The following is a 57,671-nucleotide window of genomic DNA, read 5'->3' as shown; positions in this document are numbered from 1 at the left end:
ATGTCATACGTTCCATCGACAATAACTGCATCCTTATGATAGGTGGTTTTGTATTTATGATTGATGACCCAGCATCCAAGGATGTTCGTCGGTTTATGAGTCGGTGTCACCGTATGCGCTGACTGGCTGAATTTCTTGCCTTTTCCGCAAATCGCCTTGGTGATAATTTCCCTATACGCATTCTCTGCCAAAAGTCCAAACCTCCTTTACCTTCTTCATCATCATGTTATGCAGGGCGAATGACACGTGTGAAACAAATTAAAGGCTTAGACAAACAAAAAAACTCCTCGTATGAGAAGTTTTTTTGCCTCTATTTAAATCAGGCGATCAGCGATCATTTTCATTTGCGACGTTCTGTGACACAATCTTAGTCATCAATTGAAGAAAATCGTTAACATCAGCTTGAGATTGCTTGAACTCCTGTACCACAGGAATTGCATCAAGCTCTGCTTGCAATCGGTTAATGATTGCTTCATTTTGATGGTAGGCTTCCGTTTTTCCAAAATGCTGCAGATTTACTGATTCTTTTTGATAATGCTTAATTTCATCGACGAGACGCTGCACTTTTTTATTCGCGCTTATCTTTGCTTCCGCCTGTTTGTAAAAGCGGACTTGACTCGTTTCGGAAAGCTGTTCTGCTATTTTTTCCGCCTTGGCAATAATTTCTTCTTTTGAATACTGATGATCCGTCATCTGTTCAATACCTCAGCTTCTTTTTGCCACTCCCCGTCAAGAGACCATTTCTTGGCATCAGTAATTTTAACGGTCACTAATTGGCCGATAAGTGACTTGGGTCCGCGAAAATTCACAACCTTATTCGTCCGCGTATGTCCGGAGAGCACATCTGGATTCTTGCGGCTTTCACCTTCGACAAGCACCTCAACCATTTTGTCCTGATATTTGGCATTGCTCTTTGCAGACAATTCATCCATTAGTTTATTCAAGCGTTGCAAGCGTTCCTTCTTCGCTTCCATCGGTACATTATCCTTCATACGCGCAGCTGGGGTACCCGCACGCGGTGAATAAATAAACGTAAATCCACCGTCAAATTGGCATTCGCGCACAAGTGACATTGTCTCTTCAAACTGTTCCTCTGTTTCATTTGGAAAACCAACGATGATATCCGTTGTAAATGAAGCATTTGGAACCGTATTTTTGATCTTGTGAAAAAGATCGAGATATCGTTCCCGAGTATAACCTCGTCCCATGATCTTGAGTATCTCTGAGCTGCCCGATTGGACCGGCAAGTGAATATGCTCGCAAAGGTTTCCTCCCTTGCCGAGGACTTCGATCAGATGATCATCAAAATCCTTCGGGTGGCTTGTTGTGAACCGGACACGCGGAATACCAATTTTGCGCATCTCATCCATAAGATTTCCGAGCCCATAGTTTTCCATATTAGGAAGATCTTTGCCGTAGGCATTTACATTTTGTCCAAGCAGTGTGATCTCCTTGTATCCTTTACGCGCGAGTTCACGCACTTCATCAATGATTTCCTGAGGATGACGGCTCCGCTCTTTTCCTCGTGTATATGGAACGATACAATAGGTACAGAATTTATCGCAGCCGTACATAATGTTGACCCACGCTTGAAAATGTCCGCGTCGCGATTGCGGGAGATTCTCTACGATGTCGCCTTCTTTTGACCACACTTCAACGACCATTTCCTTGCTGAACAGTGCTTCTTTCAGAAGCTGAGGCAAGCGGTGAATATTATGTGTACCAAAGATGAGGTCAACCTGTGGGTGCTTAGCAAGAATCTTATTAACAACAACTTCTTCTTGCGCCATGCAGCCGCACACCCCTAAAATTAATCCGGGGTTCTCCAGTTTCAATGTTTTCAGCGTGCCGATATGGCCGAATACTTTATTTTCTGCGTTCTCACGAATCGCACATGTATTGATCAAAATGACATCCGCATTTTTCGGCTCTTCCGTCTCTTGGTAACCCATTTTTTCGAGAATACCTGCCATGACTTCTGTATCATGCTCATTCATCTGGCAGCCGTATGTTTCAATCAAGTAGTTCTTCCCATGACCGATCGTTTCCATGTCTTCCGGAATACTGAAATCATTTATAATTTGAACCGCGTCTCTGCGGCGCCTGCGCGCATCTTTCAGAGATGGCGGCTGGAAATACTTTGAAAAATCAACGTTGCTGATTGTTTTCTCAGCCACAAGGCAACCTCCCTTTCAAATCTCATCCCTAAATTATAGCAAACTCATTCATGATATGAAAGAATGGGCTTCGTTAGGCTGAATTCTTGTTCTCAATAGTGTTTCAAAATTCAAAATCTATCAGTGTATAACATAGTCTACATTTTAAAAAATTCTGATCCATTTATGCTATGATCGATCCATTAATAATATGGAGGCATTTATGAAAGATGAACTTATTAAAACAAAATAAGAATTTTCGTCTCTTGATTTCCGCACGTATGATCACAAATGTCGGAGACAGCATCTATTTTATCGCGGCCATGTGGCTTGTATACGAGATGAGCGGATCCTCTTTTTATTCTGGATTAGCCGGGTTTTTGACCATGATGCCTCGAGCCGTGCAGTTTATCATTGGACCTATTCTCGACCGCTATTCAATCAAGCGACTGATCATTATCACTCAGATCGCTCAAGCTGTTCTCCTCATTTCAATTCCTGCAGCTGCACTTTTTAATGTCCTATCTGTATCACTTGTACTTGTCGTCATGCCCATTGTATCCTTTTTTAATCAATTTTCTTTTCCGGCGGAAAGCGCGCTTATTCCTCAAATTTTGGATAAAGATCAACGTGTTCAAGCAAATGGATTGATGACTCTTGCTTATCAGGGTACAGAAGCGGCATTTCAAGCAATCGGCGGTGTACTCGTTACAGCAGTCGGTGCTCTATTTCTGTTCAGCGCAGATATTGTTTCTTTTTTTATTGCTGTCATTATGTTCTCAATGCTTCAATTAACTCATGTAAACCCATCTCATACAAGTCTATCAATGAAAGCACAATGCACACGCTATTTCTCTGATTTAAACGAGGGGTTTCACATCGTCATTCACTCCCTAATTGGAAAAATGATGGTCGGATCGCTGATGACAAACTTTGCTCTAGGTGCACTGGTGGCCATTTTGCCGGCATACTCTGATCAATTAGGCGGATCCGGAATGTATGGTCTGATGATGGCAGGAATGGCGATCGGAACATTGCTGGGGGCTTTAGCTGCACGGCAATTTGAACGGAAACCCATTGGAAAGATGCTCATGATCGGTTACTTTATCGGTTTTCTGTTTTGGATTGCTGCTGCCTCTGCTCCGTTTTCGATACTCACAATCATCTTATTTTCGGCAAGTATGATTTTCCCAGGCTGCAACAATGTGCTTAATTTCACTCTGATCCAAAACGTTGTGCCTCGGAACATGCTTGCTCGTGCTATGTCACTTGTTGCAAGTTTGGCTACTTGCATTATGCCGCTTGGTTCGCTCGTCGGTGGCGCACTTAGTGCCGCGTATGGTCCGAAAGTTATCTTCATTGCCGCTAGCTGCGGATTCCTGTTTTACGCAGGCTACGTTGCACTCATGCCAATCTTGCGTCAATTACCTGCTGCAGGTGAAGTTAATCCGGAGTCGTATGGTTTTCAATCGGAAGCGGACACCGTACGGGAACATGTTTGAAAAATGAATAAAGAACAAAAAAAGTGCATGAAATCGATCATGCACTTTTTTGTTTCATTCTTTAAAATCATCCTTTGGTGGAGCGTTATTCTCAGACCTCCGTCTGATTTTTCGTTTCGTCATCTTTGTTACATTAGATGGAGCAGGTACGAACACGATTCATTTGTTGTAGATAACAGCTATTGAAATGATCATTTGCTCTGATTGCAAAAAACAGCATGACCCAGAAAGCCATTCTGTTTTGTAGTTCCTTTTTATTCATTTAGCAGCTGCTCGCCAATATGGCGAATGATATGACTTCTCGTCACTAAACCGACAACATGCCGATCCTCATCGACGACTGGAACTCTTTTAATATGGTAGTGTGAGAGCATTTTTAAAATGGTATCCAGCTCATTATCCTTTTCTGCTGTCTGCAATCTTCTTTTCTTCATGATCTCGCCGACTTGTTTCGTTAACAAATCTTTTAATTTATCTTTTGACAGCTCAATCGTAATTGCAGAAATTAATGAGTATAGATCATAGATCGTTTGTTGTTTCGGTGAAATAGCTCGTAAAAGGTCCCCATCGCTGATATAACCAATTAATCGATTGTCATCATCAACTACTGGAGCGCCGCCTATTTTGTGTTCAATCATGATCTTGATTAATGTCTTAACCGAATCATTCTCGCGAACAGTCACAACATTTCTCAGCATTAGTTGTTCAACACGCATCAGCAAACGCCTCCTTGGTTTGACCAAGTTTCCTCTCTCTTAATTATACCACCTTAAAGAAAGCGTTTAAATGTTTATCTCTATCAATCCGATGTATCATTCTTCTTCCCGCTTTTTCTTCCCGATTTTCTTAATGCATCGCGAAGCAAGAATTCAATTTGTCCATTGACACTGCGAAATTCATCATCGGCCCATCTCTGCACTTGATCATATAATTCCGGATCGATTCTGAGTAAAAAGCTTTTCTTCTTTGCCATTGTAAAAACCCGCTTAATAGAGACTTCCTGTGTTAATCACCGGCTGTGATCCTTTATCTGAAACGATGGCTACCATCAAATTGTTGATCATATTTACTTTTCGTTCTTCGTCAAGTTCAACAACATGTTCGTCCTGCAAGCGCTGAATGGCCATTTGAGCCATCCCAACCGCACCTTCAACAATTTTTTGCCTTGCTGAAACAATTGCCGACGCCTGCTGACGCTGCAGCATTGCTTGCGCAACCTCAGTTGAATAGGCGAGATGAGTCAACCGTGTTTCAATAACCTCCACGCCTGCAAGCGCGAGCCGCTCCTGCAATTCAGTCTTCAACATCGTCGAGATTTCTACAGAATTACTTCTTAAAGACAATCCCTCTTCATTAAAATTATCATAGGGATATTGAGAGGCGATATGGCGAACGGCAGTCTCACTCTGAATTTCAACAAACTGACTATAATCGTCGACATCAAAAAGTGCTTTAGCAGAATCAACAACCTTGAAAACAACAACTGCAGCAATTTCGATCGGATTGCCCTCAACATCGTTGACTTTAAGTTTCTGGCTGTTGAAGTTGCGCACGCGCATAGATACAGTTTTTTTTGTTGAAAACGGTATTGTCAAATAGATTCCATTATCACGTAAACTGCCGACATATTTGCCAAAAAATGTGACCACCTTTGTTTTATTCGGTGGTACGATTGTCAGTCCCGTCATTAATATGAAAGCAATGAGCCAAGATGCAATCACTAAAAACGGTATCGTTTTAATTATGCCTGCCACACCTGCGCCAATCATAATCAGCATTGCCAAAATCCCAAGAAATCCATTCATTTTCCATGCGTTTTGCTCCGTCACAAATACTCCTCCTCATATCATCTACATTTCTTTTATATATTATTATGATATCATATTATCTGATAATTAATACGCTATTTTGTGTCTATTTTGTTTCGTATCTTTATTTGTATTATTAGTTGGCCCCGAAAGATGAACAGAATAGGATCAGGATTACTTCACTCTCGTCTCTTCCTGCATTTTAAAATAGGCATAGTCATCTTCTTGAAGAATATAGTAATTTATGGGCAATCCTCATAAGGAGATGACACACGGAAATGGATGTATTAAAAGTTTCAGCAAGATCTGTACCTAACTCTGTTGCCGGAGCCCTCGCTCACGCAATGAGAGAACAAAAAACAGCGGAAATACAAGCAATTGGAGCCGGCGCTCTCAACCAAGCAGTAAAAGCGGTTGCCATCGCCAGAGGCTTTGTCGCGCCTAGCGGTCTTGATCTCATTTGCATCCCCGCTTTTACAGATATTATTATTGACGGTGAGGAGCGTACGGCGATGAAACTCATCGTCGAGCCTAGATGAAAAAATGAGTTCATTTTAAGTTAATTTGAAATAAAAGGTGATGACAAAGTATGCCGTCTTAACTCCTAATAAAAAAACACGCAACAAGGCGTGCCCTTTTATCCCTTCGTACCTCACCGGATTCACGTGAGGTTTTTTTAATTGACGTCACTGCGATATAGACCTGTTGTTCAATCGAAAAACATGTGATCATCATTAATTAAAATACGATTGATTTTCGTTGCTTTACCAGTCTTATCATCAATTTGGATAAGCACAGCACCAAGCTGGCCGGGACCTTCTTCACTCTCAAAACGAACAGGCATTGAGGTCAGAAATCTTTTTGTTACTGCAGCTCTCTTGACCCCAATGATTCCGTTATAAGGTCCGGTCATTCCGACATCCGTCAGATATGCAGTTCCCTGCGGCAGAATGCGTTCATCAGCTGTTTGAACATGCGTATGCGTCCCGACTACCGCAGAAACACTACCATCCAAATACCATCCTAACGCAAGTTTTTCACTTGTCGTTTCTGCATGAACATCGACAAATATGATCGACGTTCTTTGGCGCGCTTCATCAACAAGCTGTTTGACAATCCGGAAAGGGTCGTCCAACGGCGGCAAAAAAACACGTCCCTGAATATTGATTACGGCCACCTGCACATTGTGCGGCAGTGTGATGTAGCGAATTCCTGTTCCCGGGGTACCTTCAGGAAAGTTTGCTGGGCGCACAAGCTGACTTGCATCGTCAATAAACTCAAAGAGTTCCCGATTATCCCATGTGTGGTTTCCCATGGTAAGCATATCTGCTCCTGCTTCAAGCAGTTGCCGGTAGATTTTTTTGGTCAGTCCTTTTCCATGTGCTGCATTTTCCGCATTAACGATGGTTACTGTGGGCTGATACTTGCTTTTTAACTTTTGCAAGTAACCTTCAATCATTTCTCGACCCGTGCGTCCGTAGACATCACCGACAAATAAGATTTTCATTGTTCACGCTCTTTTCTCATCACTTGATTCAATCAAGGTAATAAAAAAGGCGGCCACTTTGCCGCCTTTTTTATTTCGCATATTCTACAGCTCGTGTTTCACGAATTACTGTAACCTTGATATTTCCTGGATAGTCCAGTTCATTTTCAATTTTCTTAGTAATCTCACGTGCCAACTGGAAAGATTTTGCATCGTCAACGATATCCGGCTGAACAATAATACGAATTTCTCGCCCAGCTTGTATCGCATACGATTTTTCGACTCCTTCAAAGGATTCGGAAATTTCTTCCAGCTTTTCCAGCCGATGAATATAGGTTTCGAGTGTTTCGCGACGTGCACCTGGCCTTGCGGCAGATAATGCATCTGCTGCGGCGACCAGAACAGAGATTACAGAAGTAGCCTCTGTATCTCCATGGTGAGAAGCAATGCTGTTAATGACAACCGGGTGCTCTTTATACTTTGTTGCCAATTCAACACCGATTTCCACGTGGCTTCCTTCAACCTCGTGGTCGATCGCTTTGCCGATATCATGCAGCAATCCTGCTCTTCTCGCCAAATTCTCGTCTTCTCCAAGCTCAGCAGCCATCATTCCGGCTAAGAATGCGACTTCCATAGAATGTTTCAGTACATTCTGGCCATAACTTGTTCTGAAGTGGAGTCGACCCAGGATCTTGATAAGGTCCGGGTGCAAGCTGTGAATACCGACTTCAAAAATGGTTTGTTCACCATAATCGCGGATCTTTTCATCAACTTCATGCCGCGATTTTTCAACCATTTCTTCAATACGAGCTGGATGAATGCGCCCATCTTGAACAAGCTTCTCAAGAGCAAGGCGAGCAACCTCTCGGCGGATCGGATCAAATCCTGACAGAATAACGGCTTCCGGCGTATCATCAATAATGAGATCAATACCCGTAAGTGTCTCAAGCGTCCGAATATTTCGTCCTTCTCGCCCGATGATGCGGCCTTTCATTTCGTCATTTGGCAAGTTGACAACTGAAACAGTAGTCTCCGTTACGTGATCTGCCGCACAACGTTGGATTACTAGTGAAAGGATGCTTTTGGCTTTCTTTTCCGCATCTTCCTTCGCTCTTGACTCGATATCCTTTGCGATTTGAGCAGCCTCATGAGCCGTTTCCTGTCTGACTTGGTTCAGAATTAATTCCTTCGCCTCGTCATTCGTTAATCCGGAAATGCGTTCAAGCTCCGACTGCTGCTTTCGCAACGTTTCCTCCACTTTGCTTTCCATCTCTTCAATTTGTCGACGTTTCTTGCTAAGAGTTTCCTCCCTTTTTTCCAATGAACTCTCTTTATTATCGAGAGATTCGCTTTTTCGATCGAGTAAATCCTCTTTCTGCAAAAGGCGATTTTCTTGTCTTTGAAGTTCATTTCGCCGTTCACGCGCCTCATTCTCTGCTTGAGAACGGAGCGTATGAATTTCGTCCTTTGCTTCTAAGAGAGCTTCTTTTTTCAATGCTTCTGCGTCTCGATGCGCATCTTCAACAATCTGATGTGCCGCGGTTTCAGCTGATGAAATTTTCGCCTCAGCAAATTTCTTTCGGATGTAATAGCCAACAAACAGACAAACTACAGAGACAAGCACAATGGAGATGATCAAAATAATGATTATCATCATTTCACCTCCTTGCTTTTCCATATCGTCAATAAGTAAAACAGTTGCATTTACCTTTTGAATGATGCTTAACAAAGATACGATAGGTAGGAATAGTGTTTTAACTAGATGTTCCTATTCTATTGCCCTTATGCAGTAGGTCGCATGAAAGGAACATGGCAGCTTCTTTCACCATTCTGTCGCCTTTATAAGCATTCTCATGCGAAAAGTTTACATAATCATGTAATCAATAACTTTGCAGTTACAAGTTTATTGTATAATTGCCTATTTGGGTTGTCAACCTCACGGCCTTTGGATTGTATTTTGACACCGTCTATTATTCAAATAATTCAAATAGTTATCGAACGCTTCACTGTCAGAAAATTGTCAATATGTTCACTTATCGAAAAGGCGGATCATATTTGACTCTTCATGTATGCTTTCCAATATTAAGTTAAAAAAGAAACGGTCTCAAAAGTCGACTAATGACTAAGAGACCGCATCTTCACACTTGATTTATTACCAAACTCATTCGTTATTTGGAAGCGGTTCGGTTTCTGCCTCAGGGCTTTCTTCCGGTACCCCGTCCAACTGATAATGTTCACGAATCTTTTGTTTAATTTCCTCTTTTACTGGTTCATTTTCCTTTAAATAGAGTTTCGAGTTCTCACGGCCTTGACCTAAGCGTTCATTATTGTAGGAGTACCATGAACCGCTTTTTTCAACAATATCCAGATCAGCACCGATATCGAGGATTTCACCTTCTTGGGAAATCCCTTGTCCGTACATAATATCTACTTCTGCCTGTTTAAATGGCGGAGCAACCTTGTTCTTGACTACTTTAATTCTCGCTCGATTTCCGACAATGTCATTGCCGATTTTGAGCGTTTCTGCGCGGCGTACTTCCAATCGTACCGAAGCATAAAATTTAAGTGCGCGGCCGCCTGGCGTTGTCTCAGGGTTACCAAACATAACCCCTACTTTCTCACGAATCTGATTGATAAAAATAGCGGTTGTCTTTGACTTGCTAATTGCTCCCGAAAGCTTTCGAAGCGCTTGGGACATCAAACGTGCCTGAAGACCGACATGTGCATCGCCCATCTCACCTTCAATTTCGGCTTTCGGGACCAAGGCTGCCACCGAATCAATAACAATAATATCAACTGCACCGCTTCGTACAAGTGCTTCAGCTATTTCAAGCGCTTGCTCACCAGTATCCGGTTGAGAGAGAAGCAGCTCATCAATGTTAACACCTAAATGTTCGGCATAAACCGGATCAAGTGCATGTTCAGCATCAATAAATGCCGCCTGTCCGCCGCCTTGCTGAGCCTCGGCAATTGCATGAAGAGCAACCGTTGTTTTACCTGAGGATTCAGGTCCGTAAATTTCGATAATGCGCCCGCGCGGATAACCGCCGACACCCATTGCTATATCTAAAGCCAGTGAACCGCTTGATACTGTGGATACACGCTGTTCCGGCCGTTCTCCCAATCGCATAATTGAACCTTTGCCAAACTGTTTCTCGATTTGGCGAAGAGCGCTGTCTAATGCTGCTTTTCGTTCGTTTTTTTCAGCCATGATAGTGGTTCATCTCCTTCAACATTCTTTTTTTAATCATACCTTTTTTTATCGATAAGCACAAGTGTTCTGCGAATGTTTATTCGCTATTGTTGTTTTGCAAGGACCGGAAGACCTTTTAAATATCTTCTGACTATGTCATATCCTGTTTTTGTCGACTGAATCCTGATTTTTCGGCGGGTTCCGTTAAATTGAAATGGGTAGCTTTTCGAGCCGCTTTTATCAGCAAAACCAATATAAACGGTTCCGACTGCCTTTCCTTCGCTTTTATCGGGACCTGCGACACCTGTAAACGAAACGCCAAAATCAGAGCCACACAGTTTACGGACCGACTCAGCCAATAGTTTAGCGCACATCGCGCTTACGGCCCCGTCTGTTTGAAGCACTTCTTCAGGAATGTGAAGTACATGATGCTTCACATGATTGGTATAACAAACAATGCCGCCATTCAAAACTGAAGATGCACCCGGAAAGCCTGCCATCCAATCAGCCGCCATACCACCTGTAAGACTTTCTGCAAACGCAATCGTCTTCTTCTTTTCGCGCAACAGCTTGAACACAAGCTCAGAAAGGGATGTTTCATCATATCCATATAAATACTGGCCGACTCGTGCATCAATTTTTGCCTCGACCGCGTCAAGCATTGCTTCAGCTTGATCCGACCGTTCATGCTTTGCAGTCAATCGCAAGGTAACCTCGCTCTCTTTTGCGAGCGGTGCAATGGTCGGATTGGACTGGGCATCGATCAGATCAATGATTTTCGTCTCCAGTTGAGATTCGCCGATTCCGAAAAAACGAAGGACGCGTGATTGGATATGTTCTTCATTTCGGCGAGCTAGATAGCGTTGAGCGAAATCAAGAAACATTGGCTTCATCTCTGACGGGACACCGGGCATTAGCAAATAAAGATGCTTCTTCATATCTACAATCATCCCTGGAGCCATTCCATGATGGTTGGGCAGTACGTGACTTCCTTCAATCACCAGCGCTTGCTTCTTATTATTCTCAGTCATTTCCCTTCCGGTCACCTTAAAATAATTTAAGATGCTATCCATTGCTTCTTGATCAGTTACCAACTGTTTTCCTAACACATGAGCAACTGTCTCTTTTGTCAAATCATCTTTTGTAGGGCCAAGTCCGCCGGTGAAGATCAACAAATCTGCTCGAGCTTCCGCATTCTTAATCACATCAATCATACGAGCTTCGTTGTCGCCGCAAACGGTGTGAAAATAGACATCAATACCTAACGCAGCTAAATGCTCGGAAATGAACTGAGCATTCGTATTGGCAATCTGCCCAAGTAAAAGTTCCGAACCAACCGCGATGATTTCCGCATTCATGTGCAAGAACTCCTATCATCCGTTTTCAAACCTATTATTCTCTCATTTATTATCGGGCACTCGAACTCGTAGTGCAAGTCTGCCCGCTTATTTGGATCGGAAAATAATCTCGCGGTTCTTATAAAAATAGTCCGTTCCTGAAAGCACTGTAAGAACAACCGCGATCCAGAGAATAATCTGATCAAGAGGGAATCCGTTCAAGCCAAAAGGTGCATTATTAAACAAGAATAAGATGATCGCCACCATTTGTGAAAATGTTTTCCATTTAGCAATCTTGCTTGCTGCAATGACTTCCCCTTCTTCAACAGCAACTAAGCGCAAGCCGGTGACGGCAAATTCACGTGCAAGGATCAGGATCACAAGCCATGATGCCATTCTTCCCAATCCCACAAAAGCCACAAAAGCACTCATCACGAGCAACTTATCCGCCAAAGGGTCAAGCAGTTTTCCAAAATTTGTAACCAAGTGATACTTGCGTGCCAACTTTCCATCGAGCCAGTCAGTAAAAGAAGCGAGAACAAAAATAATAGCAGCAAGCAGTTGAGAAACAGGAAGCTGATAACCTTCCCCGCCAAGATTGCCGAGTTGAATCGGTGCCAAAAGCAGAACTAAAAAAAGCGGAATCATGAACATGCGTGCAACAGTTAATTTATTGGCAATATTCATTGAGAAGTCCTCCTACAAATAAATGATCGGGTAAACGGTGACGATACCTCTGATAAAGGATCAATCCGTTCAGTAACCAAAAAAAGTGAGCCGCCTCAGCGGGCTGGCTCCAATAAAATGAATTTGTTCACTTGCTGAAATTAATTAGAAGGGTTTGTACTGTACTTGAATTTGAAAAATCAACATTATGGCCGTTAATTTTCAATTCCGTTCCAGGCACATTACCAAATTTGAGCCGCAGCGTCTGCACATCTGATGCATCAAAATGATAGGATTTCTTTCCGGTGCTTGCCGCAGTTCCTTGAGCAATTTGTTTATTTGTTGTGTTGTCTACCGCTTCAAACCAAGCGGGGGAATCTGATTTAGCTGAAACTGTAACATCAAAAGTCGAGGTCCCAGAAAGCGTATATGTTGTTGTTGATCCTTCCTCTTTTTCCTTCTTCAGGACTTGTTCAGAAGAAGAATCCGAATTACTCGCCGAATCAGAGGAACTACTGGATGACGAACTATTCGGAGGCGTGCTGTCGCCTTTGAATTGAACGGAATTGCTGCTGCTCTGATCTGCTGATTGTTTGGATCCGTTTCCTGCAATATGTGTCACAAGAATATAAACAATCATCAGCGCGATCAAGATAAAAACAACCACAATTGCTTTGTTAACAAATGATGACCAGTTTTTTGATCGGATTGCATTTGTACGTAGTTTTTTCGGTGATCGTTCATTTTCACTTCCATCAGGAGGTGTGATACGTGTTTCCACATGCTGGCGTTCAAGCTTTGGCATATCACTGGAATACTGTTCCGTCAGATTTTTAAAATCCAGTCCGACTGCCTCTGCATAGCTTTTAATAAAAGCACGAGTATAGAAGTCACCGGGAAGCTGGCTGTAATCGCCATCTTCAATGGCTTTCAGATAACGCCTTTGAATTTTTGTTTCTTCTTGAAGATCGTCCAGTGACAGATTTTTCTGTTCCCGGGCTTCCTTCAGCGCTTGACCAAGTTCACTCAATCCTAACACCTGCCATTATGAATTAAAATAATGCCATGAAAAACAAGGAGTCCTATGACACTTCGTTTGTCATTTCCTCTTCGCGATGGCTTCGAAGTTCAATGATATAATCAAAAGTGTCCATCGAAAACTCTGTTTCCTTGATAAAAATATCCGGATGCTCAATTACTTTAGTAACAGGGAGCCGCATCAATTCACGAATCAGACTCCAATGGCTTTCCGAACCGGATCTTTGCGAAACAGCTCCGTCAATGACGAAAATATGATCACGAGACCGCTCCTCTTCAGAAAGTCTTGTTCGAATCGTCTGTTTCAAAAGTGTTGATGAAATAAATTGCCAGCGTTTATTTGCAGATACACTTGCTGCGACAATCGACTCCGACTTGCCTACTCGCGGCAACCCACGAATGCCGAGCAGGGGGTGTGTCGGCATCTTAAACAATTCTGCCATAAAATCAACCAATAAGCCGATCTCATCACGCGAAAAGCGGAATGTTCTACGATCTCCTGTATCTCTCTCTATGTATCGGCCATGACGGACAGCAATTCGATCACCAAGTGTCGGCTGCCGTATCTTGGTCAGATGAATAGTCTCCATCTTTTCGATTGCAGCTAAAAATTGTTTGATTTGTTCGTCGTTCTGAGATTTAACCAGAAGTCCGCGACGTTCATGATCCACCCCATTGATGGTCAGGATATTAATTCCGAGAACACCAAGCAGCGAAGAAACTTCTCCAAGTAATCCAGGCCTGTTCTTATGTATTTCGTACTCCATATACCATTCTTTACCGTCGGACATAAAGTTTCCTCCATCGGTTCACTGTTCGGAGTCTCAGTTCCCTTACTGTATCATAACACCATTAGAGACTGTTCCAAAGACCCTTCTTCAGAACATGTTCGAAAAAGTTCAGATGCCAAAATTCACAGTTCAATTATTGTAAAGTACACTACTAATATTATCATAACTTCATTATTTTAACGATACAGACACTGAAAAAAGAGACGTACAAATACGCCTCTTAAAAAAAACCCGGTATTAGACAGATTGATGCACGTTTAATGAGTCCGAAGTAACCATTTTCATGATCAGTCGAGCAAGTATTGCGCGTTCTGACTCACCTGCTACTGTCCATAAGTCTTTAAGCACCCGATCTTGATCGTTCTTCGGATCCACATGTTCGCTCAGATAATCACCGATCTTCTTTGCAAATGATGCAATCGTATCATCACTGACACCCATGTTTTCCGCCTGTTCCACCCGATCACCAAGAAAGTCTTTCCAATGTTGCCAGTTATCCAAAATTGACATGCTGATCTCCTCCTTATTTGTGATCCTCTTTAGAATTCCTAAAGGTACACAACCTTATTCATAAGGAGCATTCAACAATACCAGGCGCCGTTTATTGAGATCACTTGACCATTAATGTATGACGCTGAAGGACTCATTAAAAATTGGATTAATGTGCCCACTTCTTCGGGTGCGGCCAAACGGCCCATAGGAATTTCTTCCTTCACTAACTCAATATCTTCTTGACTGAATTTGCTCATCATCGGCGTGTCGACTGCACCAGGAGCGACTGCATTCACAGTAATGCCGCTTGGGGCAACTTCTTTTGCGAGTGCTTTAACAAAGGTGTTTTGTCCGCCTTTTACCATAGAGTAAAGGACTTCAGTCGCCGCACCTTCCAATCCCCAAATCGAGGAAACGAGCACAATCTTCCCAGTTTTCTCATGGATCATCGGCTGAACAAGCTGTTGTAGAATGCGAAATGGACTGGTGAGTTGCAATTGAATCGTTTTCTGAATCGTTTCTTCTTTTATATCCTGGAAGAGGTTAATATCGCTGTTGCCACTGGCGTAGACAACGCCGTTAATTGGTGTGTTCAGCTGCTTAAGCAGCATATCGGGTCCATCTGCTTCAGAGAGATCCGCTTGAATACACGTGAAATCCTGTTCCGGATAATTTTTGCTCAATGCAGCGGCCAGACTCTGAACTGCCGCCTCAGCTTCATGATAATGCAAAAAAAGTGAAGCCCCGGAACCTGCCAGCGCTCGCGCAGCTGCGCCACCGATTGCCCCGCTGGCGCCAGTAATCAAAATTTTCTTCATTCTGTCCACTCCATCGCCGTTTTCATGATTCACTGCCTATCTTCCACTGACTTCATCGCTTTGCTTCGGCACAAGCACAGCACGTGGTTTACTGCCTTCATAAGGACCGACAATATGATTTTCCTCCATTGCATCGATCAATCGCGCAGCCCGATTGTAACCGATTTTGAACTTGCGCTGCAGCATCGAGACACTCGCCGTCTGCCTAGAGGTGACAAGCTGTACGGCATCGTCAAATAATTCATCTTCGACTTTCTCTTGATGCTGTTCCGGCAGTTCTGCCGGTATCATATCTTGACGGTAACTTGCTTTCTGTTGACTAATCACATGATTGACGACCGCTTCGACTTCTTCGTCTGACAGAAAAGCACCTTGAATGCGGACAGGTTTTGAAGCACCAATCGGTAGAAACAACATATCACCTTTTCCAAGCAGTTTTTCCGCTCCGCCTGAATCCAAAATCGTTCTTGAATCCATCATCGATGAAACACTGAATGCGATCCGAGATGGGATATTTGCCTTGATGACTCCTGTAATAATATCCACTGACGGCCGCTGTGTCGCAATAATCAGGTGGATTCCGGCAGCACGTGCCATTTGTGCAAGGCGAGTCACTGTCTCTTCAACATCCTTAGAAGCAACCATCATTAAGTCAGCAAGTTCATCAATAATGACTACAATATAAGGCATCAGCGGCTGCTTTTCTTCGTGCTCGTGATTAAATTTTCGAACCGCTTCATTGTAGCTCTCCAAATTACGTGTGCCGCTCTGTGAGAAAAGTTCGTAACGTCTTTCCATTTCTCCAAGCACATTTTTGAGTCCAAGTGCCGCTTTTGCAGGGTCAGTCACAACAGGCGTCAACAGATGCGGAATTCCATTATATACGTTCAGTTCAACCATTTTCGGATCAATCATAAACAGTTTAACTTCACTCGGTTTCGTCCGCATAAGAAGTGTAATGATGATTCCGTTAATACAGACACTTTTTCCGCTGCCTGTCGCCCCGGCAACAAGCAGGTGAGGCATCCGATTTAAATCAGCAAGAATCGGTTCCCCGGAGATGTCGCGTCCAAGCCCAATGGTGAGTTTTGATGACGCACGTTTTGCATTCTTGGATTCAAGCACTTCTCTGAGACATACCATAGCGACTTCCTGATTCGGCACTTCAATGCCAACGGCTGATTTTCCGGGAATAGGCGCTTCGATACGAATATCCTTGGCGGCTAGAGCAAGCGCAAGGTCGTCGCTCAAACTGAGAATTCGGCTGACCTTCACCCCTGCTTCGGGGTACACTTCATAACGAGTAACGGCTGGCCCGAGATGAACTTCCTTAACAGTTGCACGTACGCCGAAACTTTCAAAGGTCCGTTCCAGAGTACGTACATTCTCCGCAATATGAGTGCGTTCATTATTCTGTGCATTTTTCCCTGGCGCTCTCAGTAAAGATAAAGGCGGTAATTGATAATCTGCATTCTCGACCGGCATTTGCGAGAAATCAGGAGTAACATCTTCTGCCGGTCCATCTTCATAATCTTCTGCCGACATCTGTTTGCTGTCCGTGGTGACCGGATCCTGCATATCCATGGATGTTTCATTAAAATCATGAATTTCAGGTTCTGATGATCTCTCCTCATGCGCGTCTTCAATAATTGGCAATTCATGCTCAGCCTCACGTCGTGATTCCTTCTTTTGTTTCGGTTTGCGTTCTCTCGCAAAAAAATTAGTCATTCCGTTCTTAAAATGAGCAGCACTCTTTTTCATTGATCGGAACAAGCCGCCAAACAATTTCTTTATGATATCGCGAAGTGAGTGACCGGTGATCAGAATAATGGACACAAGGAAGAGAAAGCCTGTCATAAAATAGGTCCCGGTCGTAGAAAAGAGGTAATAAAAAAAAGCGAACCCAATAGAACCGATCATTCCGCCCCCAAGTCCTTGACTTGGAATTGATCCTGACAATTCACCGCGAAAAAGCAGGAACGTATTCAAAATGACCGACCGATTCTGCCACACATTTACGGAAGACAACGCCTCAAATAACCGAACATGACTGACCAAGAGTAATGTAAATGTAAGTAAATAAATACCTGAAAGCCTTCGTGTAAAAAATTCCGGCTGTTTTCGAAACAGAATGTAATATACCGAAAGAACAAGAAAATAGAGGAGAAGAAGGACCCACCAATTTCCGGTGAACAACCGCGCTGCTTCTTTAATCACTTCTCCGGCAACGCCTAAATTACTGATACCAATACAGGTAAGCGCAAACATGCAGAGACCGCCTACTTCATAGATCAGGGTCTCTTTCCAGCCAATACTTGCGCGTGTGCGCTTCCTTTTTTTCTTTGCCATAATTCACGTGCACCTCATTTATTTCTTGTTACATACATGCTTGTCCTAAAGCTCTTCTGTCTTTAATTTACTCTAAATACCTGTTTTTGGCAAAGGATTACTGATCCTCCTTCTTGACCAATTCAACAGAGAGCAAATAAAAAAACCGAGCATTGACCCGGTTTTTAAAATTCCATGATAATTGGCAATATCATTGGACGGCGTTTGGTTTTGTCAAAAAAGTATCGACCTAGCGAATCTCTAATTCCACTTTTTAGCGATGACCACTCAGATACGTGCTGTGTCAGTGATTTCGACAGCACATCGGAAACGATATGATTAGCTTGATCTAAAAGATCTTCCGATTCACGAACATAAACGAATCCGCGTGTGATGATTTCAGGACCTGCAAGGATCTTCTTCGTCCTGCGTCCCAGAGTTACGACAACAATGACCGTACCATCCTGAGACAGCAAGCGGCGATCTCTTAACACAATATTACCCACATCGCCGACACCAAGTCCGTCAACAAGCAGCTGCCCGGCGGGAACTGAGTCCGACGATCTCGCTTCACCGTTTGTGAATTCCACAACATCGCCCTTGTCCAACAAAAATGTGCGGCTAGCGGGAATTCCCATAGATTCTGCAATCTCTTGATGTGCTTTCATCATTTTGAATTCACCATCAATCGGAACAACATACTTTGGCCGAGTTAATTGGAGCATTAATTTAATGTCCTCTTCAGAACCGTGACCCGAGATATGAACATCCTTGCCAAACACAACTTCAGCACCTTCGCTCATAAGCTGATCGATCGCATTCGTCACTGTTTTCTCATTACTTGGCGTTAAGGATGCCGCATAGATAATCAGATCTTTTTCCTTTAATCTCAGCTTCTTATGAAGATGATTAGCAAGACTCGTTAATGGGGTTAACGGATCTCCATCTGCACCGCTTGTCAATATGGCAAGCTCCTGTGCCGGCTGTTTTGTCGATTTTTCCCAATTGATTATGATACTTTCAGGAATGTCGAGAAAGCCTTCTTTGGAAGCGATCGAGATGATGCGGTCCAAATACTTCCCATCAATGGCTACCTTGCGATCATGTTCCGCACATGCATTAAAAAATTGCTGTATACGGTGAATATTGGTCGCATGGATGGAGACGATTACTCGTCCTTCCGCGGAATAGAGAATATGATTGAAACGATCGCCAATGAGTGCATCGGTTGGCGCTTTACCAGGAAGTTCTGCATGCTTGCTGTCAGACAACAGACAAAGAACACCTTTATCCCCTATTTCTGAAATTTTGCTGACATCCGTACGGACTCCTCCGACCGGAGTAAAGTCGAATTTGTAATCCCCTGTATGAACAACATAACCCTGTGCTGTTTGGATCGCATAACCGACAGAATCCGGAACACTGTGATAGGTTCTGAAACAGTCAATGATGCATTGCCCGATTTTTAAACGCTTATCCGGATTAATGGTATTAAATAAATCTTTTGGAAAACTGACACCTACTCTTCTGAGACTTTCCCACACAAAGGCTAGTGTCAAACGTGTTCCGTAGACAGGAACCTTCAGATCTCTCATCAGGTAAGGCAAGCCTCCAATATTCGCTTGATGGCCGTGCGTCAGAAATATACCTTTGATCTGATCGCGGCGATCAGCTAAATAAGAGACATCGGGAATTACTGTATCAACTCCGAGCATATCTTCGTGGGGATGCATTAATCCCGCATCAATAATATAAATGTCATGATTTACTTCAATGACTGTCATATTATTACCAATTTCGCCAACGCCGCCCATTGCATAAATTTTCACGCTGTCTTTCTTTGCATGTGTCAATGGGCATTCCTCCTATTAAGTTGAGCAGTCATCGCTATTGACCCGAACTAATCATTGGTTTTATTATACCCAATCCCTATCGCAAAGTACAATTTTTTCTCATTGATTTTGGAGGAGCAATCCAAGCCTTGTAATTCAGATCAACCGTGTGTTCCTTCACCCCTATTTTTCTCAGTATGCGTGCACCGCTGCCCTCAACAGTATTAATTCATCATTGCAACAGGCAACACCCGGAATCTTATCATACAGTAACTTTCTCAGAAAAAGCCGCCGCAGAGACAATAGCCGCCTGTTTAAGTGCTTCGGTCAACTGATCAATGGCCACGCTTGGTGCGCCGTTTTTTGAGATCTGTTCAGGTAGAAAAGGAACATGTATGAATCCCCCGATTTTCGGCTTTTCAGTTTTTCTGAGTTCATGCATCAATCTATAAAAAACATGGTTGCAGACAAATGATCCTGCGTTTTCAGATAATTCAACCGGAATGCCCAATTCTTGAATGGCACGGATGATCTCATGAACAGGCAACGCGGACTTATATTTTTCCGGTCCGTCTTCCACGATGCTTTGATCATTGAGGACGACGCCTTCATTATCAGGATTTTCCGAGTTGCTTTTATTCATCGCAAACAGTTCTGGAGTAATTGCCTTACGTCCGCCAGCTTGTCCGACTGCAATAATGACATCGGGACAAATAACGCGTACTGATGCAAATAAGCGATCCGCAGCTTCTCTATAGGAAACTGGGAGTTTCGTTGCAAAAAGTTCAACGGTATCCGTTGCCTGCACCCCGTCCAATCGTCTCACAGCTTCCCATGAAGGATTCAGCTTACTTCCCCCAAACGGCGCAAAGCCGCTTAATAACACTCTCATCTCCGATTCCTCCATTAAGATCAAATAAAAAGATGAATCAAATGGTTGCTCTGATTCATCTTTTATCTTTCATTTATTTGCCAATTCTTATATCTGCAGTTTTCTTGAATTCCCGATAGATATTAACCAACGAACCAAGTTCTTGCTCAGTAAGGTCGACCATAGGCAAGCGAACGCTTCCAACATTAATGCCCAGCTTATTAAGAAGCGCTTTCACTGGCGCAGGGCTCGGCGCTGCAAACAGCTCGCGCATAAACGGGAGCATGTTTCGGTGCTGCTCCGCACTTTCTGAAACACGACCGTCAAGAAAAGCACTGATCATTTGTTTCATTTCCGGAGCAATGACATGAGACGAAACGGAAATCACTCCGTGACCGCCAATCGACAAGATCGGCAGCGTCAGTCCGTCGTCACCGCTGTACAGATGAAAATCATCTTTTGTTCCATTAATAATGGTGGCCATCTGATCCAAGTTCCCACTTGCTTCTTTAACAGCGACTATGTTGTCGATCTGCGACAAACGAATAATCGTTTCCGCTGAGATATTGACCTTTGAACGGCTCGGAATATTGTAAATGATAACCGGAACATCCACATGTTCTGCTATAGCTTTATAATGTGCGTACAAGCCAGCTTGATTCGGCTTATTGTAGTACGGAGCCACGGCCATGACTGCGTCTACGCCAAGCTTTGCCGCTTCCTTTGAAAAATCAACTGATAGTTTCGTATTGTTATTGCCTGTTCCGACAATAACCTTAATTCTTCCGTCGACGACACGAACCACATGTTCAAAAAGCATCAGTTTTTCTTCATGTGATAACGTGGGTGATTCGCCGGTAGTTCCCGCAACCACAACGCCATCCGAACCTGTTTTGATCAAATGTTCAATCAGGTCGGTGGTTCGTTCTAAACTTACTTTACCCTTTTCATCAAAAGGCGTGACCATGGCAGTTAACAATCGCCCAAAATCCATTTTTCTCACTCCTGTTTAGGATGTTCCAAGATTGATTCATCGTGTTCTGCCTCAAGATGAAAGGCTTTATGCAGCGCATTTACTGCATCCTTCATTTTATCTTGTTCGACAAGAACCCAAATGGTGTTGTGAGAATCAGCAGATTGTAAAATCCGGATTCCCTGTTCTGTTAAAGCATTGACGATTTTCGAAGCCACCCCAGGAACACCTGCCATACCCGCACCGACTGCAGACACCTTGGCACAATTCTTTTGAACCTCGGGAGCATATCCTCTCGCCTCCAAAATGGCTATCGCCTTTTCGGCAGACTGCTGACTAACCGTATAAACAACACCATTTGGACTAATATTAATTAAATCTACGCTAATTCCTTGTTCAGCCATTGCCTTGAACACTTTTGCCTGTAAATCAAATTCATTTTTTCCGGCACGTACCCTTATTTGGGTGACATCTCGCACATAAGTAATCCCAGTGACCGGACGTTCTACTAAATCCTGACCTCTGCCTGAGCGGTCCATCGTTGTAACAATTGTCCCTAAGCTGTCAGACATGGTCGAGCGAATATGAATCGGGATCTTCGCTGTCATGGCAATTTCTACTGCTCGTGGATGAATGACCTTTGCTCCTTGATAAGCCAGATTGCATACTTCATTGTACGTAAGCATTGACAATCTGCGCGCGTCACTGACGATACGCGGATCGGCAGTCATGACCCCATTCACGTCTGTAAAAATATCAATCCATTCGGCATCAACTGCCGCACCGAGTGCAGCAGCCGAGGTATCGCTGCCTCCGCGCCCTAATGTCGTGATCTCACCATCTCTCGTTTGGCCTTGGAATCCAGCAACAACAATTGCATCGCAATCCTCCAGACGATTTAAGAGCGGGGTGACTTTCATTTCAATGATTTTAGCTTCATTGAAAGCGCCGTTTGTACGAAAACCCGCCTGAGCTCCAGTCATGGCCTCTGAACGAATACCTGCCTGCTTTAACAAATTTGAAAAAACGACCATGGATATTGTTTCGCCGCATGACATTAGAATATCTTTTTCGCGTGCGGAACTTTTACCATCACGAACGAGTGCAAGCAGCGTATCGGTCGCATATGGATCACCTGAGCGCCCCATTGCAGAGACGACAACAACAACCTTATAACCTTTTTTAACTGCTCTCGCGACATGCTCAACTGCGCGAGTTCTCATTTCTTCTGTTTGGACCGACGTTCCGCCAAACTTTTGCACAATGATCTTCAAATTATTCCACCCTTTCGCGTAAGGGAGATCAACATGGAGCAGGATTCATCGATCAGCTTCGCGGCGATTGTTCAGACACAATGTTCAGACCTTAACCAAGCCAAGCTTGAGAAGGCTTTCTGCAATTTGTACCGAATTCCATGCAGCACCCTTAAGTAAATTGTCAGAGACAATCCACATATGAAAACCGTTTGCTACGTCAGGATCGCGCCTAATACGACCGACAAACACTTCTTTTTTGCCCGATGCGTTGGACGGCATTGGATAAACTTGATGTTCCGGGTCGTCTTCAAGAACAACACCCGGAGCATTTTTCAGAAGATCTTTCAGGTCCGATGCTTCAACATCTGTTTTGTCGATCTCAATGTATACAGACTCACCATGGCTGATACTTACCGGTACCCGCACGCAAGTCGCCGACACTTTGATTTCCTGATCGTCCATGATTTTTTTGGTCTCGTTTATCATTTTCATTTCTTCAAAAGTATAATCATTTGGTTGAAACAGATCAATCTGCGGAATAGCATTAAATGCCATCTGATAATGTTTCTTATCGCCCTTAACAGGCATAATCGCCGTTACCGGTGGCTCGTCATTCAAAACTGCTCTGGATTGATCCTCGAGCTCAGCGATCGCTTTAGCTCCCGCGCCGGAAACCGCTTGATACGTAGAGACAATAATTCGATTCAAACCATATGCCTGACGAATCGGTTCCAATGCTGCAACCATTTGAATCGTTGAGCAATTCGGATTGGCGATAATTCCATGATGCTCAAACAGCGCTTTTTCATTAACTTCTGGTACAACAAGCGGCACGTCTTTATCCATACGAAATGCACTTGTATTGTCAACAACAATCGCACCGCGTTTTGCAGCTTCCGGTGCAAGTTGTTTGGATACTGATCCGCCTGCGCTGAACAATGCTATGTCTATGTTCTCAAATGATTCGGGTTTTGCTTCATTTATTGTCCATTCTGTGCCGCCAAATGATACCTTTTTCCCTGCTGAACGTGCTGAAGCCAGCGGATAAAGCGATTTAACCGGCAAAGGAGAACTTTCAAGCATTTTGAGCATACGCGTACCGACAGCACCGGTGACACCGACAACTGCCACATTCAAGCCTTCTGATTTAAGCAAACCCATCTCTCCTCTATTTTCCTAACTGTTTTTTCCTATTATTATATAATTAATAATGGCTTAAAGAAAAGGACAAATCAAAAAATGTCCTTTTTCACCGAAAAATACAGTTTAATTTTATCATAATTTATTCAAGAGAGAAGCAGAGACCCATTTATTTTTTTTATTTTTAGCTTTATTTACGTATCATGTTCATGATCAGCTTATGAGGGGGCATTAAAAAGCCCCAGCATTCGTGACCTTCAGCCAGCTGATCAATTCACAAATTTTATTGAAACAACATGGGAAGATGAGTATCCAATAAACCAAATCAAAAGATAACGTCACTTTATTTTTCGAGGAGAATCGGCTGCTTTTGCCTACCAAGTATTGCATCTTCCACGGTATCAATCAAGAGATTCATATGAGAGACAAGCGAATTCGGTTTATGAATCGGATCATCCTGACCGAATGGAATAAAATAAATGTTTTTCGAAACAATCAATTTGGCAATGTTTTGCAGATTCAACCCCAATCCGTCATTGGTAGATACGCCGAGAACAACCGGGCTTTCGTTTCGAAGCGTCGCTTTTGCTGCCATAAGAACCGGGCTGTCTGTCTGCGCATTAGCAAACTTGCTCATTGAATTCCCTGTCAAAGGCGCGATGACCATACAGTCAAGTGGTTTTTTCGGTCCGTAGGGCTCAGCATCAACAATGGAATCGACAACCTTCTGCCCACTTATTTCCTCCACTTTGCTGATCCAGTCACTTGCTTTGCCGAAACGGGTATCGGTCGTTTTCACAGTATACGTAACAAATACAGACACCTTGCACCCGGCCTCAACCAGCTTTTCAATCTGAGGAACAACTTGACTATACGTACAGTGAGACCCTGTGATGCCAAATCCAATGTGTTTTCCCTTCAGATTCATGACTCATCCTCCTCTGAGAACTTTTGAAGTAATAATTCCGTAAGCACATTAGCGATAATTCTGCCCGCAGTTTTCGGCGCCACCATCCCCGGCAACCCCGGTGTAATCATTGCTTTAATGCCTCTTTTTTTGGCATAGCGAAAATCCGTTCCTCCCGGAAGTGACGCAATATCAATGATAAAGCTGCTTGCCGGCATTTTTGACAGTACTTTACTTGTCAATACCAGAGCAGGTATCGTGTTAATGCATATTTCATTGTCTTCCACTTCTTTTTCTAATTCCTTTAAATAAAAGGCTTTAACACCCATTTCTACGGCGCGGGCAATCTGTTCCGGATTCCGCGATCCAACTTTTACGTGTGCACCAAGTGCATGAAACGTACGGGCGATACTCATTCCGGTTCGGCCGAGCCCAAGTACAATAACATTTGCTTGGTGAATGGTAATATCCGTGTTCTGAATAACCATCATTAATGTTCCTTCAACGGTTGGTATTGAGTTGTAAATTGCCACATCGTCTCTGGCAAACAATTTCACAACTTCACGTTGCGTATCTTCAGAGACTTTATTGAGATAAGGTGTCGAAATACCCGAATAAATGGTGCAATATTCCGGTGTTTCAGCAAGCCATTCTTTTGAAAGGTTCACCGTTTCATTCGAGAACGTGGTCTCTACGTTGCCTTCATGATCAGTCCCGCTTACGGGCAGAATAATGCTGTCTACTTCTTTAGCATTAATCTCATCCATAGTAACTTTGGATGCTCCGTTAAAATTTCGATCCAGCTGATCAAAACCGACAAGCGACAGATGAGCATCAAGCGCAGTCAATTTATTGATGACTTCAATCTGCCGGGCGTCCCCTCCCATGATCACGATATGTCTGTTTGTCAGCATCGACATTCCCTCCGCTCGGCTATTTCCCTCCGTTTTTCGTGCATAGCCGTTTTTTCTTCCAACACTTTATGGTATGACAAAGACCCGGTAGTGTGAAATTCTTGGGCACGCGAAAAAGGTTCGGAATCGTTTGATTCCGAACCTGAAAGAGTCTAGATCATTTTGCGTATTCGATTACTGGACCGTGTGTTGATCAGCAATAAATATAGAGTAAGCTTAATGTATTAAAAGGACTTAAAGTGCCACGGGCAAGTCACCTGTCGGACTGACCACGGAACAGGAGTATGGTTTCTCAAATACTTCTTGTGCCACGCGATGCACATCACCTAACGTAACCGCATCAATTAATGCAATGGTTTCGTCAATGGATCGCTCTCTACCGAGAATGAGTTCATTCTTAGCATTTCTGCCCATCCTGCCGTTTGTACTTTCCAATCCGAAAATCAGGTTGCCCTTAATTTGTGCCTTACTGCTCTCAAGTTCCTTATCTGAAATACCATGATCCGTCAAACGATGAATGGATTCAAGTATTGTTTTCCCCAAATCTTCAATTTGATTTGCGCCAGTTCCTCCGTAAATGGTGAGCAGGCCGCTGTCTTTGAACGCAGTATGGAATGAAAAAACAGAATAAGCAAGTCCGCGTTCCTCGCGCACTTCTTGAAAAAGTCTGCTGCTCATACCGCCTCCAAGTGTGTTGTTCATAACCATCAGAGGTGCCATCGAACGATCACGACTGCTGTATCCCGAGAATCCGAGACAGATATGTGCCTGCTCCGTTTCCTTTTTGCGTGCAATTTTGCCGGGATTGAACGACGGTGCCGGTTGGCGCTCATCCGCATCTGGTATTTCATATAATGAAAAAATATCTTCGATTTCATTGAGAAATTCTACAGGCACATTGCCCGCCACTGAGATCACAATATTGTCAGGTGTGTAATGCATTTGCATATGAGCTCTTAAATCATCCGGTCCGAAATCAGATAACGTCTTTTGTGTACCGAGAATCGGATACCCGAGCGGATGATGAGCAAAACTCGTTGCACTGAGCAGATCGTGAACCAAATCATCCGGCGTATCCTCATACATTTTGATTTCTTCACCGATCACTTGTTTTTCTTTTTCCATATCGTCTTTATCAAAACGAGAATGGAAGAACATATCCGCAAGCACACGCATCGCGTAGCCTGCGTCTTTGTCCATCACTTTCGCGTAGTAACATGTGCTTTCTTTCGAGGTGAACGCATTCACCTGACCGCCGATTTTGTCGAACGCTTCGGCAATTTCACGTGAGTTTCGCGTCTGGGTACCTTTAAACAACATATGCTCAATAAAGTGCGAGATACCATTATTCGATTCATTTTCATATCTGGATCCTGTTCCAACCCATATGCCGATACTTACCGAGCGCACAGTAGGAATATTCTCCAGCAATAGACGCACACCGTTTGACAATTTCTTTTTAATAACCACTAACTAATCCCCCTGTAACCTTATCAATCCGCTAATCTATTATTTTATACTACTATATCACGATGAAAATAAGCAGACAAATAGATTCGACTTTTTCCAACATTAGGTGTTTATTTCCAAACTGATGAGTTCATAAATAAAATTATATGATTGAAAATCTGAAAAATACATCAATGAGAGAATCTGCCTGTTTTTCGGCAAAAAAAAAAAGACAGGTAATCCTGTCATGCCAAAAAATGATAAGTTACGGCTGTGTCGTGCTTTTTACCTGTTCTGCAGCTTCTTTTTTTTGTTCAAGTAATACTTTGCGTGAGAGTTTAACACGACCCTGACGGTCGACATCAATCACCTTTACGCGAAGTTCATCGCCAACTTTAACTACATCTTCAACGTTTCCCACACGATTTGTATCGAGTTCGGATATATGAACGAGCCCGTCTGTATGACCAAATAGCGAAACGAAAGCTCCAAATTTTTCAATTCGTTTCACCTTACCGACAAAGATGTCACCTACATGTGCGACACGCACCAAGTCTTCGATGATTTCTTTTGCCTTTTTCCCATTTTCCTCGCTAATCGAAAAAATCATGATTGACCCGTCTTGTTCAATATCAATTTTAACGCCGGTCTGATCAATAATCTTATTAATCATTTTTCCGCTTGGACCGATAACATCCCTTATTTTATCAGGATTAATGGTCATTTTAATCAGTTTGGGAGCAAAAGCTGCCAAGTGTTCGCGCGGAGCAGCTATAGTTTCCAAAATGGTCGCCATAATTTTCATGCGTCCCTCTCTTGCCTGCTCCAGCGCTTTGCTCAAAATGTCACGTGTCACACCGGAAATTTTAATATCCATCTGCAAAGCGGTAACACCTTTTTCTGTTCCCGCACATTTAAAGTCCATATCGCCAAGAGAGTCTTCCATACCCTGAATATCTGTAAGAATAACCACGTCATCGCCATGCTTTACGAGTCCCATTGCAATCCCTGCGACTGGTGCTTTGATTGGAACACCGGCATCCATTAATGCCAAAGTACTTCCGCAAATACTTGCCTGTGAGGATGATCCGTTTGATTCAAGCACTTCAGAGACGCACCGGATCATATAAGGAAAGTCCTGCTCGTCGGGAATGACCGGAGCAAGAGCCCGTTCTCCGAGCGCTCCGTGGCCGATCTCTCTTCGTCCTGGTGAGCGTGATGCCCTGGCTTCACCTGTACTGAATCCCGGAAAATTATAGTGATGGATGAAGCGTTTCGTCTCTCCTGCTTCGAAATCATCCAAAGTTTGCGCCTCTCCAAGCGGGGCAAGTGTGCACACACTCAATGCCTGTGTCTGTCCGCGCGTAAATAATCCTGATCCATGAGCACGTGGAAGCAGTCCGACGCGTGCTGAAAGCGGTCTGATCTCGTCAATTGCGCGCCCATCCGGTCGCAGGTGTTCCACAACAATCATTCGTCGAACCGCTTCTTTGAGAACCGTATGTAAAACGTCTTCAACAAGTTCTAAATCAACCGGAACTTCCGCATCCCCATTCTCGGCTTCGAAAATAGAAATAATCGACGTATTCACTGCTCGAATAGCAGCATCTCGCGCTTGCTTTTCTTCTGTACGCATCGCCTGATTTAGTCGATCCCCTACCATGGAACGAATGCGCTTTTCCAAATCATCTGCTGCTTTATAGAGTTTGACGTCCATCTTTTCTTTGCCGTTCTCAGCAACAATGTGTTCTTCGAATGCAATTATATTTTTGATTTGTTCGTGTGCAAACAAAATGGCGTCGAGCATCGTTTCCTCGGGAATCTGATCTGCCCCGGCCTCCACCATATTAATGGCAGCTTTCGTTCCGGCAACGGTCAAATGCAAATCGCTCTTTTTTGCTTGTTCAACAGTTGGGTTAACAATAAATTCGCCGTCTACCCTACCGATAATTACACCGGCAATCGGTCCGTCAAATGGTACGTTTGAAAGTGAAAGTGCCAAAGACGAACCAAGCATCGCAGCCATCTGCGCGCTGCAGTCCAGATCTAAACTAAGCACCATGTTTCCAATCAGCACCTCATTCCTGAACCCTTCAGGAAACAGCGGTCGAAGCGGACGATCAATCATACGGGCGGAAAGAGTTGCCATATCACTCGGCCGTCCCTCTCTTTTTATAAATCCACCCGGTATCTTTCCCACAGCATATGTACGTTCATCATAATTTACCGTCAGCGGAAAAAATGATCCTTCTTTAGGTTCTTTTGATGCGGTGACCGTGGATAGAATGACTGTATCCCCGTAATAAACAAGAGCTGCACCATTTGCTTGTTTTGCAACTTCTCCGATTTCAACGCGCAGAGGCCGACCTGCCCAATCAAACGAATACACTTTTTTACCGGTTTGCATTATCGTAACACCTCTTTCCCCATCCTTATCGCGCGTACCCAGATTATTCTTTCAATCGGATTGTTTGCGCAATTTCTCTTATATAAAAAAGCGGGAATGCTCCCGCTTTTTGACTTACTTATCGGCGCAGGCCCAATTTAGTGATGAGCTCGCGATATCTCTTGACATCATTTTCACGAAGGTATGTGAGAAGGTTACGGCGTTTGCCGACCATTTTCAGAAGGCCTCGGCGTGAATGATGATCTTTCTTATGCTGCTTCAAGTGATCGTTTAACGCGTTGATTTGCTTCGTCAGTACAGCGATCTGTACTTCGGGTGAACCCGTATCGTTTTCATGAGTTGCGAACTCGTGAATCAGGTTCGTTTTTTCTTCTTTTGATAATGCCACTTATGTTCACCTCCTGAACTCGAATCCCCGCATGCATCGCTGTCGCCGGTGGAGCAAACAGCCAAGCAAGGGTTCTTGTACGATTAAATCGTACTGGTTAATAATACATGTTTACAACCTGTATTTCAAGCGAAACTGAAACAAAATAAATAAAAGACGTTATTTAGACAAAAAATAGTTACGTGTATCTTCCTTATCTGTCTCCATTTGTTCAATCAAAGCTTCAGCACTGTCAAACTTTAATTCAGGCCTCAAACGTTTATACCAATTGATTCCCACTTTTTCATCATAAAGATTACCTTTGAAGTCGAGCACATAGACTTCAACAGTTTTTACTGCCTCATCTTTTTTGTAGAAAGTGGGACGGAGACCGACACTGCAAACGCCATTCAATGGTTCATTGTCTACGATCAATTGTACCGCATAAACCCCGTTTGGCGGCAAAAGAAACGCCTCGTCTTCGTCAACATTAGCAGTTGGAAAACCTAAAGTGCGTCCGCGCTGGTCGCCATGGACCACAATTCCGGTTGTTCGATATGGATGATCCAACAATTTCGCAGCTTCCTCCAAATTTCCCTGCTCAATTAAAGAGCGAATATGGGTTGTGCTGATTTTAGCTCCGAACAATTCAACCTTAGGAACCATTGAATAACTAAACATACTTCTAGAGAATTCACCGATATTGCTCATGTTCCCCATCGCTTTTCGGCCGAACGTGAAATCATATCCTGCGACTACATGCTTGGCATGTAGTCGAATCAAGTATTCATCAACAAAATTCTGCGGCGACAATTGACTAAGACTGCGATCAAATTTAACAAAATAAAGAATATCCACGCCTAGCTCTTCTATCAGTTCAGCTTTCATTCCGTTAGGAGTCAATTCAGTGTCTCTTTTTGATTCCGGACTCAGTACAACGGACGGATGGGGGTAGAACGTCATGACCGCTGCTTCCAGACCTTTTTCTGCAGCAATCTTGACAGCCGTTTTAATCACCTTTTGATGACCAAGATGCACCCCGTCAAAATACCCTAACGCGATCACTTTCTCTTGATTGTCCATTTCTTCAATAAAAGGCCGACCGTCTAAAAAAACGCGCTCCATAATAAGCACCTTCAATTCTTGTAAACTCATACTTTGATCGGTATATTCATACCATCGCGTCGTTTGCAAGCACTTTATCGGGCTTAATCATGCCCGGTTTTTCCGGATGCAAACGATAGATTGCCAGACATTCATTCTGCTCATTGAAAACAGCATGCGGGCCCTCTCCAAAATCGGCAGGTGCCTTCAGCACCGCACCGTGAGCAATCTTTGCGGACAGTTTTTCATCAACGACCCAGCGGTTCATTAGGCTCAATCCATGCTCTAGCGGTCTCAATGCTTCGTTAAACTTTTTTCCCTCAAGCAGTTGTTCAATTTGCTCAAACGTTAAACAATCATCGATCGAAAATGGTCCGGCTTGACTACGTGTCATCCGATGCAAATGCGCAGGATAACCCAATTTCTCACCAACAGCAACAGCCAAGGTTCGAATATAGGTTCCTTTGCTGCTCATTACTTTAAATGGAAGATCTGTTGAAAACGATGCCTCTTCGCTGTCCACTTCAAACTGATAAATGGTCACTTTTCGAACAGGCGGTGTTACGTCAATACCCGCACGCGCATATTCATACAACTTTTTGCCATTTACTTTTACCGCACTGTACATCGGTGCAGATTGCTCAATCTCACCAAGAAAAGAGTGCATGACTTGTTCGATCTCAGTCCTATCAAAGCGTCTTTCTACTGGCCTATGTGCAATAACATCGCCGCTTGCATCCTCCGTTGTGGTCGAAGTACCTAATCGGATCACGCCTTGATACGCCTTGCTGAAATCTAATAAATATTGAGCAATTTTTGTTGCTCTGCCAAGACATAGAACTAAAACACCGTCGACCTCAGGATCAAGCGTTCCTGTATGACCTATTTTTCGAAACCCCAGCATTTTCCTTAACCGAAAGACACAGTCATGAGAAGTCATGCCCCTCGGTTTGAAGAGAGGCAACAAGCCGTTGTACTCTGGCATCATTTTTCCTCCCAAATCACGTGCCCTTCAAACACTAAAAACATCGTGGTTGAAAGGCACGTTTATAAACATTTGTTAATCTTTATGATGCAATTTATTAATCAATTGATCGATGTGACTGCCATATTCCACAGACTCGTCAACCTTAAAAGAAATTTCCGGCGTTTTACGCAAGCGGATTCGCTTCCCGATTTCTGTCCGAACAAAACCTTTCGCTTTGTTCAAGCCTTCGAGAGATGCTTTCTTTTTCTCATCATCGCCGAATATACTGATGTAAACCGTCGCTTCTTGAAGATCGCCTGTCACATCAACTCCGGTTACAGTCACGAAACCAACACGCGGGTCTTTAATTCTGTTGCCGATAATATCAGTCATTTCCTTTTTCATCTGTTCGGCGACGCGATGAACCCTTAAATTGGCCATGGAGTCAGCCTCCTTTTTAGAACCATTCGTAAATTGTATTCGTTCGCTCTATTTCTGTTTTGAAATCAATTAATGAAAGCGCACGTGCCAATTCACGCTCAACAGCTGTCTTCGAAGTTCCGATACAAGCAAAGGCAAGCTCTGTGCGTTGCCATGTATCCTGAAAATCCACTTCGCTGGCTGAAAGATTATGTCCGTTTACTGCTTTTCTCAAAATGCTCTGAATAACCGAACGTTTTTCCTTCAACGAGTGCGCACTGAAGAGCATGCATTCACAACGTACAATGCCGACGATCACTTAGGCTTGACCTCTTCCATTACATAGGCTTCCATTGTGTCGCCTTCCTTGATGTCATTGAAGTTTTCCAATGTTACGCCGCATTCAAAACCGGCTTTAACTTCTTTAGCGTCATCTTTAAATCGTTTCAATGTGTCGACATGACCTTCATAAATAACGACACCGTTGCGCACAAGCCGAATGCCTGCATCGCGGGAAATCAAGCCGTCGGTAACATAGCAACCGGCAATGGTACCGATTTTGGATACTTTGAAAGTCGTACGGACTTCCAGCTGACCGACAACTTTTTCCTTAAATTCAGGATCAAGCATTCCTTTCATAGCGGCTTCCATTTCATCAATAGCATCATAAATAACACGGTATAAGCGAATGTCCACTTTTTCTTCTTCAGCAACTTTTTGAGCATGATTATCCGGACGAACATTGAACCCGATGATAATTGCGTTAGAAGCTGATGCAAGAATAATATCCGATTCGCTGATTCCGCCGGCACCGGCATGTATAATATTCACTTTTACTCCGTCGACATCGATCTTCTTTAACGAACCGGACAGAGCTTCGACGGATCCTTGTACATCTGCTTTAATAACAAGATTAATTTCCTTCATTTCGCCTTCCTTGATCTTTTCGAACAGATCGTCGAGGCTTACTTTGCTTGTTGTTTCCTTTCGCTCTGTGATGAGCGCACGTTCTGCACGAATTTCTCCGATTTGACGTGCCTTCTTCTCATCATCAAATACAATAAATTGATCGCCGGCTTGCGGTACATTATTCAATCCTGTAATTTCAACAGGAGTTGACGGCGTTGCTTTTTTCACGCGCCTGCCAATATCATTGACCATCGCACGTACACGTCCGTATGTGTTTCCGACAACAATAGGATCGCCGATATGAAGCGAACCATTTTGGACGAGCAAAGTCGCAACCGGCCCTTTTCCCTTATCCAATTCAGCCTCAATGACTGCCCCTCTTGCTGATTTATCAGGATTCGCTTTAAATTCCTCAACTTCTGCAACGAGCAGGATCATTTCAAGCAGATCATCAATCCCCGTACCCTTTTTAGCAGAAATTTTCACAAAAATGGTATCTCCGCCCCAATCTTCAGGAATAAGACCTTGATCGGAGAGTTCCTGCATGACGTGATCAGGATTTGCATTTGGCTTATCAATCTTATTAACCGCGACAATAATCGGAACTTTTGCTGCACGTGCGTGATGAATGGCCTCTATTGTTTGAGGCATCACTCCGTCATCCGCAGCAACAACCAATACCGTGATATCTGTAATTTCCGCTCCACGTGCACGCATCGTAGTAAATGCGGCATGGCCAGGTGTGTCAAGGAAAGTGATTTTTTTGCCGTTATGCATGACTTGATAGGCACCGATATGCTGTGTAATACCGCCTGCTTCGCCTGCGGTTACTTTCGTATGACGGATCGAATCGAGCAGGGTTGTTTTCCCATGATCGACGTGACCCATAATTGTGACAACAGGCGGGCGGATAATTGCGGTTTTTTCATCGATTTCAAGTCCGTCATCTTCAAAACTTGCTTCATCGATAATAACCTCTTCTTCAACCGCAACACCGTAATCGCTGGCAAGGAGTTCGATCGTATCCTTGTCCAAGTCTTGATTTTTCGTTGCCATGACACCAAGGGCCATCAATTTTTTAATAATATCAGTGGACGGCCGTCCCAGCTTCTCAGCAAATTGACCGACAGTTAGAGATCCGGACAACGTAATTTTTTCCGGCAATTTGATTTCAAGGCGTTGACGATTGGCTTGCTGAGCTCCGCCTTTACGCCTGTTATTCCGAAATCTGTTCCCGTTTCGTCGTCCACCGCCATAGTTATTATTGTTGTTGCTATTGCCGTTTCCCCCGAAACGATTGCGCTCATTATTATTACGGTTGCTGCCAGCAGATTTTTGATTACTGCCGGCTCCGTTAGGCCGTCCGTTCACCGGTCTTGAACTTTTATCCTTGTTCCTGAATGTCGACTCTGTCTGGCTTGGCTTCTTTTCTTTTGTTTTTGTTTGATTCACTGGACCCTCTGCTTTGTTTTTATTCGGTTTCGCAGTCACTTTCTGTGCAGAAGAAACTGCGCCTCCGTTCATTTTTCGATTCAACTGATTCATTGCATTTTCTGCAATAATAGACATATGACTCTTAACGTCAAATCCCAATTCTTCTAATTTCGATATAATAACCTTGCTCGATACATGATGTTCTTTAGCATATTCATATACGCGCATTTTACTCATATATTCACCCCCGTGTTGATGGTCCGATCCTTTCGATCAGCCGGCCTGCGAAACCACTGTCCGTGACCGCTATGATCACGCGCGAAGGCTGACCGATCGCTTGGCCGAGCACCTCTCTATCCGGTACGGTCAAAAGCGGAACATGATAGTAGCTGCACTTATTTCCAATTGTCTTTTTAGTTCGCTCAGAAGCATCGGCCGATAAAAGCACCGCCTCAGCCTTGTTTTGGCGAATCAAACGCAGAACGGTTTCCTCTCCGGAGCTTACTTTTCCCGCCCTCTGTGCGAGTCCCAGAAATTGCATCCATTCTTTATTGGACATCGGCCGTATGTGTCTCCAAATAGTCAAGCATTTCATCAAAAACATGTTCAGGCACAGGAACGCCTAATTGCCTGGAGAGCAGGTTTTTATTTTTCGCTTTCTGAACACATTCTGTTTTTTTGGAGAGGTATGCGCCACGTCCGTTTTTCTTCCCCGTCAAATCAAGAGATACTTCTCCCTCAGGAGAACGAACGATACGGAAAAGGCCTTTTTTTTCGGTTGATTCCTGGCAGGCAATGCACTTTCGCAACGGAATCTTTCGCTGTTTCGGCATTGAAATAGCCTCCTTAGCCTTGCTCGTTTTCAGGTGAATCCTCAGAATCCGCAGATGTATCAATCAAGTCTTCAGACTGAACTTCGCCGGTCTCTGAAACAGTTTCATCATCAAAGAGACCGATCTCTTCTGCTTCGGACTCACTCTTTATGTCAATTTTCCATCCGGTCAATTTTGCTGCCAAACGGGCATTCTGTCCACGTTTGCCAATGGCAAGCGAAAGCTGATAATCAGGAACAACGACCGTTGTCGCCTTTTCCTTTTCATCTACAATCACTTTTACCACTTTTGAAGGACTCAGTGCATTCGCGACATACGTTACCGGATCTTCTGACCAGCGAACAATATCAATTTTTTCGCCTTTCAGTTCATTAACAATGGTTTGTACGCGAGCACCTTTCTGCCCAACACATGCACCGACAGCATCCACTGCAGGATCCGCTGCATGTACTGCAATTTTCGAGCGATCGCCAGCTTCTCGAGAGATTGATTTAATTTCAACTGTTCCATCATAAATTTCCGGAACTTCCAATTCAAATAAACGCTTAAGCAGACCCGGATGAGTCCGAGACACCGTAATCATCGGTCCTTTTTTCGCGTCTTCTACCTTCGTCAGGTAGACTTTGATGCGGTCGTGCGGATGATAGGTTTCATTCGGCATTTGTTCTGTCTGTGGAAGCAGCGCTTCAACACGACCCAAATCGACGTAAATAAATCGATGATCGATTCTTTGAACAATTCCCGTCATAATATCATCTTCACGATCAATAAATTCAGAAAAAATCACGCCGCGCTCAGCTTCTCGCACGCGCTGAGTGACGACCTGTTTTGCTGTTTGTGCAGCAATACGCCCAAAATTGCGCGGGGTCACTTCAATCTCTACAGTATCGCCGACTTGATAATGAGGATTCAAGCCTTTTGCCTGCTCTAGTGAAATTTGCAGGTTATTGTTCTCAACTGCCTCAACGATTTCTTTTCGGGCATATACCTTGATCTGTCCCAAACCCTCATTAATATCCACCCGCACATTCTGCGCCTGATCAAAATTTCGTTTATACGCGGAAATAAGTGCAGCTTCTAAAGCATCCAGCAGAACTTCTTTGCTGATCCCTTTATCTTTTTCCAGTGCGGTGAGCGCTTCTAATAAATCACTGCTCATTTTGTTCTCCCCTTTTTCTCGGCAGTTCTATACTAAAAAATGATCGCAAGTCTGCTGCTCGCAATCTTGTCAAAGGGAAGAGTTACATGATTCACTCTCGTTTTGTTCTTGATTGCGAGTACAACATAATCCTTGTTCACTTCAGTCAGGTTGCCCTCGAATACTTTGGCACCATCAATAGGTTCATAGGTGGTCAGATGGACATCTTTTCCCACAGCTTTCTCGAAGTCTCCGAACTTCTTCAACGGGCGTTCTGCACCTGGTGAAGACACTTCAAGAAAGTAAGCTTCTTTTATCGGATCTTTCTCATCGAGAACTTCACTCAGTTTTTCGCTGACAGCCGCACACGTATCCAGATCGACGCCGCCTTGAGGAGTATCAATAAAAACGCGCAAAAAACGGTTTTTGCCCTCTTTGACGTACTCGATATCAACGAGTTCCAGATTCATTTCGCGCAAAATCGGGGAAATCAAGTCATCTGTCATCTTCGCAACAACGCTAGCCATTTTCAGCCTCCTTTTGAAAATGAAAGAGTGGGAATTTCCCACTCTTTGCAGACGAACTATTTCCAGTATTTCCATAAACACTATATCATACCCATCTGCTCAAGGCAAGAAAACCATAATGTCAGAACAGAGACAGCTGGTTCGCATCCGGCATACCTTCCAAACAGCCTTGACCATCAAGAAATTCAAGAACTGTCTTCGATATTTTCGCTCTTCTCTGCAAGTCCTCTTTCGACAAAAACTCTCCGTCTTCTCGTGCTTTGGCGATCGCTTTTGCAGCGTTCGTACCGACGCCCGGAATCGCATTAAAAGGTGGAATGAGTGTATCTCCTTCGACAAGAAAACGCGTCGCATCTGAACGGTATAGATCAACTGATTGAAAACTGAGTCCGCGTTCACACATTTCCAGTGCAACTTCCAGGACGGTTAACAAGCTCTTCTCTTTAGGAAGCACGTCATTGCCCTTTTTCTCAATTTCATCCATCTTGAGTCGAATCGCATCAGATCCGCGCTTCATAACATCCACGTCAAAATCATCAGCCCGAACAGTGAAATAGGTTGCATAGAATAAGACAGGATAATGTACCTTAAAATAGGAAATCCGGATTGCCATTAAAACATAAGCGGTCGCATGCGCCTTTGGAAACATGTATTTGATCTTAAGACATGAATCCATATACCAGCTTGGTACGTTATTCTCCTTCATTTCGTCTATCCATTCATCATTTAGTCCTTTGCCCTTTCGCACGGACTCCATGATTTTGAATGCATGCGACGGTTCAAGTCCCTGGTGCATCAAATCAATCATGATATCATCACGACAGGAAATAACGTCACGAAGGACGCAAGTTCCGTCTTCAATTAGTACTTGAGCATTGCCCAGCCATACATCGGTTCCGTGTGACAAACCTGAGATCTGGACTAGTTCGGCGAAAGTCGTCGGCTTAGTGTCCTCAAGCATCTGGCGCACAAATCGTGTGCCGAATTCCGGAATGCCGAGCGTTCCTGTCTTACAGCGAATTTGTTCACCAGTAACACCAAGCGATTCAGTTGTACTAAAAATCTTCATGACTTCCTTATCATCCGTCGGTATGGTCTTTGGATCAATGCCGCTCAAATCCTGAAGCATACGAATCACGGTCGGATCGTCGTGTCCGAGAATGTCAAGTTTCAGTATATTATCGTGAATCGAATGAAAATCGAAGTGCGTTGTTTTCCATTCTGCTGTCTTATCATCCGCTGGAAATTGAACAGGTGTAAAATCGAAAATTTCCATATCACGCGGAACAACGACGATTCCGCCGGGGTGCTGACCGGTTGTGCGTTTTGCTCCTGTGCAGCCTGCCGCGAGTCTGTCACGTTCTGCACCTCTGAAGCTTGCACCAGTATCTTCTTCATAACCCTTGACATAACCGTAAGCCGTTTTATCGGCAATGGTACCAATTGTACCGGCACGGAATACTTTGTCCTCACCAAAAAGTACCTTTGTGTAGTTATGTGCAACGGGTTGATAATCACCTGAAAAGTTCAAATCAATATCGGGCACTTTGTCACCCTTAAATCCGAGAAACGTTTCAAAAGGTATATCATGGCCTTCTTTTGTCATTGCCGTGCCGCATTCAGGACACGCCTTATCCGGCAAATCAAAACCGCAGGCAACTGAGCCGTCTGTGAAAAATTCAACATGATGACATGACGGACACAGGTAATGCGGCGGCAGCGGATTGACCTCAGTAATCTCCAGCATCGTCGCAACAAGCGACGATCCGACGGATCCTCGTGATCCAACCAGATAGCCGTCGGAAAGCGATTTTTTCACAAGCTTGTGCGCAATGAGATAAATGACTGAAAAACCGTGACCAATAATGCTTTTCAGTTCTTTATTCAGCCGCTTTTCCATGAGTTCCGGAAGGTGTTCTCCGTAAAGCGCATGTGCTCGGCTATACGTTTTTTCTTTAACTTCATCTTCAGCACCGTCGATGGTCGGCGTATAAAGTTTATCTTTGACAGGCAACACATCTTCAATTTGATCAGCAATCGCGTTTGGATTGTCCACAACAACCTGTTCGGCCTTCTCTTCTCCTAAGAAACTCATGCAGTCGAGCATTTCATCCGTTGTCCGAAAATGTACATCCGGCTGAGTTTGACGATTAAGCGGATTGGCAGCTTGGGAAGTGATCAGGATCTTCCGGTAAATCTTATCATGCTCATCAAGATAGTGTACATCACCTGTTGCAACAACCGGCTTGTTCATTTTTTCGCCAAGTTTCACCAATTTAATCATGACATCTTTAAGTGCAAGTTCATCGCGAACAATGCCCTTTTCAACAAGGTGCTGATAGTTGGACGGAGGCTGAATCTCGATATAATCATAGAATTCTGCGACCTTCTCGGCAAGTTCAGCTGACTTCTGCATCATCGTCTCGAACAACTCACCTTTGTCACAACCTGATCCGATGAGCAATCCTTCACGGTATTTGCTTAACACGGAACGCGGAATTCTTGGTACTCGAAAGAAGTATTTAACGTGTGCAATTGATATTAATTTGTACAAATTTTTAAGTCCCGTCTGATTCTTCACAAGCAGAATGATGTGAGAAGGACGGATGCGATCCATGTTTCCCTTACCTAGATTATCATTAAGCTGATCATGATAGATCATTCCTTTTTCAGCAGCATCCTTCAACATCTTCCAGGCAAGATAGCCTGTTGCCTCTGTATCATAAATCGCACGGTGGTGATGGGTCAGTTCGATGTTGAAAGCCTTACATAACGTATCCAGTTTATGATTTTTAAACTCAGGGTAAAGAAAGCGCCCAAGTTCAAGAGTGTCAATGACCGGATTATCCGCCTTTTCATGTCCTAATTTTTGGTAGGCAGTATTCAGGAATCCCATATCAAAAGTAGCATTATGTGCAACAAGAATTGCATCTCCGGCAAACGCTTTGAATTCTTCAACCACTTGATCCGCATCAGGGGCATCCGCTAACATCTGATCTGTAATACTGGTCAACTCAATAATTTTCTGCGGTAGTGGATGATGCGGGTTAGCAAATTGATCAAATTTCTCCAATACCTCGCCATTTTTTATTTTAACGGCCGCAAGTTCAATAATTGTGTCGTAGACTGCGGATAAACCTGTCGTTTCCACGTCAAATACAACGTATGTATCATCTGAGAGAAGGCGATGTGCCATGTTATAAGCAATCGGCACACCGTCATCGATCAGGTTTGCTTCAACTCCGTATATTATCTTTATACCGTTCTTTTGTCCGGCAGAATAGGCTTCTGGATAAGATTGAGCAACACCATGGTCCGTAATGGCAATAGCGCGATGTCCCCACTGCTTCGCGCGTTTGATTAATGCTGAAGCAGTAACTACGGCATCCATTTGGCTCATCACAGTATGTGCATGCAATTCCACACGCTTATGTCCTTCCGGTGCCGTGTCTTCTTTTTTATTTGGCGTAATTTCTTCAATATCATTTGCGATCATGACCAAGTCTCTGACAAAGCTGTCATTTTGCACACCGCCGCGCACTTTAACCCACATACCTTTTTGCATAGTGCCAAATTTTGCCGCGTCCTCTTTGTCTCGCGAAAAAACCTTGACCATAAGCGAATCAGTATAATCGGTTACTTTAAAAAGGAGTAAAGTACGACCGCTCCGCAATTCTCGAATTTCCGAATCAAAGACATAGCCTTGAATGGTTATTCTGCGCTCCTCATCCTGAATTGTTTCTATGGACACAGGCTCATCACGAATATCATAGCCAATTTTAAACGGCCCTGAATCAACACCGCCTGATGTATCCTCTGCATCCTTTTTCTTTTGCCGTTCAACCATCGCTTCTACTACTTTTTGCTGATCTTCAGCCTCACGTTGTTTAACAAATGTATCAAAAGCTTTTGAACGATCTTCAGAATTTATTTTTATATCCAGCGAAATTGGAGGGAATCCAAAAACGCGAATTTTTTCATTTAGTGCCTTGGGTATTTTTCGTTTTAGCAGTCCCGCTTCCGTTTCACTGTTTGCAGCAAAGATAAGTTGGCGGTCATGAAGTTCAGGCTGTTGCCTGCACAAGCACATCTTTAATGCAGGAAACTCCTGACTCAGCTGCTGACTGATCGGCTTCCAATAATCAGCAAAGTTCGGATCAGCACCCTCAGATTTTCGTGACTGAATGGTGAAAGTGACATTGGGAACAACGGTTTGAAAATGCTTTTGAAGATTGGCTGCCAGCCATTCATACACCTGGTATGGCAGAATATCATCAAGCTGAAATTCAAAATGCCATCGCTTCTCTGTGCGAAATACCGAGAGTTTCTCAATTTCACCCTGTTCAAAGTAGCGATCAATCCATTCCTGTGGCGTTTCAATATGATTAAGGAGCATTGCAAAGCGCTCCGTTTTGGATGTTGCGTCGGACATCGTCCCAACTCCTTTCTCTATAATTCTACTAAAACATTCAAGAGATTGCTATTGACGAACCGTTACTTCCTAATTGAATAAAAAAAGGAGCGCAGACGGCTCCTTAGAATTTCAAAAATTAATCGAGTGTTTGCAGCAAGTTGCTAATTGCTGATGGCAACTCGCTGACCGGCGTCTCGACACGTTCTTTTTCCCTGCGTGAAGCAAGTTCAATGATGTTTTCAGACGCCTTTTTCCCAACAATCACCTGAGCCGGGCAGCCAATCAGTTCACTATCGGCAAATTTAACACCGGGACGTTCTTTCCGATCATCCCAAAGTACATCATAGCCCTGATTAATAAGCTGCTGATACAGGTCATCGGATAACTTAAACTGTTCATCATTTTTCGGATTGACTGTAATCAAATGAATAGTAAACGGTGCTAATGATTTCGGCCAAATCATTCCGTTATCATCATGATATTGTTCACATACAGCCGAAAGTGTCCTGGAAACACCAATTCCATAGCAACCCATAATAAGTGGTTTCGCCTTACCATTGGCATCTAAATATGTTGCGTTCATGGCTTCAGAATATTTTGTCCCGAGTTTGAACACTTGACCAATTTCAATGCCTCGTGCAAATTTGATATTGCCTTGTCCGTCTGGTGACGGATCACCTTCTTTAATGAAACGCAAATCACCATACTGCTGAATTGCCAAGTCACGATCAGGATCAAGATGAAAATAAGTCGTATTCTCAGCTGCATTGTAAAATACAGTAGAAGACAGATGTTTTAGCGCATTATCTGCGAAAATAAGAACACCTTTTTCAGGATTGATTGCGTCCGGATCTACCTCTTCAAGCGGTTCAATCAAATCCGTGTTAAGCACATTTTTAACTTTGACATCATTGATTTCATCTTCAGCTTTTATGAATACAACGACTGTCTCCGTTCGAGTTTTAAACCAATGTGCAGCAATCTTAATCTCTCCGTCAATTTCTTGATTTCCGTCAACTTTTTCTAGGGGCAATGAATCGCTTTTTTCAGATGCATCCGTGTCAAGCACCTCAGCCATTTCTAAATTAGCCGCATAATCGGAGTTGTCGGAATAAGCAATCGTGTCTTCGCCAATATCGGCAAGCGCCTGAAATTCATGCGTATCCTTACCACCGATCGCCCCGGAATCTGCCAATACCGCACGGAATTTCAATCCGCACCGTTCAAAGATTCTGCAATACGCGTGATACATATCCCAATAAGCCTTGTCCAAGCTTTCTGCAGAATCATGGAATGTATAGGCATCCTTCATGATAAATTCGCGCCCACGGAGCAGGCCGAAACGTGGTCTCTTTTCATCCCGAAATTTCGTTTGAATTTGATACACATTCATAGGTAATTTCTTATAGGAATTGAGGAAATCGCGAACTAAACTCGTAATCAACTCTTCGCCTGTCGCACCTAGTGCAAAATAGCGACCGTGGCGGTCTTTAAGTCTCATTAATTCAGGACCGTATACATCCCATCGTCCTGTTTCATGCCATAATTCTGCGGGCTGCATGGCCGGCATTAATAATTCTTGAGAACCTGCACCGTCCATCTCCTCGCGAATAATGGTTTCAATTTTTTTAATAATTTTATAACCGAGCGGTAAATAAGAATAAATGCCTGCCGCATTCTGACGAATAAAGCCTCCACGAAGCAGAAGCCGATGGCTCGCAGATTCAGCGTCAGCCGGTGTCTCCTTCATCGTAGGAATGAACATCTGGCTTTGTTTCATTAATGACCACCTCAAATCGTTGAAATCATTTCTTTGTTCCATCAATTATCTAACGCGTAAAAAGGTTCTGCAGATCATTCCAAGTCACAAGCAGCATCAACAGCATGAGAAATGCAAATCCGATAAAATGAACCAGTGCTTCTTTTTGAGGCTCAACAGGCTTGCCGCGCAGAGCTTCTACAATAAGAAACAAAAGTCGACCGCCATCAAGAGCAGGAAGCGGAAGCAGGTTGATGACAGCTAAATTCACGCTGAGAAAAGCAGTCCAGTTTAACACAAAAAACAAGCCCTGTGATACTACTTCACCTGTTGCGTGATAAATGCCAACAGGTCCCGCAAGATTATTCAAATTGAAACCACCGGTAACCAGCATCTTCAAACCGGCAAATTCCATTTTAATCCAATAATAGGTTTGTGTGAAACCGGCTCCGACCGATTCGATAAAGGAATGGTGCGTCGGTTGGTAGACACCTATAACACCTTCCGCCTTGCCATTCTCACCCTTGCGCTGCCCGGTAATCAGATCAATTTGCTTCTGCTGCCCATCACGTTTAATCGTAATATTTATTTTTTCTTTAGGATGTTTACTTACATAGCTAACGATATTTTCCCAGCTGTTTGTCTGTTTTCCGTCGATCTTTATAATATGGTCACCTGCCATCAGGCCAGACTTCTCAGCAGGATAACCTTGGATCACTTTGCCAAGCTGCGGCGTATCAGAAGGGACTCCTTGAATGCTGAAATAAATAACAAAGATAACAACCGCTAAAATCAGATTCATAAAAGGGCCGGCAAAAATAGTTAAAAAACGAGCCAGCAGAGGTTGCGAAGCGAATTGGCGGTCGCGCGGCGCAATTTGAAATTCTTGATTATCGGATACATAGGTCGCATCTCGCTCAATAGCGTAACGGGCGATCGGTCCCTCTTCTTCTTCATAGCCAGTGAGACAAAGTTCATTTTCCAAATCGCAATGTTCAACAGTAATGAAACGAGCATCCGGATATTTTTCAAGATGATCGCACACGATCCGTGATACACGGTTGTGTTCATTCAAGAAAAAGGCAATATGCTGTCCGGGCTTAATTTCTATTTTTTCCGGATCCTCACCCGCCATACGCACATAGCCACCGATTGGAAGCAGCCTCAATGTATAAACTGTTTCGCCCTTTTTGATCGCAAATAATTTCGGGCCGAAACCGATCGCGTATTCTCGGCACATAATACCGGAGCGTTTAGCGACGATCAAATGCCCGAATTCATGAATTGAGACGAGCAGTCCGAAAATGATAATAACGATAATCAAAGTTTCCACGAGCGAGACACCTCTGCCTTTTAATTTATTTGATTCATGACATAAGCTCGGGTTTCCTTATCAACAGCCTCAATAGTCCTTAAATCAGGTGCTTTAATAAGTTGATGGTGCCCAAGTGCCTGTTCAACATAGCGTTCAATATCAAGAAACGCAATTTTTTCCGACAGAAATGCTTGAACCGCAACTTCATTTGCTGCATTTAATACAGTTGGCATCGAACCCCCGGCTTTGCCAGCTTGATAAGCTAATGATACACATGGAAAACGTTGCATGTCCATTTTTTGAAAATGCAAACTGCCGATTTCACATAAATTCAGTGTTCTCGTTTGCTTGAGTGCCAGCCGAGAAGGATAGGTAAGTGCATATTGAATCGGAACGAGCATACTGGGGCATCCTAGCTGCGCAATGACACTATGATCAGCATATTCAACTAACGAGTGAACAATACTCTCCCGGTGAATAACCGTATCAATTTTTTCATAGGGCAGATCAAACAGCCAATGCGCTTCAATTACTTCTAAACCTTTATTCATCATGGTAGCCGAATCAATTGTGATCTTTGCACCCATTGACCAGTTTGGGTGATTAAGAGCATCTTTAACCGTAACTCCAGCAAGTTCATCGCGATTCTTGTCTCTGAAACTGCCGCCAGACGCGGTAATGATTATGCGTGACACAGCTGAGCGGTCTTGACCCTGCATGGATTGAAAAATTGCCGAATGCTCACTGTCAAGCGTGAGGATACGCACACCAGAATCTTTTGCCCGTTTCATCACGATATGCCCTGCCGTAACCAGCGTTTCCTTGTTCGCAAGACCAATGGTTTTCCCTGCTTCGATCGCAGCAAGTGTGGGTTCAAGTCCCACACTTCCGAGCACAGCATTAACCAAAAAATCTGCCTCCGAGAAAACTGCCACTTCAATCATTCCCTCAATACCATAAACAAGTTTGATCCCATCGTCGAGTTGGATCCGCAATTTATCTGCAACTTGCTTATCCTTAACCGATACTAATTGAGGTTTGAATTCATGAATAATCGGCAGTGCTGCATCAATATTCTGACCGAATGCCAATGCGGCAACTGAAAATTGATCCGAGTGTTCACGAACAACCCTTAAAGTTTGAATGCCAACTGATCCCGTTGCCCCTAGCAAGCTGATTTTCTTCAAAATGCGACCCCCTTATCCGATGAATCCCAATACATATAATAATGGAAGTACAAAGATTAAACTGTCAAATCGATCCAACAGACCGCCGTGTCCTGGTAGGATTGTACCCGAATCTTTTACACCATAAAACCGTTTAATCGCAGATTCCACCAAATCCCCAAGCTGTCCAAATACTGAAATGAGTAAAGCAACCATAAACAGCATCGGCCATGACCCAAATAAAGGATACCCGATAATCAGCTGAAACAGTGCTGCGACAACTAAAGCCGCGATTATAGCCCCAATTGAGCCTTCTCGCGTTTTGTTTGGGCTGATATACGGTGCAAGTTTATTTTTGCCCAGCTTGCGCCCCACAAAGTAGGCTCCGCTGTCCGTAGTCCAAATAATGATTTGAACAAAAAATACAAGAGCGAGGCTGTCAAGCCGAATGCGAACAAGTAATTGGAAAGGGATGCTTATGTAAAAAACAGCAAGAAACAGATAAGCAGAGTGTGCAAATGAAAAACGATTTTTAGTCACGACATTTAAACTTACAAGCAGAAGAACCAAAAGCACAACCAGCTTTGGCCAAATCGAATGAAAGATGAGCGGAGATATCCACTCACCGCTGACAATGATTGCAACCGCTAATGCACCGATAAGGACCTCCGGCGAATAGGCAGGCATTTTATTCATTTCAGCAAGTTCAAGATAACTAATTACTGCTATGGCCGCTGCAAGAAGGGCAAAAGGAACGGAGCCGATCCACAGTAAAGCTAGATAGAAGGCACCTGCCAAAATACCTGTAATAACTCTCTGTTTCAATCGTTTTCGCTTCCTTCCTTTAAGCCGCCATATCTGCGCTGTCTCGTTGCAAAAACATGCACAGCTTCTTGCAGACTGCGTTCGTTAAAATCAGGCCAAAATTCTTCTGAAAAGTAGAGTTCAGTATAGGCAAGCTGCCAAAGCATAAAATTGCTTAGCCTGATCTCTCCTCCAGTACGAATCAACAGATCAGGATCCGGCAGGGCAGGGCTCATCATATGTTCTGCAATCTTCTGTTCGGTTACATCTTCAAGACTGAGATGATGGTTGCTCACTTCTTGAATAATATCCTGCACGGCATGAACAATCTCAGCATGGCTGCCATAATTAAGTGCAAAGTTCAAGATTAAACCAGTGTTGTCTTTTGTACGCTCAATTGCACTTTTAATCGCGTGCAGCGTATATGTCGGAAGGCGTGACAAATCACCCATTGCCTGAACTTGAACATTTTGTTCTACTAATTCAGTCAAATAGGTATTTAAAAATTGTTGTGGCAGTTTCATCAAAAATTCTACTTCCGCTTTTGGCCGTTTCCAATTTTCCGTTGAAAAAGCAAAAAGGGTGAGAACCTTTACGCCAAGCCGATCTGCCTCTCTTGTAACTCTTTTTATCGTTTTCATTGCTTCGCGATGTCCGGCAATTCTTGGCAGTCCTCTTTTTTTTGCCCAACGCCCGTTTCCGTCCATAATAATTGCAACGTGCTCCGGCATTCTGCCAGATTCCTTCACATGCTGCGGACTCTCCGTTTTTTCCCTATGTAAGGAAAATTTCTCAAACATTGATTTTCCCCCATTACTGATACTGAACATCCAGAGCGCAGTTTATTTGAAAACAAACAATGTACCTTGGAATAGTGTATGGTGTCAGTTTGGCTTATTTCTTACCTTAAATGTCCATCATTTCTTTTTCTTTTTCTGTTGCAACTTGATCAATCGTCTTGATGGTGTCATTGGTCAACTTTTGAACATCATCTTCAGCTTCTCTGACATCATCTTTTGTTAGTTCATTATTTTTTGCCATTTTTTTAATTTGATCATTTGCATCGCGTCGAACGTTGCGAATGGCAATCTTGGCTTCTTCAGCCATTTTGCGTACAAGTTTCACAAGTTCCGCGCGCCTTTCTTCAGTCAACGGAGGAATAGCAATTCTGATCACATTGCCGTCATTTGTCGGCGTAATACCGAGATCAGATTTCATGATTCCTTTTTCAATATTTGCCAATGCCGTACGATCATATGGCTGCACAAGCAGCAAACGTGCTTCAGGAACTGTAATTGACGCCACTTGATTCAAAGGTGTCTCAGCTCCGTAATATTCAACAGTTACTTTATTGAGCAATGACGGATTCGCCCTGCCTGCGCGAACTGTAACCAATTCACGTTGAAATGCCTTAACAGCTTTTTCCATACGTTCTTCTGCATTTTTAAATAGTTCCGATTGAGCCATTAATTATCGCCCCTTTACGACTGTGCCGATGTCTTCTCCCAAAACGGCACGCTTAATATTTCCTTCTTCAGAAAGTGAAAAGACAATCAAAGGAATATCGTTATCCATACTTAGTGAAGAAGCGGTAGAATCCATAACCTGCAGTCCTTCATTAAGAACACGCAAGTATGAAATTTCTTTATATTTTTTTGCAGTTTTATCAACTTTAGGATCAGCAGAGTAAACGCCGTCCACGTTATTTTTCGCCATCAAAATCACATCAGCTTCAATTTCTGCAGCACGCAGAGCAGCAGTTGTGTCTGTAGAGAAATAAGGATTGCCCGTACCAGCAGCAAAGATAACGACACGTCCCTTTTCCAAGTGACGAATCGCTCTTCTGCGAATATACGGTTCTGCTACTTGTCTCATTTCAATAGATGTTTGAACACGTGTTTCCACCCCGATACCTTCAAGGCAATCTTGGAGAGCGAGCGCATTGAGGACGGTAGCCAGCATGCCCATATAATCCGCCTGTGCGCGATCCATGCCCATTTCACTGCCTGCCTTGCCTCTCCAAATGTTTCCGGCGCCGCAAACGATGGCTACTTCAACACCCAATTCGACAACGTCTTTGACTTGCTTAGTAATCGAACGGATTATGCTCGGTTCAATACCAAATCCGTTTGCACCTGCCAGCGCTTCTCCACTTAGTTTTAAAATGACCCGCTTATATCTCGCCTTTTCCGGCATCTTCATTGCACCTCTCATTGGATAATTTTAAAAAAAGGGGCACGTAACCCGTGCCCCATTGTAATCCCTTGCTCTGTTTCATCGGGTGTTGAAAACCGCAAAACGGTTATTTGACGGTTGCTATAGATATCGTCGTTCAACAGTCACCTTACAGGCGCAATTATTGTTTCATTTGTGCTTTTACTTCATCAACAAAGTTATCTTCTTTTTTCTCGATCCCTTCGCCTACTTCATAACGTACAAAGGCAAGGACGTCGGCATTTTTGCTCTTCAGATATTCCTTTACAGTGACGTCACCGTCTTTAACAAACGGTTGATCAACAAGGCAAATTTCCTTGAAGAATTTTTTGATTCTGCCGACAACCATTTTTTCCACGATATTTGCCGGTTTTCCTTCGCCAAGCGCTTCTTGTGTCAGCACTTCTTTTTCATGGGCAACAACATCAGCAGGAATTTCATCTTCCTTAAGATATTGTGGGCGAATGGCTGCCACATGCATGGCGATGTCTTTTGCAACGGCTTCATCAGCGCCTGCAACCTTTGTCAAGGCCGCGATGCGTCCGCCCATATGCAGATAGGAGCCGAATACTTCAGCATCAGTCTTTTCCACAATTGAAAAGCGGCGCAAAGAAATTTTTTCACCAATTTTAGAAATCGCAGCCGTAATCGTATCGGCTACCGTTTCACCTGCTGCCGTCTTCTGAGTAAGTGCCTCTTCTACAGTAGCAGGTTCATTGTCAAGCAGATGCTGAGCAAGCACATCAATAAGTGCCTTAAACTCTGCGTTTTTCGCAACAAAGTCCGTTTCAGAGTTCACTTCAAGAGCAACGGCTTTATTGCCGTCTATTTTGATTTCTGCCAAGCCTTCAGCAGCGATACGTCCGGATTTCTTTGCAGCCTTAGCCATGCCTTTTTCGCGAAGCACATCGATCGCTTTCTTAATGTCGCCTTCTGCATCAGCAAGCGCACGTTTGCAATCCATAATTCCTGCGCCTGTCAGTTCACGTAATTCTTTTACTTGTTTTGCACTAATTGCAGCCAATGAGAGTCCTCCTTTTTTGTCTTCCCTAAGTTTTCGTGAAAAGAGTGATAAAGGGCTAGCCCCTTATCACCCCACTAAATGCTTTAACTTTAATTATTCTGCTTTAACAGGTTCCTCAGCAGCAGCTTCAGCCGGCACTGGTTGAGCAGCGGCTTCTTCTGTTTCTTCGCCTTGGTTTGCTTCCAAAACTGCGTCTGCCATCTTACCGGTCAGCAGTTTCACAGCACGGATCGCGTCATCATTTCCTGGGATGATAACGTCGATTTCATCTGGATCGCAGTTTGTATCAACAATTGCGATGATCGGAATATTCAATTTATGTGCTTCAGCAATCGCAATGCGCTCTTTGCGCGGATCAATGACAAACAGTGCCTGCGGAATACTCTCCATATTCTTGATACCGCCCAAGAATTTTTCAAGACGAGCCCATTCTTTCTTTAATCCAACGACTTCTTTCTTTGGCAGCACATCAAAAGTGCCGTCTGCTTCCATTTTTTCAATATCTTTCAGACGTCTGATTCTCTTGCGAATCGTTTCAAAGTTAGTAAGTGTTCCGCCTAACCAGCGTTGATTTACAAAGAATTGACCTGAACGTTCCGCTTCAGCCTTAACAGAATCCTGAGCTTGTTTTTTTGTGCCGACGAACAGAATCTTTCCTCCGTCAGCAGCAATATCTCTAACGAAATTATAGGCTTCTTCAACTTTCTTAACCGTTTTCTGCAAGTCAATGATGTAGATACCGTTTCTTTCCGTAAAAATATACGGCTTCATTTTCGGGTTCCAGCGGCGTGTCTGATGACCGAAATGCACACCGGATTCAAGTAATTGTTTCATTGAAATAACTGACATGAAAAAAATTCCTCCTAATATGGTTTTATTCCTCCGTCTGCATCATTTTCGTGTGCGGCTGAATCGCTTCAGCACCCGCGCATAAATCAACAGACGTGTGTGATTGACACCAAACGTAACTATACCATACTCTAAACAACATAGCAAGATTAGGATTGAACTTTTCCTTGCAATTTAAGCAGCAGTTCGATCTCGCCGGTTCCACGATTCATTTCTTTAGCAATTTCCGTATTTGAATAGCCTTTATTTTTTAATTTCATTGCTTTCAGATACGGAGATTCTTCTACTTGGTCCTTAATATCCTCGATCGGGGGCATCCATCCTTCGTTACTTTGCTCAAGATTAACAGATGGGTCTGTTTTTTTGCTCGTTGATTCCCTCATGGATTGCACCAATTCAGCATTATTTAGCGTTTTGGCAAAAGATTGATCTGATCCTTCTGTATCAGATTCTTTCTGTTTCGACGCAGCTGTTTTCGCTCTTGAATTTGTTTTTCTTGTACGCTTAGTTTTAGATACGCTTGCTTGTTCAGCAGCATGTTTCGTTAGCAGTGCCCTTACTTCTGAAAGAAATTGCTCATTTTCCACGCGAACTGCCTCAATGTGCTCGGCAAAGGTTTTTTTGGCTTCTTCAATGTTTTGCGACGACAGGTCTTGCTGCAGAATTCTGATTCTTTGATAGAGATGCAAAATGAGATATAGAGCTAAAAGCAGTAAAACAAAATTAAGTGTTACCCAAAAAGCTGTCAATGCATTCACCTCACATTATTTATGTAGTTTTCATTTCATTTGCACTAAGATATTGGCGCAGTTTGAAAAGCGCTTTACTATGAATTTGTGAGATACGTGAAGTCGATAGATTTAAAATCTGCCCAATTTCAGTTAGCGTAAGTTCTTCAAAATAAAAGAGAGAAACAACTAACCGTTCTTTCTCACTGAGTTTGTCAATTTCTTTTGCAAGCTGTGCCCGGTCCTCCTGATCTACCAAACGTTTTTCCGGAAGCACCGCATGATTATCTTCAATAGAAGACGACGAACCTTCGCCTCCTTTTCCTGAGGAGCTGTCATCAAGTGAAATTAGATTGGACAGCAAGCTCTCGGATAAGACCTGCGACACTTCTTCTGGAGACAGGCCACAAACATCAGCTACCTCTTCAAGTTTTGCAGATCGCATTTTGGCTTGTTCAATTTGCTCCGCTGCCTTTTCAATTCTTTTGCTTTTCTCACGTGTTGATCGCGGCATCCAATCTTCTTTGCGCAATCCATCTAAAATTGCTCCACGAATTCGAAACGATGCGTATGTATCAAATTTTAAGTCTCTCTGACGATCAAATTTTTCCAGGGCATCGTAAAGTCCAAGCAAACCGAAACTTTGAAGTTCGCCACGGTCGATATTTCGCGGCAATCCGGACCCGATCCGCTGTACGTGGTAATTAACAAGGGGCATATAGAGTTCAAGAAGACAATTTGCGGCCTCTGCATCATGGGACTGAATCCAGCGGTCCCAATACTTTGATTCCATGGTTTCGGGCTTTCCCAATTGTCTTCCCTCCTTTGTTTACTTAAATGATACGTTTCCCCTTAAATATAGCATGAATCGTCAAGTTACAGGTTTCCGTCAAAAACTCAACAGTTCGTCCATAATCAGCACCTGTTTCTTCTGCAACTACCGGAATATGATGCGCAGAGAGTTGATTCCTAACTGCTTCAACATTTCTGCTTCCAATACTCCCCATCGAAAGCAATTTCGTCGTTTTAAACATCTCTGCACCACCGGCAATTTTTGCTTTCAACTGAGAAATTGGGCAATCATAATACTCCGTCATCTTTTTTAGTAATGCAGGGACAGCAGTGTCCGCATATTTTCCAAGTGGATACGTCGTTGTTCGAGCGAGCGATGAATCAGGCAGCATAACATGGGCCATTCCGGCAACTTGTTTCTGATCATGGTAAATCACGACGCCAACACATGACCCAAGGCCAAGTGTTTTCAGTGTCTCCGGGCATTCGGCAAATTTAATCTCAGACAGACCGACGTGGATCACTTGGAATACTTCCCTTCTGCGATGTCAAAAATCGCATCCAAAGAATCAGGAAAGGGCAGAAATAAGAATTCGCCATTCAGTCTGCTTCCTCTCTGTCGATCAAAGAGAACAGCATCAATAAGCAGTGCAGATTCATCATATAGTGATAATTCAACTAAGCCCTCACTCAGAATTGCTCCCGCCATATCCACTGCATAAACCGGCGGTGACTGGGTAAGAGGAATGTTGAGAAAAGATGCCAACGCTGACAAGTAGGAGCCGCAAAGAATGTTGCTGATTTCGCAAAACGCTGATTTGCCCATGGCATCGTCAAGTACATTGCTGCCAGGAACAAGTTCTTCTATCAGCATATTCGCCTGATCAACAGCAAACATCATGAAGAAAAAGCCCCTAAATCCGCCATCCACTTGAATGTAAGAGGCAGCGACATGTTTTTCAGCGTCGTTATCAATTAAATCGGCAATGGGCATCACGTGAACAGACGGGATTCTCATGTCAATCGGTTTATTTAATAGAACGGACAAAGATGAAGCAGCATGTGCAGCACCGATGTTCCCTGATTCCTTAAGCAAATCAAGATGCGGGGTTCGCAATTCATTTAAGTTGTGCATGAATCAGCCCTCTATTTTCTGCAGAGCTGCAACGTCATCTCGATTAAGCACTTGATCAAGATTCAGGAGGAGCAGCAATTTGTTTTCTCCAATTTGAGCGACGCCATTTAAATAGGTCGCAGACGGTCCGCCGATAATTTCCGGTGCCTTTTCAATCTTACCTTTTTCAATATCTAAGACCTCTTTAGAAGTATCAACAAGCAACCCGACTTTCATTTCCTCTACGTCAACAACGATGATTCGGCTTTCTTTTGTTACTTCAGATTCACCCATTTGAAAGCGCCGGCGAACGTCAACAATGGGTATGATTAATCCGCGCAAATTCATCACACCTTCAATGAATGAAGCTGCATTTGGAAGACGTGTAATGGTATCTACTTTTTCAATGGACAATACTTGTTCTACCGGTACTCCGTACGTTTCAGCATTCATTTCAAACAGTATTACCTTCATGATTTCATCCTGATCTGCCATGTGACACCCTCCTCAAGCTTGTTCTTTCAAGTACTTTTTCTTCTGTTTTGCGATGATTGCCTGGCAATCAATAATCAAGGCAACCTTGCCGTCGCCGAGTATCGTTGCGCCTGAAAAACCCGACACATTTTTCAGATACTTGCCAAGCGGTTTCACGACAATATCCTGATAGCCAAGTAATTTGTCTGCAGTCAAGGCAACATGCTTATTGCCATGATGAACCATTACTACAGATGAACCTCTCTGGTTGTCCTCTTGACTGCCCTCTTTAACTTCAGAGCGAATTGATAAATACTCATCAAGATTAACAATCGGTACAATTTGTTCATGGTATTCCATAACGTCCTGATCATGGATTGTCAGCATCTCAATATTTCGTTTTAGTGCTGTTTCAGCAATCGATGAGATAGGAATTGCATAAATTTCTTCATGGCATTGCACAAGCAGTGCATTTATAATCGATAAAGTCAATGGTAATTTCACCGTGAATTTTGATCCAATTCCGGGTGCAGAATCTACTTCAACGGTGCCGCTTAATGAGTGGATCTTGCTTTCAACTACATCGAGACCAACACCTCGACCTGAAATGTCTGAAATTTTGTCCGCAGTACTGAAGCCGGAAGCGAAAAGTAAATGATATACATCTTTGTCAGTCAATTTTTTCGCAGCTTCTTTCGTGACGACATTTTTCTCAATCGCTTTAGAAAGTACTTTTTCTCGATTAATCCCTGCACCGTCGTCCTCAATTTCTACAAAAACATGATTTCCGCTATAGAAAGCACTGAGCGACAGCGTTCCTTGAGGGTCTTTTCCTTTTTCTATCCTAATTTCCGGTGTTTCAATGCCATGATCCATTGAATTTCGAATCATATGCATGAGTGGGTCGCCTAATTCTTCGATTACTGTGCGGTCCAGTTCAGTTTCAGCGCCTTTTATGACAAAGTTTACATTCTTATTCAGTTCCTTAGACAGACTGCGAACCATTCTTGGAAACCTGTTGAATACTTGTTCAATCGGCTCCATACGCAAATTGAGAATGGTTTCCTGAAGCTGATTTGACACGCGTTTAATTGTACCAACCGTGTCTTTAAGATCTCCACTATCAATTTCGGAAGCTATTTTTTCAAGCCGTCCGCGATCAATAATTAATTCTTCAAATAGATTCAACAACTGGTCAATTCGATCAAGATTTACACGAATCGTTTTAGCTACGGCAACCGGCTGATGAGCACTCGCCGATTTATTAGGAGCCTTTGCTTGTTTTTCCTGTTTCTTCGAACCAATCTCCTGTGCCAGCGGACTCTGTTCAACTGGCTGCTTTTCTTCTACAGTAGTTATAGGGGTTACTGTAACTTTTGCAATTTCTGAAACTCCATTTATTTTTTCCAGAACTTGCTGTTCTTCAGTATCCGTTGCAATTAGAAAGCCCAGTTGCTGATCAAATGCTTCTTTCTCAATTTCTTCTGTTGAAGGACGTGTGCCAATGATTGTCCCAATCTCTTCTATAGCATTGGAGATCATTAACGCTCTTGCCGCTTTGAGCACGCAATCTTTATTTAGCACGACAACTGTTTCAAACACTTGCATTTTTTGTTCCTGGACTTGAGAAATAACTTCTTTTTCATAATCCGTTAGATTTATAGTTTCTCCATGAATGGATGCATTGGAACTACTCGTTTCCGTTTTCTTTTCTGCTTGTTTCGAATTGGTCTGTCCACCCGAAGTGATGGCTTGAAGCTTCTGTACGGTAGCGGCTACATCACATGCATCACTGCCGCTCTGCTCAATTGAGTCGGCCATTGCTTCAAGATGATCCATTCCTTCAAAAAGAACATCGATCATCTCTGAATTGACACGAATACTTTGATGACGAAGTGCATCGAATACATTTTCCATGATGTGCGTCAGTTCCATCATGTTTTGAAAGCCCATTTGTCCGGAGCTGCCTTTTAATGTATGTGCAGATCTGAAAATACTATTAATCAGTTCAGGATCGTCCGCATTCTGCTCCAGTGTCATCAGTTTATCATTCAAGTTTTGCAAATGTTCTCTTGCCTCGTCAAGAAACACGCCTAAATATTGACTCATATCCATGATTATTCATCTCCCTGTAATCCGAATTGACTGCAGATCGCTTCGGAAATATGGTATAAAGGCTGAATTTCATTTACCTGTCCTGTCTCAATCATTGCTTTTGGCATGCCAAACACTGTACATGTCTCTTCGGACTCAGCGATGGCGTGCACATCATTTCCCGCGGCACATAGTTCGGTAATTCCTTTAGCACCGTCTTTACCCATTCCAGTCAGTATCGAGACAACATAGGAATAACCATGCAATGCTGCAAGTGATTGCAGTGTAACATCTATAGATGGACGCACACCATTTACAGGCGGTGAATCGGACAGACGCACTTTAAGGCGTTTTTGTTCGTCTTCTTCAATCAGCAAATGCAAACCGCCGGGTGCAACGTATGCATGCCCATTTTCAAGCAGTTCTCCTTCTGCAGCCTCAGTTACAGAAAGAGGTGACATTCGATTGAGCCGATCAGCAAGCGATTTTGTAAATCGAGGCGGCATATGCTGCACAATAAGTATTGGCGCCGGCAAGTTGCTGTTCAGTCTAGGCACAACAGACTGTAATGCCTTTGGTCCGCCGGTAGAAGTACCAATGAGTACAATGGGAGAGCTTTTTATTGAGTTGCTCAACGAACGTTTTCGAGATATCTCTAATACGTCCTTCTTTTCACTAATCCGTACAGGTTCTCCCACTCTAATCCTTGATACTGCCGCCTGTCTGATTTTGGCCTGCAGTTCATGCTCAATATGTTCCATATCAGAAAGCTTCCCAGATGGCTTAAATATAAAGTCGAAAGCGCCTCTGCTCATTGCTTCAATAACATAATTTGCATTTTCATCTGAAGCTCCGCTGACCATAATTGTCGGTGTAGGCTGCAGCCCCATAATATCATTTAAAACCCCAAGCCCATCCTTGTCTCCTGGCAAGATAATATCAAGGGTGATCACATCAGGATGATAATGAAACAATTTTTCAAGAGCGTCCTTGCCGTCCCTTGCCGTCGCCACCACTTGCAACATAGGGTCTTCTTCAATCATTGCTTTAATCGTTTGCCTCATAAATGCAGAATCATCAACAACGAGCACCTTAATCTGATTCATCGCTCGTTCCTCCTTAGCAACCCAAAATAAGTTCTGACTTTATCCGTAAATGATCCCGTTTTTTTATGCTCCGCCTGCCCAATGCACTGAACAAGAAAGGACCGAGCAAGCAGCCTCATGTTAACACAGTAGTGGGCACGCGGCCTGCTGAGCATGCACGGAACTTGTTCTCGTACGGACATCAAAAGATTATGGTCTTTTGGCAAAGAAGCAAGCCATGTCGGCGAATTACCTAAGAACCGCTCAGCGACTGATGACAGCCGCTGCCACGAATCCATGCCTTCTCTGCGATTAAAAATTTGATTGACAACACATGAGATCTCCAAGTCTTTCTTCAAGCCGTACACCATTTTCATTAATGAGTAGCTGTCTGCCATTGCCGGTGGTTCAGGCGTTGTAATGAGAATCAAGCGATTTACTGCGAGCATAAAATGAAGCATATCCTCAGACGCACCCGCTCCAAAATCGAAAAGAATAAAGTCAAATTGGCGTTTCACTAATTCAAGTTGTTCAACAAAGAAAGTTAAATAATTTTGATTCATATGAAACAAGTTGGAAAGTCCAGAACCGCCAGCGATGAATGAAAAATTTGGGGTTACACCCACCTGAACCTGCTGGAATGGCCATTCGCTTTTTATCGCGTCCACAATATTAGTATTTGCATTTCTGCCTATTATTTGTTCAATATTTCCCATTCCAATATCCAGATCAATAATCAAAACTTTTTTGCCCAATTCTCCAAGTGCTAAAGCAAA

55 protein-coding genes (2 of these 55 only partly in view) are annotated in these 57,671 nt (G+C 43.4%); 2 read left to right on the top strand and 53 right to left on the bottom strand.

Features of this window, described 5'->3' with window-relative positions; all coding sequences use genetic code 11:
• From cotE to miaB, 3 genes are all read right to left on the bottom strand, one after another.
• Positions 1 to 191 carry the start of an outer spore coat protein CotE gene (gene cotE, locus AC6F33_RS08100; protein WP_480947429.1) on the bottom strand. 370 nt of this gene lie to the left of the window's left edge, so 191 of the gene's 561 nt are visible here — the first part of the coding sequence; its start codon is at positions 189 to 191; the stop codon falls past the left edge of the window.
• Positions 192 to 327: 136 nt separating this feature from the next.
• Positions 328 to 693 carry a YlbF/YmcA family competence regulator gene (locus AC6F33_RS08095; protein ID WP_255746386.1) on the bottom strand — a complete coding sequence of 122 codons (366 nt, stop codon included), beginning with the start codon at positions 691 to 693 and terminating at the stop codon, positions 328 to 330.
• Complete coding sequence (miaB, locus tag AC6F33_RS08090; protein ID WP_255746385.1) at positions 690 to 2,177, bottom strand: tRNA (N6-isopentenyl adenosine(37)-C2)-methylthiotransferase MiaB; 1,488 nt, start codon at positions 2,175 to 2,177, stop codon at positions 690 to 692. The genes AC6F33_RS08095 and miaB overlap by 4 nt, the downstream gene beginning before the upstream one ends.
• 209 nt (positions 2,178 to 2,386) lie before the next feature.
• Here miaB and AC6F33_RS08085 point away from each other — a divergent pair, with 209 nt between their 5' ends.
• Positions 2,387 to 3,658, top strand: a complete 1,272-nt coding sequence (locus AC6F33_RS08085; RefSeq protein ID WP_255746384.1) for an MFS transporter — start codon at positions 2,387 to 2,389, stop codon at positions 3,656 to 3,658.
• A gap of 254 nt (positions 3,659 to 3,912) precedes the next feature.
• Here the strand turns inward: AC6F33_RS08085 and AC6F33_RS08080 are convergent, their stop codons facing one another.
• The 3 genes from AC6F33_RS08080 to AC6F33_RS08070 form a co-directional block, all read right to left on the bottom strand.
• Positions 3,913 to 4,374, bottom strand: coding sequence for a CBS domain-containing protein (locus tag AC6F33_RS08080; RefSeq protein ID WP_255746383.1), 462 nt, complete (start codon positions 4,372 to 4,374; stop codon positions 3,913 to 3,915).
• A gap of 83 nt (positions 4,375 to 4,457) precedes the next feature.
• Positions 4,458 to 4,631 carry a type II toxin-antitoxin system antitoxin gene (locus tag AC6F33_RS08075; protein ID WP_255746382.1) on the bottom strand — a complete coding sequence of 58 codons (174 nt, stop codon included), beginning with the start codon at positions 4,629 to 4,631 and terminating at the stop codon, positions 4,458 to 4,460.
• 13 nt (positions 4,632 to 4,644) lie between these two features.
• Entirely contained in the window at positions 4,645 to 5,487 is an 843-nt protein-coding gene (locus tag AC6F33_RS08070) for an SPFH domain-containing protein (protein ID WP_255746381.1), read from the bottom strand.
• 257 nt (positions 5,488 to 5,744) lie between these two features.
• Between AC6F33_RS08070 and AC6F33_RS08065 the strand changes: the two genes are divergently transcribed.
• Entirely contained in the window at positions 5,745 to 6,005 is a 261-nt protein-coding gene (locus AC6F33_RS08065) for a stage V sporulation protein S (RefSeq protein ID WP_255746380.1), read from the top strand.
• A gap of 170 nt (positions 6,006 to 6,175) precedes the next feature.
• Here the strand turns inward: AC6F33_RS08065 and AC6F33_RS08060 are convergent, their stop codons facing one another.
• From AC6F33_RS08060 to AC6F33_RS07830, 47 genes are all read right to left on the bottom strand, one after another.
• The gene (locus tag AC6F33_RS08060; protein WP_255746378.1) at positions 6,176 to 6,973 is read right to left on the bottom strand and encodes a TIGR00282 family metallophosphoesterase; all 798 of its coding nucleotides are present in this window, start codon (positions 6,971 to 6,973) and stop codon (positions 6,176 to 6,178) included.
• Between the two features lie 70 nt (positions 6,974 to 7,043).
• The gene (gene rny, locus AC6F33_RS08055) at positions 7,044 to 8,606 is read right to left on the bottom strand and encodes a ribonuclease Y (RefSeq protein ID WP_255746376.1); all 1,563 of its coding nucleotides are present in this window, start codon (positions 8,604 to 8,606) and stop codon (positions 7,044 to 7,046) included.
• Positions 8,607 to 9,113: 507 nt separating this feature from the next.
• A complete protein-coding gene (gene recA, locus AC6F33_RS08050) occupies positions 9,114 to 10,163 on the bottom strand; it encodes a recombinase RecA (RefSeq protein WP_255746375.1) in 1,050 nt (349 codons plus the stop codon).
• 86 nt (positions 10,164 to 10,249) lie between these two features.
• A complete protein-coding gene (locus AC6F33_RS08045; protein WP_255746372.1) occupies positions 10,250 to 11,503 on the bottom strand; it encodes a competence/damage-inducible protein A in 1,254 nt (417 codons plus the stop codon).
• Between the two features lie 87 nt (positions 11,504 to 11,590).
• Positions 11,591 to 12,169: a CDP-diacylglycerol--glycerol-3-phosphate 3-phosphatidyltransferase gene (pgsA, locus tag AC6F33_RS08040; protein WP_255746370.1), complete on the bottom strand. Its 579-nt coding sequence runs from the start codon at positions 12,167 to 12,169 to the stop codon at positions 11,591 to 11,593.
• A 127-nt stretch (positions 12,170 to 12,296) separates the two neighbouring features.
• Positions 12,297 to 13,187, bottom strand: a complete 891-nt coding sequence (locus AC6F33_RS08035) for a helix-turn-helix domain-containing protein (RefSeq protein WP_255746368.1) — start codon at positions 13,185 to 13,187, stop codon at positions 12,297 to 12,299.
• Between the two features lie 43 nt (positions 13,188 to 13,230).
• Positions 13,231 to 13,977 carry a DUF3388 domain-containing protein gene (locus AC6F33_RS08030; RefSeq protein ID WP_500778092.1) on the bottom strand — a complete coding sequence of 249 codons (747 nt, stop codon included), beginning with the start codon at positions 13,975 to 13,977 and terminating at the stop codon, positions 13,231 to 13,233.
• Positions 13,978 to 14,214: 237 nt separating this feature from the next.
• A complete protein-coding gene (locus AC6F33_RS08025) occupies positions 14,215 to 14,487 on the bottom strand; it encodes a DUF3243 domain-containing protein (RefSeq protein WP_255746365.1) in 273 nt (90 codons plus the stop codon).
• Positions 14,488 to 14,558: 71 nt separating this feature from the next.
• Positions 14,559 to 15,287, bottom strand: coding sequence for an elongation factor P 5-aminopentanone reductase (ymfI, locus tag AC6F33_RS08020; protein ID WP_255746363.1), 729 nt, complete (start codon positions 15,285 to 15,287; stop codon positions 14,559 to 14,561).
• Positions 15,288 to 15,323: 36 nt separating this feature from the next.
• Positions 15,324 to 17,636 (bottom strand): DNA translocase FtsK, encoded by a 2,313-nt coding sequence (locus AC6F33_RS08015; protein WP_500778091.1) that lies wholly within the window; start codon positions 17,634 to 17,636, stop codon positions 15,324 to 15,326.
• Between the two features lie 164 nt (positions 17,637 to 17,800).
• Positions 17,801 to 19,468, bottom strand: coding sequence for a ribonuclease J (locus tag AC6F33_RS08010; protein ID WP_255746360.1), 1,668 nt, complete (start codon positions 19,466 to 19,468; stop codon positions 17,801 to 17,803).
• A 241-nt stretch (positions 19,469 to 19,709) separates the two neighbouring features.
• Positions 19,710 to 20,339 carry a pyroglutamyl-peptidase I gene (pcp, locus tag AC6F33_RS08005; protein ID WP_500778090.1) on the bottom strand — a complete coding sequence of 210 codons (630 nt, stop codon included), beginning with the start codon at positions 20,337 to 20,339 and terminating at the stop codon, positions 19,710 to 19,712.
• A 73-nt stretch (positions 20,340 to 20,412) separates the two neighbouring features.
• Positions 20,413 to 21,312: a 4-hydroxy-tetrahydrodipicolinate synthase gene (dapA, locus tag AC6F33_RS08000; protein ID WP_255746358.1), complete on the bottom strand. Its 900-nt coding sequence runs from the start codon at positions 21,310 to 21,312 to the stop codon at positions 20,413 to 20,415.
• Positions 21,313 to 21,317: 5 nt separating this feature from the next.
• Positions 21,318 to 22,565: an aspartate kinase gene (dapG, locus tag AC6F33_RS07995; protein ID WP_255746357.1), complete on the bottom strand. Its 1,248-nt coding sequence runs from the start codon at positions 22,563 to 22,565 to the stop codon at positions 21,318 to 21,320.
• Between the two features lie 84 nt (positions 22,566 to 22,649).
• Positions 22,650 to 23,708: an aspartate-semialdehyde dehydrogenase gene (gene asd / locus AC6F33_RS07990; protein WP_500778089.1), complete on the bottom strand. Its 1,059-nt coding sequence runs from the start codon at positions 23,706 to 23,708 to the stop codon at positions 22,650 to 22,652.
• Positions 23,709 to 24,030: 322 nt separating this feature from the next.
• The gene (locus AC6F33_RS07985; protein WP_255746354.1) at positions 24,031 to 24,615 is read right to left on the bottom strand and encodes a dipicolinate synthase subunit B; all 585 of its coding nucleotides are present in this window, start codon (positions 24,613 to 24,615) and stop codon (positions 24,031 to 24,033) included.
• Complete coding sequence (gene dpaA / locus AC6F33_RS07980; protein WP_500778088.1) at positions 24,612 to 25,508, bottom strand: dipicolinic acid synthetase subunit A; 897 nt, start codon at positions 25,506 to 25,508, stop codon at positions 24,612 to 24,614. The genes AC6F33_RS07985 and dpaA overlap by 4 nt, the downstream gene beginning before the upstream one ends.
• A gap of 234 nt (positions 25,509 to 25,742) precedes the next feature.
• Complete coding sequence (locus AC6F33_RS07975; RefSeq protein WP_480947437.1) at positions 25,743 to 26,978, bottom strand: M16 family metallopeptidase; 1,236 nt, start codon at positions 26,976 to 26,978, stop codon at positions 25,743 to 25,745.
• A gap of 244 nt (positions 26,979 to 27,222) precedes the next feature.
• Positions 27,223 to 29,364 (bottom strand): polyribonucleotide nucleotidyltransferase, encoded by a 2,142-nt coding sequence (gene pnp, locus AC6F33_RS07970; RefSeq protein WP_255746348.1) that lies wholly within the window; start codon positions 29,362 to 29,364, stop codon positions 27,223 to 27,225.
• Positions 29,365 to 29,482: 118 nt separating this feature from the next.
• Entirely contained in the window at positions 29,483 to 29,752 is a 270-nt protein-coding gene (rpsO, locus tag AC6F33_RS07965; RefSeq protein WP_255746346.1) for a 30S ribosomal protein S15, read from the bottom strand.
• Positions 29,753 to 29,911: 159 nt separating this feature from the next.
• On the bottom strand, positions 29,912 to 30,856 hold the full coding sequence (locus AC6F33_RS07960) for a bifunctional riboflavin kinase/FAD synthetase (RefSeq protein ID WP_255746344.1): 945 nt from the start codon (positions 30,854 to 30,856) through the stop codon (positions 29,912 to 29,914).
• A 46-nt stretch (positions 30,857 to 30,902) separates the two neighbouring features.
• The gene (gene truB, locus AC6F33_RS07955) at positions 30,903 to 31,823 is read right to left on the bottom strand and encodes a tRNA pseudouridine(55) synthase TruB (protein WP_500778087.1); all 921 of its coding nucleotides are present in this window, start codon (positions 31,821 to 31,823) and stop codon (positions 30,903 to 30,905) included.
• A gap of 72 nt (positions 31,824 to 31,895) precedes the next feature.
• Positions 31,896 to 32,243 carry a 30S ribosome-binding factor RbfA gene (gene rbfA, locus AC6F33_RS07950; protein ID WP_255746339.1) on the bottom strand — a complete coding sequence of 116 codons (348 nt, stop codon included), beginning with the start codon at positions 32,241 to 32,243 and terminating at the stop codon, positions 31,896 to 31,898.
• A gap of 16 nt (positions 32,244 to 32,259) precedes the next feature.
• Complete coding sequence (locus tag AC6F33_RS07945; protein ID WP_255746337.1) at positions 32,260 to 32,541, bottom strand: DUF503 domain-containing protein; 282 nt, start codon at positions 32,539 to 32,541, stop codon at positions 32,260 to 32,262.
• Positions 32,538 to 34,802: a translation initiation factor IF-2 gene (infB, locus tag AC6F33_RS07940; RefSeq protein ID WP_255746334.1), complete on the bottom strand. Its 2,265-nt coding sequence runs from the start codon at positions 34,800 to 34,802 to the stop codon at positions 32,538 to 32,540. Before infB ends, AC6F33_RS07945 begins: the two co-directional genes overlap by 4 nt.
• A 4-nt stretch (positions 34,803 to 34,806) precedes the next feature.
• Positions 34,807 to 35,124: a YlxQ family RNA-binding protein gene (locus AC6F33_RS07935; RefSeq protein WP_255746331.1), complete on the bottom strand. Its 318-nt coding sequence runs from the start codon at positions 35,122 to 35,124 to the stop codon at positions 34,807 to 34,809.
• A complete protein-coding gene (gene rnpM, locus AC6F33_RS07930) occupies positions 35,114 to 35,398 on the bottom strand; it encodes an RNase P modulator RnpM (RefSeq protein ID WP_255746328.1) in 285 nt (94 codons plus the stop codon). Before rnpM ends, AC6F33_RS07935 begins: the two co-directional genes overlap by 11 nt.
• A gap of 13 nt (positions 35,399 to 35,411) precedes the next feature.
• Positions 35,412 to 36,557: a transcription termination factor NusA gene (gene nusA, locus AC6F33_RS07925; RefSeq protein WP_255746326.1), complete on the bottom strand. Its 1,146-nt coding sequence runs from the start codon at positions 36,555 to 36,557 to the stop codon at positions 35,412 to 35,414.
• A 32-nt stretch (positions 36,558 to 36,589) separates the two neighbouring features.
• A complete protein-coding gene (gene rimP / locus AC6F33_RS07920) occupies positions 36,590 to 37,063 on the bottom strand; it encodes a ribosome maturation factor RimP (protein WP_255746323.1) in 474 nt (157 codons plus the stop codon).
• Positions 37,064 to 37,184: 121 nt separating this feature from the next.
• On the bottom strand, positions 37,185 to 41,495 hold the full coding sequence (locus AC6F33_RS07915; RefSeq protein WP_480947440.1) for a PolC-type DNA polymerase III: 4,311 nt from the start codon (positions 41,493 to 41,495) through the stop codon (positions 37,185 to 37,187).
• Between the two features lie 118 nt (positions 41,496 to 41,613).
• Positions 41,614 to 43,257: a proline--tRNA ligase gene (locus AC6F33_RS07910; RefSeq protein WP_500778086.1), complete on the bottom strand. Its 1,644-nt coding sequence runs from the start codon at positions 43,255 to 43,257 to the stop codon at positions 41,614 to 41,616.
• Between the two features lie 49 nt (positions 43,258 to 43,306).
• On the bottom strand, positions 43,307 to 44,569 hold the full coding sequence (gene rseP, locus AC6F33_RS07905) for an RIP metalloprotease RseP (protein WP_255746315.1): 1,263 nt from the start codon (positions 44,567 to 44,569) through the stop codon (positions 43,307 to 43,309).
• Positions 44,570 to 44,589: 20 nt separating this feature from the next.
• The gene (locus AC6F33_RS07900) at positions 44,590 to 45,738 is read right to left on the bottom strand and encodes a 1-deoxy-D-xylulose-5-phosphate reductoisomerase (protein WP_255746313.1); all 1,149 of its coding nucleotides are present in this window, start codon (positions 45,736 to 45,738) and stop codon (positions 44,590 to 44,592) included.
• Positions 45,739 to 45,750: 12 nt separating this feature from the next.
• Positions 45,751 to 46,542: a phosphatidate cytidylyltransferase gene (locus AC6F33_RS07895; RefSeq protein ID WP_255746311.1), complete on the bottom strand. Its 792-nt coding sequence runs from the start codon at positions 46,540 to 46,542 to the stop codon at positions 45,751 to 45,753.
• On the bottom strand, positions 46,539 to 47,321 hold the full coding sequence (uppS, locus tag AC6F33_RS07890) for an undecaprenyl pyrophosphate synthase (RefSeq protein WP_255746309.1): 783 nt from the start codon (positions 47,319 to 47,321) through the stop codon (positions 46,539 to 46,541). The genes AC6F33_RS07895 and uppS overlap by 4 nt, the downstream gene beginning before the upstream one ends.
• A 106-nt stretch (positions 47,322 to 47,427) precedes the next feature.
• A complete protein-coding gene (gene frr, locus AC6F33_RS07885) occupies positions 47,428 to 47,988 on the bottom strand; it encodes a ribosome recycling factor (protein WP_255746307.1) in 561 nt (186 codons plus the stop codon).
• 3 nt (positions 47,989 to 47,991) lie between these two features.
• On the bottom strand, positions 47,992 to 48,717 hold the full coding sequence (gene pyrH / locus AC6F33_RS07880; RefSeq protein WP_480948250.1) for a UMP kinase: 726 nt from the start codon (positions 48,715 to 48,717) through the stop codon (positions 47,992 to 47,994).
• A 160-nt stretch (positions 48,718 to 48,877) separates the two neighbouring features.
• On the bottom strand, positions 48,878 to 49,759 hold the full coding sequence (tsf, locus tag AC6F33_RS07875; protein WP_255746304.1) for a translation elongation factor Ts: 882 nt from the start codon (positions 49,757 to 49,759) through the stop codon (positions 48,878 to 48,880).
• A gap of 93 nt (positions 49,760 to 49,852) precedes the next feature.
• The gene (rpsB, locus tag AC6F33_RS07870) at positions 49,853 to 50,608 is read right to left on the bottom strand and encodes a 30S ribosomal protein S2 (protein WP_255746303.1); all 756 of its coding nucleotides are present in this window, start codon (positions 50,606 to 50,608) and stop codon (positions 49,853 to 49,855) included.
• 149 nt (positions 50,609 to 50,757) lie between these two features.
• On the bottom strand, positions 50,758 to 51,357 hold the full coding sequence (locus AC6F33_RS07865; protein ID WP_255746301.1) for a hypothetical protein: 600 nt from the start codon (positions 51,355 to 51,357) through the stop codon (positions 50,758 to 50,760).
• A 19-nt stretch (positions 51,358 to 51,376) separates the two neighbouring features.
• Positions 51,377 to 52,129, bottom strand: coding sequence for a FliA/WhiG family RNA polymerase sigma factor (locus AC6F33_RS07860; RefSeq protein WP_255746624.1), 753 nt, complete (start codon positions 52,127 to 52,129; stop codon positions 51,377 to 51,379).
• 40 nt (positions 52,130 to 52,169) lie between these two features.
• Positions 52,170 to 52,652 carry a chemotaxis protein CheD gene (locus AC6F33_RS07855; RefSeq protein ID WP_255746298.1) on the bottom strand — a complete coding sequence of 161 codons (483 nt, stop codon included), beginning with the start codon at positions 52,650 to 52,652 and terminating at the stop codon, positions 52,170 to 52,172.
• Positions 52,649 to 53,263: a chemotaxis protein CheC gene (locus AC6F33_RS07850; protein WP_255746296.1), complete on the bottom strand. Its 615-nt coding sequence runs from the start codon at positions 53,261 to 53,263 to the stop codon at positions 52,649 to 52,651. Before AC6F33_RS07850 ends, AC6F33_RS07855 begins: the two co-directional genes overlap by 4 nt.
• 3 nt (positions 53,264 to 53,266) lie before the next feature.
• Positions 53,267 to 53,737 (bottom strand): chemotaxis protein CheW, encoded by a 471-nt coding sequence (locus tag AC6F33_RS07845; protein ID WP_255746294.1) that lies wholly within the window; start codon positions 53,735 to 53,737, stop codon positions 53,267 to 53,269.
• A 12-nt stretch (positions 53,738 to 53,749) separates the two neighbouring features.
• Positions 53,750 to 55,831, bottom strand: coding sequence for a chemotaxis protein CheA (locus AC6F33_RS07840; protein WP_255746292.1), 2,082 nt, complete (start codon positions 55,829 to 55,831; stop codon positions 53,750 to 53,752).
• Between the two features lie 2 nt (positions 55,832 to 55,833).
• Positions 55,834 to 56,916 carry a protein-glutamate methylesterase/protein-glutamine glutaminase gene (locus tag AC6F33_RS07835; RefSeq protein ID WP_255746291.1) on the bottom strand — a complete coding sequence of 361 codons (1,083 nt, stop codon included), beginning with the start codon at positions 56,914 to 56,916 and terminating at the stop codon, positions 55,834 to 55,836.
• On the bottom strand, positions 56,913 to 57,671 hold the 3' portion of the coding sequence (locus AC6F33_RS07830; protein WP_255746289.1) for a P-loop NTPase. Its footprint extends 129 nt past the window's final position; 759 of the gene's 888 nt are visible here — the last part of the coding sequence; its start codon lies beyond the right edge, outside the window; its stop codon occupies positions 56,913 to 56,915. The genes AC6F33_RS07835 and AC6F33_RS07830 overlap by 4 nt, the downstream gene beginning before the upstream one ends.

It is taken from the genome of Sporolactobacillus sp. BBK16-2, from assembly GCF_059878335.1.
This window is presented reverse-complemented; position numbering and strand designations above follow the sequence as displayed.

Coding starts and splice junctions, on each gene's coding strand:
- AC6F33_RS08095 (WP_255746386.1), bottom strand. CDS start 693: ATGACGGATCATCAGTATTCAAAAGAAGAAATTATTGCCAAGGCGGAA.
- AC6F33_RS08085 (WP_255746384.1), top strand. CDS start 2,387: ATGAACTTATTAAAACAAAATAAGAATTTTCGTCTCTTGATTTCCGCA.
- AC6F33_RS08080 (WP_255746383.1), bottom strand. CDS start 4,374: ATGCGTGTTGAACAACTAATGCTGAGAAATGTTGTGACTGTTCGCGAG.
- AC6F33_RS08075 (WP_255746382.1), bottom strand. CDS start 4,631: ATGGCAAAGAAGAAAAGCTTTTTACTCAGAATCGATCCGGAATTATAT.
- AC6F33_RS08065 (WP_255746380.1), top strand. CDS start 5,745: ATGGATGTATTAAAAGTTTCAGCAAGATCTGTACCTAACTCTGTTGCC.
- AC6F33_RS08060 (WP_255746378.1), bottom strand. CDS start 6,973: ATGAAAATCTTATTTGTCGGTGATGTCTACGGACGCACGGGTCGAGAA.
- rny (WP_255746376.1), bottom strand. CDS start 8,606: ATGATAATCATTATTTTGATCATCTCCATTGTGCTTGTCTCTGTAGTT.
- recA (WP_255746375.1), bottom strand. CDS start 10,163: ATGGCTGAAAAAAACGAACGAAAAGCAGCATTAGACAGCGCTCTTCGC.
- AC6F33_RS08045 (WP_255746372.1), bottom strand. CDS start 11,503: ATGAATGCGGAAATCATCGCGGTTGGTTCGGAACTTTTACTTGGGCAG.
- pgsA (WP_255746370.1), bottom strand. CDS start 12,169: ATGAATATTGCCAATAAATTAACTGTTGCACGCATGTTCATGATTCCG.
- AC6F33_RS08030 (WP_500778092.1), bottom strand. CDS start 13,977: ATGTCCGACGGTAAAGAATGGTATATGGAGTACGAAATACATAAGAAC.
- AC6F33_RS08025 (WP_255746365.1), bottom strand. CDS start 14,487: ATGTCAATTTTGGATAACTGGCAACATTGGAAAGACTTTCTTGGTGAT.
- ymfI (WP_255746363.1), bottom strand. CDS start 15,287: ATGAAGAAAATTTTGATTACTGGCGCCAGCGGGGCAATCGGTGGCGCA.
- AC6F33_RS08015 (WP_500778091.1), bottom strand. CDS start 17,636: ATGGCAAAGAAAAAAAGGAAGCGCACACGCGCAAGTATTGGCTGGAAA.
- pcp (WP_500778090.1), bottom strand. CDS start 20,339: ATGAGAGTGTTATTAAGCGGCTTTGCGCCGTTTGGGGGAAGTAAGCTG.
- dapA (WP_255746358.1), bottom strand. CDS start 21,312: ATGGATTTTGGGCGATTGTTAACTGCCATGGTCACGCCTTTTGATGAA.
- asd (WP_500778089.1), bottom strand. CDS start 23,708: ATGGGTTTGCTTAAATCAGAAGGCTTGAATGTGGCAGTTGTCGGTGTC.
- AC6F33_RS07985 (WP_255746354.1), bottom strand. CDS start 24,615: ATGAATCTGAAGGGAAAACACATTGGATTTGGCATCACAGGGTCTCAC.
- dpaA (WP_500778088.1), bottom strand. CDS start 25,508: ATGCTGACAAACAGACATATCGTGATCATGGGAGGGGACGCCCGGCAG.
- pnp (WP_255746348.1), bottom strand. CDS start 29,364: ATGCAAACCGGTAAAAAAGTGTATTCGTTTGATTGGGCAGGTCGGCCT.
- AC6F33_RS07960 (WP_255746344.1), bottom strand. CDS start 30,856: ATGGAGCGCGTTTTTTTAGACGGTCGGCCTTTTATTGAAGAAATGGAC.
- truB (WP_500778087.1), bottom strand. CDS start 31,823: ATGATGCCAGAGTACAACGGCTTGTTGCCTCTCTTCAAACCGAGGGGC.
- rbfA (WP_255746339.1), bottom strand. CDS start 32,243: ATGGCCAATTTAAGGGTTCATCGCGTCGCCGAACAGATGAAAAAGGAA.
- infB (WP_255746334.1), bottom strand. CDS start 34,802: ATGAGTAAAATGCGCGTATATGAATATGCTAAAGAACATCATGTATCG.
- AC6F33_RS07935 (WP_255746331.1), bottom strand. CDS start 35,124: ATGTCCAATAAAGAATGGATGCAATTTCTGGGACTCGCACAGAGGGCG.
- rnpM (WP_255746328.1), bottom strand. CDS start 35,398: ATGCCGAAACAGCGAAAGATTCCGTTGCGAAAGTGCATTGCCTGCCAG.
- nusA (WP_255746326.1), bottom strand. CDS start 36,557: ATGAGCAGTGATTTATTAGAAGCGCTCACCGCACTGGAAAAAGATAAA.
- rimP (WP_255746323.1), bottom strand. CDS start 37,063: ATGGCTAGCGTTGTTGCGAAGATGACAGATGACTTGATTTCCCCGATT.
- AC6F33_RS07915 (WP_480947440.1), bottom strand. CDS start 41,495: ATGTCCGACGCAACATCCAAAACGGAGCGCTTTGCAATGCTCCTTAAT.
- AC6F33_RS07910 (WP_500778086.1), bottom strand. CDS start 43,257: ATGAAACAAAGCCAGATGTTCATTCCTACGATGAAGGAGACACCGGCT.
- uppS (WP_255746309.1), bottom strand. CDS start 47,321: ATGTTTGAGAAATTTTCCTTACATAGGGAAAAAACGGAGAGTCCGCAG.
- frr (WP_255746307.1), bottom strand. CDS start 47,988: ATGGCTCAATCGGAACTATTTAAAAATGCAGAAGAACGTATGGAAAAA.
- pyrH (WP_480948250.1), bottom strand. CDS start 48,717: ATGCCGGAAAAGGCGAGATATAAGCGGGTCATTTTAAAACTAAGTGGA.
- rpsB (WP_255746303.1), bottom strand. CDS start 50,608: ATGTCAGTTATTTCAATGAAACAATTACTTGAATCCGGTGTGCATTTC.
- AC6F33_RS07860 (WP_255746624.1), bottom strand. CDS start 52,129: ATGGAATCAAAGTATTGGGACCGCTGGATTCAGTCCCATGATGCAGAG.
- AC6F33_RS07850 (WP_255746296.1), bottom strand. CDS start 53,263: ATGCACAACTTAAATGAATTGCGAACCCCGCATCTTGATTTGCTTAAG.
- AC6F33_RS07845 (WP_255746294.1), bottom strand. CDS start 53,737: ATGGCAGATCAGGATGAAATCATGAAGGTAATACTGTTTGAAATGAAT.
- AC6F33_RS07840 (WP_255746292.1), bottom strand. CDS start 55,831: ATGGATATGAGTCAATATTTAGGCGTGTTTCTTGACGAGGCAAGAGAA.
- AC6F33_RS07835 (WP_255746291.1), bottom strand. CDS start 56,916: ATGAATCAGATTAAGGTGCTCGTTGTTGATGATTCTGCATTTATGAGG.